The sequence below is a fragment of the Paenibacillus alkalitolerans genome, assembly GCF_016482785.1.
Lineage (GTDB): Bacteria > Bacillota > Bacilli > Paenibacillales > YIM-B00363 > Paenibacillus_AE > Paenibacillus_AE alkalitolerans.
In genome coordinates, this window is the sequence record NZ_JAEMXM010000003.1 from 115344 (window position 1) to 172749 (window position 57406).

Annotated in this window: 60 protein-coding genes, 1 pseudogene, 1 riboswitch and 1 other annotated feature (2 of these 63 only partly in view); of the genes and pseudogenes, 41 read left to right on the plus strand and 20 right to left on the minus strand. The window is 51.1% G+C overall.

All coding sequences use genetic code 11. From position 1 onward, the window contains the following. Positions 1-533 carry the 5' end (the start) of an MFS transporter gene (locus JET16_RS07195; protein WP_199615142.1) on the minus strand. Its footprint begins 751 nt before the window's first position, so only the first 533 of its 1284 coding nucleotides appear in the window; its start codon is at positions 531-533; its stop codon lies beyond the left edge, outside the window. A 189-nt stretch (positions 534-722) separates the two neighbouring features. Between JET16_RS07195 and JET16_RS07200 the strand changes: the two genes are divergently transcribed. Beyond that, positions 723-1148, plus strand: coding sequence for a universal stress protein (locus JET16_RS07200; RefSeq protein WP_199615143.1), 426 nt, complete (start codon positions 723-725; stop codon positions 1146-1148). 54 nt (positions 1149-1202) lie between these two features. On the opposite strand, the gene JET16_RS07205 is transcribed toward JET16_RS07200, so the two are convergent. Then, the gene (locus JET16_RS07205) at positions 1203-2615 is read right to left on the minus strand and encodes a SulP family inorganic anion transporter (protein WP_199615374.1); all 1413 of its coding nucleotides are present in this window, start codon (positions 2613-2615) and stop codon (positions 1203-1205) included. A gap of 339 nt (positions 2616-2954) precedes the next feature. Between JET16_RS07205 and JET16_RS07210 the strand changes: the two genes are divergently transcribed. Together JET16_RS07210 and JET16_RS07215 are read left to right on the plus strand one after the other, a co-directional pair. Beyond that, complete coding sequence (locus JET16_RS07210) at positions 2955-3140, plus strand: helix-turn-helix domain-containing protein (protein ID WP_199615144.1); 186 nt, start codon at positions 2955-2957, stop codon at positions 3138-3140. A 25-nt stretch (positions 3141-3165) separates the two neighbouring features. Further along, positions 3166-4878, plus strand: coding sequence for a ribonuclease J (locus tag JET16_RS07215; protein ID WP_233531196.1), 1713 nt, complete (start codon positions 3166-3168; stop codon positions 4876-4878). A gap of 28 nt (positions 4879-4906) precedes the next feature. Here the strand turns inward: JET16_RS07215 and JET16_RS07220 are convergent, their stop codons facing one another. After that, positions 4907-5395: an SRPBCC family protein gene (locus tag JET16_RS07220; protein ID WP_199615145.1), complete on the minus strand. Its 489-nt coding sequence runs from the start codon at positions 5393-5395 to the stop codon at positions 4907-4909. A 628-nt stretch (positions 5396-6023) separates the two neighbouring features. Here JET16_RS07220 and JET16_RS07225 point away from each other — a divergent pair. Genes JET16_RS07225 through JET16_RS07250 form a run of 6 tightly spaced genes read left to right on the plus strand, consistent with a single transcriptional unit; the run spans position 6024 to position 12482 of the window. Beyond that, entirely contained in the window at positions 6024-7256 is a 1233-nt protein-coding gene (locus JET16_RS07225; RefSeq protein WP_199615146.1) for a GTP-binding protein, read from the plus strand. Between the two features lie 51 nt (positions 7257-7307). Then, positions 7308-8861 carry a nickel ABC transporter substrate-binding protein gene (gene nikA, locus JET16_RS07230; protein WP_325176630.1) on the plus strand — a complete coding sequence of 518 codons (1554 nt, stop codon included), beginning with the start codon at positions 7308-7310 and terminating at the stop codon, positions 8859-8861. A gap of 1 nt (position 8862) precedes the next feature. After that, positions 8863-9882, plus strand: coding sequence for a nickel ABC transporter permease (gene nikB / locus JET16_RS07235; RefSeq protein ID WP_233531198.1), 1020 nt, complete (start codon positions 8863-8865; stop codon positions 9880-9882). Then, positions 9879-10697 (plus strand): nickel transporter permease, encoded by an 819-nt coding sequence (gene nikC / locus JET16_RS07240; protein WP_199615147.1) that lies wholly within the window; start codon positions 9879-9881, stop codon positions 10695-10697. The genes nikB and nikC overlap by 4 nt, the downstream gene beginning before the upstream one ends. Before the next feature lie 29 nt (positions 10698-10726). Beyond that, on the plus strand, positions 10727-11758 hold the full coding sequence (locus JET16_RS07245) for an ABC transporter ATP-binding protein (protein ID WP_199615148.1): 1032 nt from the start codon (positions 10727-10729) through the stop codon (positions 11756-11758). Further along, entirely contained in the window at positions 11706-12482 is a 777-nt protein-coding gene (locus tag JET16_RS07250; protein ID WP_199615149.1) for an ABC transporter ATP-binding protein, read from the plus strand. The genes JET16_RS07245 and JET16_RS07250 overlap by 53 nt, the downstream gene beginning before the upstream one ends. On the opposite strand, the gene JET16_RS07255 is transcribed toward JET16_RS07250, so the two are convergent. After that, the gene (locus tag JET16_RS07255; protein ID WP_199615150.1) at positions 12477-12707 is read right to left on the minus strand and encodes a hypothetical protein; all 231 of its coding nucleotides are present in this window, start codon (positions 12705-12707) and stop codon (positions 12477-12479) included. The genes JET16_RS07250 and JET16_RS07255 overlap by 6 nt on opposite strands. 455 nt (positions 12708-13162) lie before the next feature. Here JET16_RS07255 and JET16_RS07260 point away from each other — a divergent pair, with 455 nt between their 5' ends. Continuing rightward, positions 13163-13936: a Cof-type HAD-IIB family hydrolase gene (locus tag JET16_RS07260; RefSeq protein ID WP_199615151.1), complete on the plus strand. Its 774-nt coding sequence runs from the start codon at positions 13163-13165 to the stop codon at positions 13934-13936. A gap of 24 nt (positions 13937-13960) precedes the next feature. Here the strand turns inward: JET16_RS07260 and JET16_RS07265 are convergent, their stop codons facing one another. After that, positions 13961-14764 carry a YheC/YheD family protein gene (locus JET16_RS07265; RefSeq protein WP_199615152.1) on the minus strand — a complete coding sequence of 268 codons (804 nt, stop codon included), beginning with the start codon at positions 14762-14764 and terminating at the stop codon, positions 13961-13963. Between the two features lie 155 nt (positions 14765-14919). Between JET16_RS07265 and JET16_RS07270 the strand changes: the two genes are divergently transcribed. The 5 genes from JET16_RS07270 (at position 14920) to JET16_RS07290 (ending at position 19387) form a co-directional block, all read left to right on the plus strand. Continuing rightward, positions 14920-16152 carry a phenylacetate--CoA ligase family protein gene (locus JET16_RS07270; RefSeq protein WP_233531200.1) on the plus strand — a complete coding sequence of 411 codons (1233 nt, stop codon included), beginning with the start codon at positions 14920-14922 and terminating at the stop codon, positions 16150-16152. Between the two features lie 13 nt (positions 16153-16165). After that, complete coding sequence (sbnA, locus tag JET16_RS07275; RefSeq protein ID WP_199615153.1) at positions 16166-17116, plus strand: 2,3-diaminopropionate biosynthesis protein SbnA; 951 nt, start codon at positions 16166-16168, stop codon at positions 17114-17116. Between the two features lie 112 nt (positions 17117-17228). Next, entirely contained in the window at positions 17229-18062 is an 834-nt protein-coding gene (locus JET16_RS30770) for an AraC family transcriptional regulator (protein ID WP_199615154.1), read from the plus strand. Positions 18063-18157: 95 nt separating this feature from the next. Beyond that, entirely contained in the window at positions 18158-19147 is a 990-nt protein-coding gene (gene mgrA / locus JET16_RS07285) for an L-glyceraldehyde 3-phosphate reductase (protein WP_199615155.1), read from the plus strand. A gap of 18 nt (positions 19148-19165) precedes the next feature. After that, a complete protein-coding gene (locus tag JET16_RS07290) occupies positions 19166-19387 on the plus strand; it encodes a hypothetical protein (RefSeq protein ID WP_199615156.1) in 222 nt (73 codons plus the stop codon). 323 nt (positions 19388-19710) lie between these two features. Here the strand turns inward: JET16_RS07290 and JET16_RS07295 are convergent, their stop codons facing one another. From JET16_RS07295 to JET16_RS07305, 3 genes are read right to left on the minus strand one after another with little or no spacing between them, the layout of a single operon-like run. Next, positions 19711-20169 (minus strand): hypothetical protein, encoded by a 459-nt coding sequence (locus tag JET16_RS07295; RefSeq protein WP_199615157.1) that lies wholly within the window; start codon positions 20167-20169, stop codon positions 19711-19713. Between the two features lie 22 nt (positions 20170-20191). Continuing rightward, positions 20192-20635, minus strand: coding sequence for a DUF6220 domain-containing protein (locus tag JET16_RS07300; protein WP_199615158.1), 444 nt, complete (start codon positions 20633-20635; stop codon positions 20192-20194). Positions 20636-20677: 42 nt separating this feature from the next. Next, positions 20678-22150, minus strand: coding sequence for a multicopper oxidase family protein (locus JET16_RS07305; protein ID WP_199615159.1), 1473 nt, complete (start codon positions 22148-22150; stop codon positions 20678-20680). A 243-nt stretch (positions 22151-22393) separates the two neighbouring features. Between JET16_RS07305 and JET16_RS07310 the strand changes: the two genes are divergently transcribed. After that, a complete protein-coding gene (locus JET16_RS07310) occupies positions 22394-22654 on the plus strand; it encodes a hypothetical protein (RefSeq protein ID WP_199615160.1) in 261 nt (86 codons plus the stop codon). A gap of 109 nt (positions 22655-22763) precedes the next feature. Here the strand turns inward: JET16_RS07310 and JET16_RS07315 are convergent, their stop codons facing one another. After that, positions 22764-24131: an MFS transporter gene (locus tag JET16_RS07315; protein ID WP_199615161.1), complete on the minus strand. Its 1368-nt coding sequence runs from the start codon at positions 24129-24131 to the stop codon at positions 22764-22766. Positions 24132-24266: 135 nt separating this feature from the next. On the opposite strand from JET16_RS07315, the gene JET16_RS07320 reads away from it, so the two are divergent. After that, positions 24267-25190 (plus strand): LysR family transcriptional regulator, encoded by a 924-nt coding sequence (locus tag JET16_RS07320; protein WP_199615162.1) that lies wholly within the window; start codon positions 24267-24269, stop codon positions 25188-25190. 296 nt (positions 25191-25486) lie between these two features. On the opposite strand, the gene JET16_RS07325 is transcribed toward JET16_RS07320, so the two are convergent. Next, complete coding sequence (locus tag JET16_RS07325) at positions 25487-26152, minus strand: GNAT family N-acetyltransferase (RefSeq protein WP_199615163.1); 666 nt, start codon at positions 26150-26152, stop codon at positions 25487-25489. A gap of 217 nt (positions 26153-26369) precedes the next feature. Here JET16_RS07325 and JET16_RS07330 point away from each other — a divergent pair, with 217 nt between their 5' ends. Genes JET16_RS07330 through JET16_RS07345 form a run of 4 tightly spaced genes read left to right on the plus strand, consistent with a single transcriptional unit; the run spans position 26370 to position 30534 of the window. Next, the gene (locus tag JET16_RS07330) at positions 26370-27947 is read left to right on the plus strand and encodes a spore germination protein (protein ID WP_325176631.1); all 1578 of its coding nucleotides are present in this window, start codon (positions 26370-26372) and stop codon (positions 27945-27947) included. 12 nt (positions 27948-27959) lie between these two features. Then, a complete protein-coding gene (locus JET16_RS07335; protein WP_199615164.1) occupies positions 27960-29171 on the plus strand; it encodes a Ger(x)C family spore germination protein in 1212 nt (403 codons plus the stop codon). A 6-nt stretch (positions 29172-29177) separates the two neighbouring features. After that, complete coding sequence (locus tag JET16_RS07340) at positions 29178-29414, plus strand: hypothetical protein (RefSeq protein WP_199615165.1); 237 nt, start codon at positions 29178-29180, stop codon at positions 29412-29414. Positions 29415-29427: 13 nt separating this feature from the next. Then, a complete protein-coding gene (locus JET16_RS07345) occupies positions 29428-30534 on the plus strand; it encodes a GerAB/ArcD/ProY family transporter (protein ID WP_199615166.1) in 1107 nt (368 codons plus the stop codon). On the opposite strand, the gene JET16_RS07350 is transcribed toward JET16_RS07345, so the two are convergent. After that, entirely contained in the window at positions 30500-31345 is an 846-nt protein-coding gene (locus JET16_RS07350; protein WP_199615167.1) for a class II fructose-bisphosphate aldolase, read from the minus strand. The genes JET16_RS07345 and JET16_RS07350 overlap by 35 nt on opposite strands. A 289-nt stretch (positions 31346-31634) precedes the next feature. On the opposite strand from JET16_RS07350, the gene JET16_RS07355 reads away from it, so the two are divergent. The 4 genes from JET16_RS07355 to JET16_RS07370 all read left to right on the plus strand — a co-directional run bounded on the left by JET16_RS07355 (position 31635) and on the right by JET16_RS07370 (position 36701). Then, entirely contained in the window at positions 31635-32480 is an 846-nt protein-coding gene (locus JET16_RS07355; protein WP_199615168.1) for a MurR/RpiR family transcriptional regulator, read from the plus strand. Positions 32481-32501: 21 nt separating this feature from the next. Then, entirely contained in the window at positions 32502-33581 is a 1080-nt protein-coding gene (locus JET16_RS07360; RefSeq protein ID WP_199615169.1) for a 2-hydroxyacid dehydrogenase, read from the plus strand. Positions 33582-33661: 80 nt separating this feature from the next. After that, entirely contained in the window at positions 33662-35029 is a 1368-nt protein-coding gene (locus tag JET16_RS07365; protein WP_199615170.1) for a GntP family permease, read from the plus strand. A 64-nt stretch (positions 35030-35093) separates the two neighbouring features. Next, positions 35094-36701, plus strand: coding sequence for an FGGY-family carbohydrate kinase (locus tag JET16_RS07370; protein ID WP_199615171.1), 1608 nt, complete (start codon positions 35094-35096; stop codon positions 36699-36701). A gap of 28 nt (positions 36702-36729) precedes the next feature. Here the strand turns inward: JET16_RS07370 and pckA are convergent, their stop codons facing one another. From pckA to JET16_RS07385, 3 genes are read right to left on the minus strand one after another with little or no spacing between them, the layout of a single operon-like run. Next, entirely contained in the window at positions 36730-38316 is a 1587-nt protein-coding gene (gene pckA / locus JET16_RS07375) for a phosphoenolpyruvate carboxykinase (ATP) (RefSeq protein WP_199615172.1), read from the minus strand. Positions 38317-38342: 26 nt separating this feature from the next. Continuing rightward, on the minus strand, positions 38343-39380 hold the full coding sequence (gap, locus tag JET16_RS07380; protein ID WP_199615173.1) for a type I glyceraldehyde-3-phosphate dehydrogenase: 1038 nt from the start codon (positions 39378-39380) through the stop codon (positions 38343-38345). Between the two features lie 19 nt (positions 39381-39399). Continuing rightward, a complete protein-coding gene (locus JET16_RS07385) occupies positions 39400-39564 on the minus strand; it encodes a hypothetical protein (protein WP_199615174.1) in 165 nt (54 codons plus the stop codon). A 239-nt stretch (positions 39565-39803) separates the two neighbouring features. Between JET16_RS07385 and JET16_RS07390 the strand changes: the two genes are divergently transcribed. The 6 genes from JET16_RS07390 to JET16_RS07415 all read left to right on the plus strand — a co-directional run bounded on the left by JET16_RS07390 (position 39804) and on the right by JET16_RS07415 (position 45470). Then, the gene (locus JET16_RS07390; protein WP_233531202.1) at positions 39804-40454 is read left to right on the plus strand and encodes a helix-turn-helix transcriptional regulator; all 651 of its coding nucleotides are present in this window, start codon (positions 39804-39806) and stop codon (positions 40452-40454) included. 20 nt (positions 40455-40474) lie between these two features. After that, positions 40475-41287, plus strand: coding sequence for a pyruvate, water dikinase regulatory protein (locus tag JET16_RS07395; protein ID WP_199615175.1), 813 nt, complete (start codon positions 40475-40477; stop codon positions 41285-41287). Between the two features lie 22 nt (positions 41288-41309). After that, positions 41310-42311 (plus strand): class II fructose-bisphosphatase, encoded by a 1002-nt coding sequence (gene glpX, locus JET16_RS07400; RefSeq protein ID WP_199615176.1) that lies wholly within the window; start codon positions 41310-41312, stop codon positions 42309-42311. A 475-nt stretch (positions 42312-42786) separates the two neighbouring features. Beyond that, positions 42787-44412 (plus strand): ATP-binding protein, encoded by a 1626-nt coding sequence (locus JET16_RS07405; protein ID WP_199615177.1) that lies wholly within the window; start codon positions 42787-42789, stop codon positions 44410-44412. Next, positions 44405-45103: a response regulator gene (locus JET16_RS07410; RefSeq protein ID WP_199615178.1), complete on the plus strand. Its 699-nt coding sequence runs from the start codon at positions 44405-44407 to the stop codon at positions 45101-45103. Before JET16_RS07405 ends, JET16_RS07410 begins: the two co-directional genes overlap by 8 nt. Positions 45104-45227: 124 nt before the next feature. Beyond that, the gene (locus tag JET16_RS07415; protein ID WP_199615179.1) at positions 45228-45470 is read left to right on the plus strand and encodes an HPr family phosphocarrier protein; all 243 of its coding nucleotides are present in this window, start codon (positions 45228-45230) and stop codon (positions 45468-45470) included. 213 nt (positions 45471-45683) lie between these two features. On the opposite strand, the gene JET16_RS07420 is transcribed toward JET16_RS07415, so the two are convergent. From JET16_RS07420 to JET16_RS07430, 3 genes are all read right to left on the minus strand, one after another. After that, positions 45684-45848, minus strand: a complete 165-nt coding sequence (locus tag JET16_RS07420; RefSeq protein ID WP_199615180.1) for a hypothetical protein — start codon at positions 45846-45848, stop codon at positions 45684-45686. Positions 45849-45871: 23 nt separating this feature from the next. Beyond that, on the minus strand, positions 45872-46033 hold the full coding sequence (locus tag JET16_RS07425) for a hypothetical protein (RefSeq protein ID WP_199615181.1): 162 nt from the start codon (positions 46031-46033) through the stop codon (positions 45872-45874). A gap of 62 nt (positions 46034-46095) precedes the next feature. Next, a complete protein-coding gene (locus tag JET16_RS07430) occupies positions 46096-47076 on the minus strand; it encodes an aldo/keto reductase (RefSeq protein ID WP_199615182.1) in 981 nt (326 codons plus the stop codon). Between the two features lie 135 nt (positions 47077-47211). Here JET16_RS07430 and JET16_RS30520 point away from each other — a divergent pair, with 135 nt between their 5' ends. The 3 genes from JET16_RS30520 (at position 47212) to JET16_RS07440 (ending at position 47997) form a co-directional block, all read left to right on the plus strand. Beyond that, on the plus strand, positions 47212-47346 hold the full coding sequence (locus tag JET16_RS30520) for a hypothetical protein (RefSeq protein ID WP_267908666.1): 135 nt from the start codon (positions 47212-47214) through the stop codon (positions 47344-47346). Between the two features lie 33 nt (positions 47347-47379). Beyond that, the gene (locus JET16_RS31055; protein ID WP_407673106.1) at positions 47380-47529 is read left to right on the plus strand and encodes a helix-turn-helix domain-containing protein; all 150 of its coding nucleotides are present in this window, start codon (positions 47380-47382) and stop codon (positions 47527-47529) included. A gap of 198 nt (positions 47530-47727) precedes the next feature. After that, a complete protein-coding gene (locus JET16_RS07440; protein ID WP_199615184.1) occupies positions 47728-47997 on the plus strand; it encodes a hypothetical protein in 270 nt (89 codons plus the stop codon). 441 nt (positions 47998-48438) lie between these two features. On the opposite strand, the gene JET16_RS07445 is transcribed toward JET16_RS07440, so the two are convergent. Both JET16_RS07445 and metG read right to left on the minus strand, forming a co-directional pair. Then, complete coding sequence (locus JET16_RS07445) at positions 48439-49014, minus strand: DUF421 domain-containing protein (protein WP_233531204.1); 576 nt, start codon at positions 49012-49014, stop codon at positions 48439-48441. Between the two features lie 68 nt (positions 49015-49082). Further along, positions 49083-50701 (minus strand): annotated as a pseudogene (gene metG / locus JET16_RS07450) (methionine--tRNA ligase). 41 nt (positions 50702-50742) lie between these two features. Continuing rightward, positions 50743-51005: a binding site (T-box leader), on the minus strand. Between the two features lie 368 nt (positions 51006-51373). On the opposite strand from metG, the gene JET16_RS07455 reads away from it, so the two are divergent. From JET16_RS07455 to JET16_RS07480, 6 genes are all read left to right on the plus strand, one after another. Beyond that, complete coding sequence (locus tag JET16_RS07455) at positions 51374-51982, plus strand: DUF2087 domain-containing protein (protein WP_199615185.1); 609 nt, start codon at positions 51374-51376, stop codon at positions 51980-51982. Positions 51983-52201: 219 nt separating this feature from the next. After that, positions 52202-52639 carry a spermine/spermidine synthase domain-containing protein gene (locus tag JET16_RS07460; RefSeq protein ID WP_233531205.1) on the plus strand — a complete coding sequence of 146 codons (438 nt, stop codon included), beginning with the start codon at positions 52202-52204 and terminating at the stop codon, positions 52637-52639. Positions 52640-52656: 17 nt separating this feature from the next. Then, positions 52657-53361: an FAD-dependent thymidylate synthase gene (gene thyX, locus JET16_RS07465; protein ID WP_199615186.1), complete on the plus strand. Its 705-nt coding sequence runs from the start codon at positions 52657-52659 to the stop codon at positions 53359-53361. Between the two features lie 42 nt (positions 53362-53403). After that, positions 53404-53481: riboswitch (ZMP/ZTP riboswitch) on the plus strand. A gap of 66 nt (positions 53482-53547) precedes the next feature. After that, positions 53548-54417: a bifunctional 5,10-methylenetetrahydrofolate dehydrogenase/5,10-methenyltetrahydrofolate cyclohydrolase gene (locus JET16_RS07470; RefSeq protein ID WP_199615187.1), complete on the plus strand. Its 870-nt coding sequence runs from the start codon at positions 53548-53550 to the stop codon at positions 54415-54417. Then, positions 54404-55027: a cyclodeaminase/cyclohydrolase family protein gene (locus JET16_RS07475; RefSeq protein ID WP_199615188.1), complete on the plus strand. Its 624-nt coding sequence runs from the start codon at positions 54404-54406 to the stop codon at positions 55025-55027. Before JET16_RS07470 ends, JET16_RS07475 begins: the two co-directional genes overlap by 14 nt. Positions 55028-55139: 112 nt before the next feature. Continuing rightward, on the plus strand, positions 55140-55580 hold the full coding sequence (locus tag JET16_RS07480; RefSeq protein WP_199615189.1) for a hypothetical protein: 441 nt from the start codon (positions 55140-55142) through the stop codon (positions 55578-55580). A gap of 94 nt (positions 55581-55674) precedes the next feature. Here the strand turns inward: JET16_RS07480 and JET16_RS07485 are convergent, their stop codons facing one another. After that, a complete protein-coding gene (locus JET16_RS07485; protein WP_199615190.1) occupies positions 55675-56670 on the minus strand; it encodes a phosphotransferase in 996 nt (331 codons plus the stop codon). A 394-nt stretch (positions 56671-57064) separates the two neighbouring features. On the opposite strand from JET16_RS07485, the gene JET16_RS07490 reads away from it, so the two are divergent. Continuing rightward, positions 57065-57406 carry the beginning of a proline--tRNA ligase gene (locus JET16_RS07490; RefSeq protein WP_199615191.1) on the plus strand. 1362 nt of this gene lie beyond the right edge of the window, so only the first 342 of its 1704 coding nucleotides appear in the window; its start codon is at positions 57065-57067; its stop codon lies beyond the right edge, outside the window.

The following is a 57406-nucleotide window of genomic DNA, read 5'->3' on the forward strand; positions in this document are numbered from 1 at the left end:
CAGCCGTACGCTTCAATCAGCCAGTTGATGAGCGGAGGGAACGTCGCGGCGCCGAGCAATCCGCCCAGACCGGCGAAGCCTAAAGCTCGCCCTCTATATTTGAAAAACCATTGCGACACCAGTGTGTTCGGAATCAACGTCATGGAACCTTGTCCGAAATACCGGACCATAAAAAATCCGAAAAACAGCATGACCGGTCCCGTTACGAAGCTGTTGAAAAAACATGCGGCGCCAAGCATCATGGCCGCCAGCGCTAACATGATTCTGCGTCCGAACCGGTCGACAAGGCGCCCCATAAAGAACAACAGCAAACCGGATGCCAATGTGGCGGCGGAATAAATGGAGGATATGGCCGTTTGGTTCAGGGAAAATTCCTGAATATAGGATGCTATAAAGACCGAATTGGAATAAGTTTGGCCCGGTCCTGAAAAAAAGACGCCCACTCCTCCAATGAAAACAATCAGCCAACCGTAAAAAAATCGGGTTTGCAGCGGAGGCTGCGACCCGGACTTCCTCATAGCTTGATTTCTCATACGATGCGCTGCCCCCTGCTGTCGGTGCTTGGAAATAAGGAAATTACGTTATAATAGCTCCGATTTGAGCATATTCTTTTCATTTTACCATTGCCGTTGGAGTTTGTCCGCAAGCCGGGCACTCGCAACTTTACAAAGTGATATTGTTCGTCTAAGATGAATGAAAGCGTTTGAAGGAGTATTTGAACGATGTTTGAAAAAATTCTTCTCGCGACGGACGGTTCTTCCCATGCCAATCGTGCGGCGGAAGCAGCAATCCGGTTATCCAAGGAACTAAATAACACAACGGTTACCATATTGCATGTGAGCGCTTCAGCGCCCAAACGAAGCGAGTTATTGCTTGCGGACTTCGATGTCAAAGCGGTCTTATTGGAGGAAGCGCATAGGGCAATCATAAAAACAAAGGTAAGATTTCGTGAAGAAGGCATTCCGTTCCAACTGCAGGTTGCCCTTGGGGACCCCGCCGAGGAAATTGTGAAAACAGCCGCAGACAGAGATTTCGGATTGATCATTGTCGGCAGCAGAGGTCTGAACCGGCTGAATGAAGTTTTATTGGGAAGCGTAAGCCATAAAGTGGCGCATGAAGCCCGATGTCCGGTTATGATAGTGAAATAAAGGACAAAATAAAAAGAACACAGCGGGTGCAATGCTGTGTCCTTCTTTAACATACTAGTGACCGGATGGCGCCGACAACCCGATTTTCTCTACTAAAATTTTGCTTTCTTCATTGAGACCGGTAATATGCGCCTCTTTGCCTAACTGCTGATACTTCAAGGTGACTTTCGCAATAGCGGTCACCGCCGAATGATCCCATACATGCGAATTCGAGAAATCGATAACGATTCGATCGGGATCGTTTCTTGCATCAAACAGTTCGACAAAATGCGACATCGTTCCGAAGAACAGTTGTCCGTGCACTTTATAGTGCTTCACACCATTAGAACCAAGTTCGCTATGAATCTTAATGTTCGAGGCGACACGCCATCCGAAAATAACGGCGCTCAGAATGACTCCCGCAAAAACACCTTTAGCCAAGTCATGAGTATAAACGACAGTAACCACAGTTACAATCATGACGAGGGAATCGCGGAAAGGCACCTTTTTTAATTCAATCAGCGATTTCCAATCAAATGTGCTGATGGAAACCATGATCATAACGCCTACTAATGCAGCCATTGGAATTTGCTTTACCAAATCGCCGAGAAACAGAATAAGGATTAACAAAAATACGCCTGCAACCAAAGACGACAAACGGCCCCGGCCGCCGGACTTCACATTGATTACCGATTGGCCGATCATAGCGCAGCCCGCCATACCGCCGAAGAAACCGGTAATCGTATTGGCGATTCCTTGGCCCCGAATTTCTTTGTTTTTGTCGCTTTTGCTATCCGTCATTTCGTCGACGATCGTTGCTGTCAATAACGATTCGAGTATACCGACTAACGCAAGCGGAATAGAGTAAGGCAGAATGATGAACAAAGTCTCAAGGTTAAGCGGAATATTGGGCAAGTGGAAGAACGGCAGCGTGCTCGGAATTTGCCCCATATCGCCAACTGTTCTTACATTAAACCCGGCAAAAATCGACACAATTGTAATAACAATAATAGCTACTAGTGCGGAAGGGACAGCTTTTGTAAATCTCGGCAATACGTATATGATAACCAATGTTGCGGCCACCAATGCGTACATGATCCACGAAGCCCCTACAAACTGGGTAAGCTGCGCCATAAAGATCAAAATCGCAAGCGCGTTGACAAAACCGATAATTACCGAGTGCGGAATGAAAGTAATGAATCGGCCGAGCTTCAGTACGCCCATCACTATCTGTATAATGCCGGTTAATACGGTTGCGGCAAGCAAATATTCAATGCCATGCTTTGCAACGAGCGTAACCATCAGCAGAGCCATCGCTCCCGTTGCCGCGGAAATCATGCCCGGCCGCCCGCCGACAATTGCAATAATAACGGCAATACAGAACGATGCATACAACCCGACCATCGGGTCGACACCTGCAATGATCGAGAATGCGATAGCTTCAGGTATTAGTGCAAATGCCACAGTCATACCGGCTAAGACATCCATCCGAACATTGGAAAACCAGCTTTCTCTCCATCTCTCCAAATTCAATTTTTTATCCTCTCTTTCTGTATTTTTGCGGCTAACCACTCTCAGGCAAGCCAGGGCCGATGTTCACAAGGACTTATTATACAGACATTCTTACGGCTTGACTAGACTAAAGATAGAGTGTAAGCGTTATAAGGAAATAATTTAACATTTGCTTCATTTGAATTAAATTAAATATAATGATTTATTATTGAGTATAACGAGGCCAAACGGGCCGCTACACAAATTGTGCAGGAAACGTTATAATGAAACCGTTGTCCATTAGTACAGATCGGGCCAACGAGTATTGGAGGAAACATGGTGGATTCCGAAATATTGACGATTTCGCAAGTCGCTAAATATTTGCAAATAAGCGAAATCACTACATATAAACTGGTGAATGACGGAGTTATTCCCGCATTCAAGATCGGCAGGCATTGGCGAATCAAGAAGGACGATTTATCCGAGGTCATTGAACGGTTAAAAAAAGGCGAGAGGCTTTAAATCAAATAACAGAAGGGACACAAAAATGCCGGAAAACAACATGCCCAATAAACGCACTTCATATGTAAAAATCTTTGCTCTTGGCGGGTTGGACGAGATCGGAAAGAACATGTATGCCGTCCAATTCGGACATGAGATTATTGTTATCGATTCCGGGGTGAAGTTCCCGGGTCCCGACATGCCCGGGGTGGATTACATCATCCCTAACATTCGTTACTTGGTTGAACATCAAGAGATGGTGAAAGCCATTATTTTGACGCACGGCCATGAAGACCACATTGGCGGCTTGCCGTTTGTCCTCCAACAATTGAATGTTCCGATTTACGGGGCATCACTCACCATCGGATTCGTGAGAGCGAAGCTTGAAGAGCACGGATTGCTGAATCAAACTCAACTGCATATCGTTAATGAGGATTCTACTATTTCTTTCAATAAGATGACCGTACAGTTTTTCCGTACGCATCACAGCATCCCTGACTCGCTTGGGATTGTGGTGCAGACGCCGCAAGGAAACATTGTGCATACGGGCGATTTCAAATTCGATTTCACGCCGGTCGACAAGCAAACGGATTGGTCCCGGTTGGCCGAGATCGGAAGACAAGGCGTGCTTGCGTTGTTGGCAGACAGCACAAACAGTGAGAAGCCCGGCTTCACTCCGTCCGAAAGAACGGTTGGGAATTCGATCCGGGATACTTTCAGAAATTGCGGCGGGCGCATTCTGTTTGCTACATTCGCCTCCAACGTCCATCGGCTTCAGCAGGTGGTCGAGGCTGCCGAAGAAACCGGACGGAAAATAGCGATCATCGGACGAAGTATGGAACGGGCGTTCCGCATCGGTCAAGAGCTCGGCTACATTCGCCCGGCGAAAGAAATGATTATTGATATGGATAAGATCGATCAATATCCGGACAACAGCATCGTTATCGTATGCACCGGGAGCCAGGGCGAGCCGAATGCCGCATTGACCCGAATTGCGAACGGTTCGCACAAATATGTATCCGTTTATCCCGGCGACACGGTTATTTTCTCTTCATCCCCAATTCCCGGGAATACTCAGAACGTAAATAGAAGCATCGACCGTTTGCTGCGTTCGGGCGCGGAAGTTATTTCCGGATCGATCTTCGACATTCACGCTTCGGGACACGGGTGCCGCGAAGATCTTAAGCTTATGCATGCGTTTATGAAACCGACATACTTTATGCCCATCCACGGGGAACACCGGATGCTGGTTCAGCATGCGCAGCTTGCGGAAGGGATGGGGTTGGAAAGAAAGAACATTTTTGTTATGGATAACGGTCAAACGCTCACCGTTTCCAAACATATGGCTAAAGTCGGCAAAACGATAACGGCAGGCAATATTTTAGTCAAAGGAAAGATGATGAACGAATGGGAAAGCACGGTCATGGAGGAGAGGAAGCGGCTTTCGGGGGGAGGCGTCATGATTGTCAACCTGGTCGTCGATTCTTCCCGAAACAAGCTGTTGGCGGGTCCCGATTTGGTTACGCGCGGATTCATTTACGTGCGTGAAGCCGGCGACACTATATCCCATGCGACGAAATTGATAAAGCGAACGATTGCAAAGCTTGAAAAGAGGGAGAAGTTCGACCGGAAATTGTGGGATGACCAGATTGTCAATACGCTGTCTGCTTACACCGAAGGTTCCATGGGCAGATCGCCCTTAATATTGCCGGTTATTATGGATGTAGTGCCGAAAGAAAAGCGGAGTGCCAGCGTATAAGCTGGCACTTGCTTTTTTCTGCCGGTCCTTACAAGGCTGACAATAATTCCTCCAGGCGATCCAGCGTCGAATTCGCTCCCTCGATGGCTCCGTACTCCTTAACGACCATGTCTCGCGCGGCCGCCGACTTGAACAGCATGCGCATGGTAAGATGAGTCTTCTTGGTGCCTTGTTCGGCCAACGTCACCGTCACCTGAAATTGGTCGGGATCATTCTCCGATTCCCCATGGGAATATACGAGACGTTCGGGTTGTACGACCTCGTTATAGACGATGGTATTTTCATAGTCGGTGCCGTCTGGGCCGTGCATTACATAGCGCCAAACTCCGCCGGGTCTGACATCAATCTGTTTGACAGTGTTGGTGAAGCCTTTCGGCCCCCACCAGTGAACCAAGTGCTGCGGTTCGGTCCACGCCTTAAATACAAGCTCGCGAGGCGCGTCGAATACTCGGGTGATGACGATTTCGCGGTCCGCTTCATTCGCAGCGGTGTTGTTGGTTGCCATATTTTCGGCCATATGTATTCCTCCGCAATATTAAATATGTTCCAGTGAGCTATGACTAAAATATACCCTAATTGGAATATTCCTGTCAAGGTATACTATAAAAAAACGGAGAGCACATTATGGAAGAAGTGCTCCCGTGCATCTCCGTTTCGAAGTCAAGGATGACTATCTGTTCAATTTTCTTTCAATTGCTCTGATTTCTCGTTTGATTTCCCGTAAACCGAACCGGGGGTTGTCCAGTTTTCTTTCAATATTCCTCACTTCGCGCTTGATCTCCCTCAATCCGAATCTGCGATTGTCGAGCTTTGCTTCAATGCGCCGGACCTCTCTCAAGATTCTTCTCTGAATGTGAGTCATACTAACACTCCTTCCTTTCGCATGTTACAAATGCCAGAATGGATTTCTCTGACAATTGCTCGCTTTATATTCTATTAATGCAAGAAAAAGAGGTTAGGGTGATTGACTTGGTAATGTAGTGGATTTTATCCCCAAACGTGGAAGCTCCGCTGCGAAAACCGGATACGTCTTATCAAAAAATATATTGACAACCATGGATCGGTTTCATTATAGTCTTAATCGTAATGATTACGATTAATGACGCCGGCCGCAATACCAAGGCCGGGAAGAGGAAGTGTGGAAGATGACTGCTAATTCGCAAAAGAAAATTCCGGTTACCGTACTGAGCGGATACCTCGGTTCCGGTAAGACGACGCTGTTGAATCACATTTTGAATAATCGGGAAGGCCTTAAGGTTGCAGTTATAGTTAACGATATGAGCGAAGTAAATATCGATGCCGCCTTGGTGAAAAATGAAGCTCATCTATCCAGGACCGAAGAGAAGCTGGTGGAGATGTCGAACGGCTGTATTTGCTGCACTTTGCGCGACGACTTGCTCAAGGAGATTGAGACTTTGGCCAAGGATGGGCGTTTCGACTATATCCTGATCGAATCCACAGGAATTAGCGAACCGGTACCGATCGCCCAGACATTCTCCTATGCGGACGAGGAGACCGGCATCGATCTGTCGCAATACGCCGCTCTAGACTGCACGGTTACGGTCGTGGACGCATACCGGTTTTGGCATGACTTCGCTTCAGGCGAAAGCTTGCTTGACCGGCAGCAGGCGGCGGGCTCGGATGACACCCGCGACGTTGTCGACCTGTTGATCGATCAGATCGAGTTCTGCAATGTGCTGGTGCTGAACAAATGCGATCTCGTGAGCGAGGACGAGGTGAACAGGCTCGAAGGCGTACTTCGGAAGCTGCAGCCTGCGGCAAAAATAATACGTTCCGTTAAGGGGCAAGTGCCGCCTAAGAGTATTTTGAATACGGGTCTGTTCGACTTCGAGCAAGCGAGCCAATCGGCAGGCTGGATTCAGGAGCTTCAAAAGCCGCAGCATACGCCGGAGACGGAGGAGTACGGAATCAGCTCCTTCGTGTTCCGTAGAAGGAGACCGTTCCACCCCGAGAGATTGATGGCATTTTTGGAGGATTGGCCGGAGGATGTGGTGCGGGCCAAGGGAATCGTTTGGATCGCCAGCCGCAACGATATGGCCGGAATACTCGGCCAAGCGGGGCCTTCCATTCAATTGGGAGCCACCGGTCATTGGATCGCCGGTCTGCCCGCGGATGAACGGAGCCGCCTTCTGGCGGAGGAGCCGGGGCTCGCCGCCGTATGGGACGACACTTGGGGAGACCGCATGAATGAAATTGTGCTCATTGGTGTGGGCATGGACCGTGCAGCGGTAGAAATTTCTCTGGACGCTTGTCTGCTGACGGATGAAGAGATGAACGCGGACTGGATGTCGTTTACGGATCCGCTGCCGGCGTGGCCTGCGGTTGAGCCGCAAGAACCCGCTCGGACTGCGGTATAGGATTTATTAAGTCGGCGCAGAGAATGCGCGCAATTAGGGAGAGAAGAAGCTGTGAAATCGAAAAGAAACGTAAAAAAAGCGATAACACTCATACTGGCATTGGTGGTTGCGATCACGGCGGCGGGCTGCGCGGCGAAGGAAGCGGCGCAAAGCGAAGGAGAAGGGCAGAAGAAGGTAACTTTAATGCTTCATTTCAAATCGGCTACGCTTGATCCGCATAACGATTTTATTTCGGTTCGCGCAGGTGTGACGGAAACGCTGGTGAAGCTGGACGAAAACTTGAAGCTGCAAGGGTGGTTGGCGACAAAATGGGAGGCCGTGAACGACACGACGTGGACGTTCACCATTCGCGACGGGGTCACCTTCCACGACGGTTCGAAGCTTGACGCGGCGGCGGCGAAGGCGTCGCTCGAGCGCGGGCTGAAGGTAAGCAAGAGACTCACTGGATTGAAAATCGCGTCGATGGAAGCGGACGGCCAGACGCTGACCATAACGACGTCGGAGCCGAATCCGGCCCTGCCGTCGGAACTCGTCAATCCGTACGCTTCGATCGTGAACGTGGCGGCGGAGCAGACGATGGGCACGGAGGCGTTCAACAACGCGCCGGTCGGGACAGGACCGTTCAAAGTAAAAAGCTTTACGCCCAACATCGAAATCCAATTGGAACGCTACGACGATTATTGGGACGGGGCGGCGAAGCTGGACGAAGCGGTAATCAAGTTTAACGAAGATGCCAACGTTCGCGCTCTTGCGCTTCAATCGGGAGAGGCGGACATTGCTTGGAGCTTGCCGGCGGAAAGCATTGAGGTCATCAACAAAGAAGAGGGTATGCATGTCGAGTCGGAGGCAAGCCTTCGCGTACATTTTATATTATACAATCAACAGAAGCCCTACATGCAGGACTTGAAGGTAAGGCTGGCGTTGAACCATCTGTTGAACAGGGAGTCCGCAGCCCAAGATGTCATGCTCGGCAACGCGACGGCGGCGAACGGGCCGTTCAACGACAAGCTTCCGTTCGGCAGCGACGCTCCGGTAGTGAAGCTTGACATTGAAGAAGCGAAGAAGCTGCTTGAAGAAGCCGGGTTTGCTATGGGTGCGGACGGCAAAATGGCGAAGGACGGCAAGCCGCTCACGCTGGAGCTCATCACATACGGCGCAAGGCCGGAGCTTCCGTTGATCGCCCAGCTGCTGCAGTCTGACGCGACGAAAGCCGGAGTTACGATTCAAATTAAGAGCGTGGAGGATGTTGATAACTACCTTGTGGATAATCAAGATTGGGATTTGGCGACCTACAGCAACCTTACGGCTCCGCGCGGCGACGGAGGATATTTCCTCAACAGCGCCTTCATGCCGGGAGGCGCGCTGAATCCCGGCAAGATCGACATTCCGGAGCTTAATGAAGCGATTGAAAAGCTAAATCGTGAAAATGATGCGGACCAACGGAATGAATTGACTAAGCAAGCCGCTGCGATCGTGGACAAGGAAGTGCCGCACAGCTATGCCGTGTTTCCGAATCTGATCACCGGTGTCAATGAGCGGATCGTGAACTGGAAGCTCGGCAGGGAAGAATATTACATTCTGAATCACACCATGGATGTGAAGTGATTTGTTTGAGTTGATTCGCGGAAGACTGACCCAATTGATCGTGGTCCTATTCGTGCTGTCGCTTGTCACGTTCACGCTGATGAAGCTGGCTCCCGGCGACCCGGTGAGGGCGATCCTCAAGCCGGACGAATTTGTGGTGACCGAATCGGCCGAAGAAGAGCTCCGCAAGGAGCTCGGACTGGATCAGCCTTTTCTTGTTCAATACGGCCAATGGCTGTCAAAGGTGATCCGGCTTGATCTGGGGACATCCTATCTGACCGGCAAGCCGGTATCGGAGTTGATCGCGAGCCGCTTGCCGGTCACTCTGCAGCTGGCGGCCGGGGCGTTGGCAGTCATTCTGCTGATCGCTTTTCCTCTTGGTGTGCTAGCAGCCCGGTACGCCGGAGGATGGCCGGATCATATCAGCCGCTTGCTCGCGCTGGCGGGCGCTTCCGTGCCGAGCTTCTGGCTCGGTCTGCTGCTGATATACTTCTTCGCATATAAACTTAAATGGTTGCCTTCGATGGGCTTCGGAACGGTACCGCAGATGATTTTGCCTTCTTTTGCGCTTGGCTTCGCCTTTGCCGCCATGTACGCGAGAATTTTGCGGGCGGGGTTATTGGAAAGCATATCCCAGGATTACGTTCTTGCCGCAAGGGCAAGAGGCGTACCGGAGTGGCGCATCGTAACGCTGCATGCGACCCGGGCGGCTTTGCTGCCGGTGATCACCTTAATCGGTCTTAATATCGGAACGATGCTGGGCGGGGCCGTCGTCATCGAGGTTATATTTTCTTGGCCCGGACTTGGAAGCATGGTGATGAGCGCGATCCTGGGACGGGATTATCCCGTCATTCAAGGTTTTGTTCTTTTTACGGGGGTTGTTGTAGCCCTCGTTAATTTGGCGGTGGACCTGTCCTATCGTGTCATCGATCCACGCATCCGCTACGTAACGAGGCAACCGAAGGTTGTCCGCGAAGGTAACACCGAAGCAACGAGGCAACCGAAGGTTGTCCGCGAAGGTGCAAAGGAGGGGATGCTGTGAGCACTGTCATTCGCCAACCTCTTGCGCTGACGGGCGCCGTTGTGTTGGCCGTCATCCTTGTTCTGAGCTTGTTAGGGCCCCTGATTGTGCAGAACGATCCGTTTGCGGTGAACATGGCCGAACGTCTGCAGCCGCCTAGCATGGAATATCCGTTGGGCACGGATTCCATGGGACGATGTATTTTTTCGCGGCTTGCGGTCGGCGCTCAACATACGTTGGGAATTACCGCTCTGGTTGTCGGAATGATTATGCTCATCGGCATTCCGGCCGGGCTCGTGTCCGGTTACGCGGGAGGCCGGTTGGATGCGCTGCTGATGCGGGTGAACGACGGAATTACGTCGTTGCCGGAATACATTTTGGCCATTGCCGTCGCGGGGTTTCTGGGTCCCAGCCTCACAAATTTGACGATTGCGATCGTTCTCGTGAAATGGACCGGGTACGCCCGAATCGTAAGAGGCATCGTCCTGTCCGAGCGGGAAAAGGAGTACGTGCTCGCAGCTCGCGTTGGCGGCTGCAGCGCTTGGAAAATATTGTTCCGCCATTTAACCCCCCAGGTTATTGCGCCGGTGCTGGTCTTGGCGGCGCTTGACGTGGGTAAGGTGATTCTCACGATATCGTCGCTGTCCTATCTCGGATTGGGAGCCCAACCCCCGAATCCGGAGTGGGGAGCGATGCTGAATGACGGAAGGGCGTATTTTCAATCCGAGCCGCAGCTGATGCTTATTCCGGGAACGGCAATTTTGTTGGTGGTCATGGCGTGCAACCTGATTGCCGACGGGCTCCGGGACACACTGGATGTAAGGAACACGTATTAAAAACGGTCGATCGAAAGAGGTGAAGAATCATGTCCGCCAGCCCTGTGCTTGACATTCGGAACGTCAGCATTGCCGCAATAGATTCCAAGGGTGTCGCGACGAAAATGATTGTGCGGGGGCTCGATCTTACTTTACATGCCGGAGAGATGTTGGCTCTTGTCGGTGAAAGCGGGAGCGGGAAAAGCGTATCCGCGTCTGCGGTTCTAGGGCTGCTGCCGAAGGAGTTGAAAATTACCGAGGGGAGCATATCGTTCAACGGCGTTCCTGTTTCGTCGATGGCAGAGAAGGAAAGAAGGGCTCTCCGCGGGAAGCGGATCGGATATATTTTCCAAAATTATCAAGGCAGCTTCACACCTTTCATGACGGTGGGAAAACAGATGGTCGAAGTGATCCGTGCTCACGAACGGTTAAGTATGAAACAGGCGAAAGAGACGGCGCTTGCATGGCTGCATAAGGTAAAGCTGCCGGCGGACCGCGCTTTCCGAAGCTATCCGTTCCAGCTAAGCGGAGGACAACTGCAAAGAGCCTCGTTAGCCGCGGCATTGATGCTCAAACCGTCATTGATCATCGCGGATGAACCGACGACGGCGCTGGATGTTTTAACAGGCGAGCAGGTACTCGACTTGTTAAGCGAGCTTCGGAAAGAAGCGGGCTGCGCCGTCCTGTTGATCTCCCACGACCTTGCTCACGTGTTCAAGCGGACGGACCGCATGGCGGTCATGTACGGCGGGAGTGTGATCGAGTCCGGATCAACGGAGAAAATAAGCCGCGATCCCCAGCACCCGTACACTCAACTCCTTCTCCAAGCCAGACCTCCGCTCTCGGGACCGTTGACTGAAAGGCTGGAGGTCATTCCCGGGGAGCCGGGCTTGGTGTGTCTCCAGGGGTGCCCGTTCTCGTTGAGATGTCCTTATGCTTCCGAGCATTGTTCGCACACGCCCGCGATGGCGAACTTAAACGATGATCATGCCGTTGCCTGCCACGAACGGCCCGCGAAAGGAGAACCGCATGTTGAATACGCTTCTTCAGGTGAACCGGTTAAGCAAGTCGTATACAGCTGATGTTAAAGCTTTGACGGACGTTTCGTTCACCGTGGAGAGAGGCGAGTGCCTCGGTATCGTGGGAGAAAGCGGCAGCGGCAAGAGTACTTTGGCGAAGCTCATTCTCGGGTTGGAGAAGCCGGATGCAGGGGAGATCTTCTTGAACGGCCGGCCCTTTCACCGATTGAAGGGGCGGGAGTTAAGAAGGGCTCGGAAACAAGTTCAGGTTGTGTTTCAGGACCCGGGCGCTTCGCTCAATCCGAAGCTGCCGATATGGAAGTCGGTCGTCGAACCGCTGGAAAATTATCCGGAAGTCAGGCCGCCGTTTCTAGGAGAATCCGTGCGTTCAAAGAGAGACATGGCCGCCATCCTTCTTAATCAAGTGGGACTGGACAAGGAACTGTCGGATCGATATCCTCACCAGCTTAGCGGGGGACAGAAGCAGCGGGTTGCAATCGCCAGAGGCATTAGTCTGCACCCGGACTTGCTCTTGTGCGACGAACCGACCTCTAGTCTGGATGTGTCCGTTCAGGCGCAAATCTTAAACTTGTTGAAGGAATTAAAGGAAAAGTACCGCCTGTCGTATCTGTTTATTTCACACGATATCGCTTCCGTCCGGTTTTTGTGCGATAGAATTGCCGTATTGCAGAAAGGGCGTCTCGTGGATTTATTCGGCACCGATGAACTGTTCTCGGATGAACGGCATGCGTACACCCGGGAATTGGCGGTGTCGGCAGCTTTATGAGGACGGGATAAACAGGTTCTCCCAGTTCGCCGTGAGGAGAGAAGCGGGCTCCGCTTCTCCGGATACCGGCTGCTTCGTCCGGCGGATAGCTTCATAGCCGGCTTGCCATAAACCTGATGGTCCGCTGCGCCAAGCCGAATATGCATCGTGCAGCTCCGCCCCGCGCATATCCGACTCGAAGAACGGCCGAAGCGCTCGCAGCGTATTGTTAACCTCTATTTTCATTTCTCTTCATCCCTCGATCTTTCAACCTTTTCCATTTTCCAAGTATAAACAATAACGAAGCGTGAGAGTCAAGCAGCGGACCGATTCCTATATTTGCGGTCTGCAACGGCAAATGCTGCCGTTGGAGAACGAGTTCGGATATTCGTTGAAATGCAGCGGAAAAAATTACCTCTCCATTCGGCGGATCGTGCGTAAACCGCGGTTGGGCAGTTGTACAGGGGTAAAAGTTGCCGCTAGAGAGCAGTGAGAATTACTTTGTCTGTTGTAGCGGTAAAAATTACCGCGCGTAACGGAGGGGATAACCGGAGGAGGCGGAATGCCGGAATGTCTAAAGGACTGGCCCGTCTGCCAGGGATGGGCGGCCAGGCACGGCAATAAGGGAGGCATTTCATTCCAAGGCAATCATTTGTTACACTGGTGAATGAAAATATGATGAGAGAGAAGATGGTGGAGAGATGACGGGAAAGCTCATTTTTTTCGATATTGACGGCACGCTGCTCGACCATGACAAGAAGCTGCCCGACTCCACGAAACAGGCCGTCCGGCAGCTGAAGGCGGCGGGACATGAGCCTGTCATCGCGACCGGCAGGGGACCGTTCATGTTCAAGGACATCCGGGAGGAACTCGGAATCGAGTCGTTCGTCAGCTACAACGGCCAATATGTGGAGTGGAAAAGCAAACCGCTGTTGAAGAACCCGATCAAAACCGAATTGCTGCAGCAGTTGACCGATTACGCCGTGAAGAATGAACATCCGCTTGTTTATATGGATCTTGAAACAATGAAAACCAACGCGGAATATCACGTCCACATCGAAGAGAGCATCGCAACGCTCAAGGAGCCTTATCCGGATCATGACCCGGAATATTTCCGGAACAGGGACATCTATCAAACGCTGGTGTTCTGCACGGAAGACGAAGAGCCGCCGTACCGGAATCGGTTTCCGGATTTGGATTTCATCCGTTGGCACCGGTTTTCGATGGACGTGCTGCCGTCCGGAGGTTCGAAGGCGAAGGGCATTGAAGCGATGATCGGCATGCTGGGCGTCGGGAAGGAAGACGTCTACGCGTTCGGCGATTATTTGAACGACATCGAAATGCTCCGATACGTCGGCACCGGCGTGGCAATGGGAAATGCGCCGGATATTGTGAAAAAAGCGGCCAAGCATGTTACAAAAGACGTCGGAGAAGACGGTATTATGCACGGTTTGCGCATGCTCGGGTTGTTGTGATAAAACCCGCATCCAACCCTTGATTCAATCGCTGGGAAGAGAGGGAGCTTTCCTCGCTTTCATGCAGGCGAGATTGTACACGCGGCCGTAGGCGCGGGCGTATTTCTTGATTTTACCGATGACGGCCGGGTCTGGAAGCTTGGTAAAAGGGCACGGATCCGGCCGGGTGTTCACCTCCAATATCCACGGACGCAAACAGCCGTCTACGGCGATATCCAATCCGAGCTCATTCATGGCCGGGTAGAACCGGCTGAACTGATAAGCAGCGAATACAGCGATCTTCTTCATCTCCTCTGTCAGAAGTCCGGCTATTTGTTTGCCCGCCGCTTCTTCGAGCAGCGCACCCGCCGGATAAATCGTTCCCCCTTGACTTCCGTTCGTCACAACTTTATTCGGATGCGCGAGCCTCGCAGCCGTACCCGTGCATTCCCAACTCCCACTAGGATTTCTCTGCACCATCACCCTGAAATCGAACGGCCGCTCCTTATGTCTAAGCATATCAATGCCTCTTTGTACGAGGTAACGCTTCGCATCGATCCGGCGCCGGATCGATGCGTACATCTGCCGAAACGTATCAAAGGTATATGTCCGAAGACCGCTCTGATAACGGTACGAACCTCCGATGTTGTCGATCCGCATGACCCCGATGCCGAGCGAGCCTGTGACCGGTTTAATATAAACCATGCCGTACCGGTGCAGCATCTGCGACAGCCGGCCGCTGGTCAGTACGTCCGTCTGGGGAACATATCGGATTAATGCGGCGCTGCGCGACAATATTTTTGTTTTGCGCAGCTTGCTGGATATCACTTTCCTCCTGCTTCGGTTCATTCGACATTCCCTCCATCCGATCAAGCGCTTTGCTAGCAGTTTACGAAAGCGGGCATCCGCCGGTGAATGCAGTTTCATGCTATTTTTAGCAAGCATACGAACCGACATGGGCTCAATATCATATGGTATCGCAACGACATTACGGAGGATATCGTATGCTGATCAATAACGAGCTGTCGGATCAAATTCGCAGAACGGCTAATATTTTTAATTGGTATGCCGAAATGATCGAGCCGTTGCGTAACGGTGTTGAGCGGGGACTGCCTCTCGAGCTGGAACAGCTTCCGCTGATGACGTCCAGGCTCTTGGAGAAGCATTACTATTCGGGGGATGATCCGTTGGGACCGCGTGCCGGCTTGAGCCGCTACCGGACGTCAGGCACGAGCGCCAACCGGAGAAAAAGCATTTATTATTCGAAGCAAGACGAAGAACGGTATATACGGATTAAAACGGAAGTTTTCGCTGACATTCTAAGAGGCTTCCAAGCACGCAAGGCGATGGCGGATATGGGAACCGGGCATGCGGCGGCGACCGCCGAAACCGTATTTCGCACGCTTGGGTTGGAAGTGGAGACGGTTTCATACACGCTGCCGATCGAACGCCATCTGGAACGGTTAGCCGCATTCCGCCCGGATGTTCTATATACAATGCCTTCCATTCTTGACCGCATTCTTATGGCGTCCCCCGACCCGTCCGTTTACGGCATACGCAAGGTGATTTTGGTCGGCGAAGCCGCGTCGCTTTCTTGGCTGGGGCAGGCTGCGGAGCGATTGGGGCTTGCTCCCGGCGACATCACGGATACGTACGGCTCCATTGAGGTCGGTACGATAGCCCGTTACGATCATGATCTGGGACGTTATCTCTTTACGGATGGTATCTTCGCGGAAGGGCTGACGGCGCGGGAAGCGGGGGAGGATGAGGAGCATTTGGCAGAAGACGAGAGGGTGCTGGTCCTGACCTCGACCGTGAGAGACATGTTTCCGGTAATCCGTTTCGTCACATACGACGTCGTTCGCGATTTTCGCCCCGTCATCGTAAACGGGGAACCGAGACAGAGCTTCCGGAGCATCGTCAGAAGAATCGGCAGCGAGCTCAAACACGGTGAGAAAATCAGCATATACGACATTGAAAATGCGGTGTACCGGCATATACGCAATGCGAGCATAATGGTTAGTGCGGCGGACAATGCGTTGACGGTGCAAATCTTCGGGGATTCGGCAACGGAGGAGGCGCTGCGCGCGATCCGATGCGACGTTGCGGACCGAATCCCGGAGATCGGGGTGATGATTCGCAACGGCATGCTGCGGGATATTCGAGTCGTTGCATGCCCCTTCGACGATTCAGTGAACAGGAGTGCGGTCAAATTGAAAAAAATTTATCGCGAGTAAAGGAGGTGTCTGTATGAATGTGGAAGAGGGCATTTTCCGGGCGATCGGCGGTACCCCGCTAATTCCGCTTAGGAGGCTGTTCGCGGGGGAAGCCTTCGAGGTGTTCGGAAAGCTGGAGTTCATGAATCCGGGCGGAAGCATTAAAGACAGGCCGGCGCTGCATATGATTCGCGAGGCGATCGGCCGGGGCGATCTGCGCGGCAATTCGGTCGTCGTCGAGTCGAGTTCGGGCAATCTCGGAATCAGCTTGGCGCAAATATGCAGATACTTGGGGCTAAGGTTCATCTGCGTCGTCGATCCGCGAACGACCGAGCAGCATAAGGCGATCATTCGCAGCTTTGAAGGCGAGATCGAGCTGGTGACGGAACCGGACGCCGGCACGGGGGAATTTCTGCCGGCGCGCATTCGTCGTGTCAATGAGCTTCTTCAGCGCATTCCAAACAGCTATTGGACGAATCAGTACGGCAACCCGGACAACTATCTGGCCCATTCCCGCACGACGATGCCGGAAATCGCCGGGGAGCTCGGCCGGATCGATTACCTGTTCTGCGGGGTCAGCTCGTGCGGCACGATTCGCGGCTGCAAGGAATATATTCGCAATGTCGGCGCATCAACAAAGATCGTGGCGGTAGACGCGGCCGGAAGCGTCATCTTCGGAGGCGAGAAGGGAACGAGACGGTTCCCGGGGTTGGGAGCGGGGATGGTGCCTGCGCAGTATCAACCGGATGTGGCGGATATGGTCGTGCATGTAAGCGATGAGGAATGCGTGGCCGGCTGCCGCGAGCTTGTCCGTTACGAGTCCATTCTGGCCGGCGCTTCTTCCGGCGGGGTGGTGGCGGCCATCCGCAAGATCGCCGGCTCGATTCCGAAAGGCAGCGTATGTGCCGCCATATTGCCCGACCGCGGGGAACGGTATTTGAACATGGTGTATGACGACAACTGGCTGCAAGCACATCTAATATAGATCGGGAAAGGCATCAAGTCCAGACAAGCCGCAGATATGATAAAATATTAACGTAAGAAAATATTTATCTAGAGTAATAGAATTTCCGAAAATCGGAAAGGTTGAATACGCCGTGGTTATTTTCAAATACAATACGGAACGGCCGTTCCGGGACGACCCCGATTTATGTCTCAAGTACTGGGGCAAGGAGGATTGCGCTCCGGGCCATTCCGTCGGACCCGGTGTGCGGGATCTTTACAAGGTGCATTTTGTCCATAAAGGAAAGGGCATTGTCCGGGTCGGGGATCATACGTATACGCTGTCTCCGGGGCAAGCTTTTCTAATTTATCCCCATATTGTCACTTATTACGAAGCGGACCGCCAACAGCCGTGGACCTATTCCTGGATTGCTTTCTATGGCGCGGACGTGGCGCCGACGCTGTCCAGAACGCTGCTTTCACCGGAGCACCCGGTGTTCCCGATGGATATGAAGGTTATGCCCGGTATGTACGATCAATTGACGGAAGCGCTGCAGCGCGAAGGAAATCGGGATTTAAGGTTCAAAGCGATCATGTACGACTTCCTGTCCGCGTTGGTCGAAACGATTCCGGCAAACGCAGCCGGAAGAACGGGGCTTAATAAGCGGGATGCATATGTTCACCAAAGCATAGAGTACTTGCATGCACATTACAGTGAAGATATTACGGTGCGGCAGCTCGCTTCTTTCCTTGGACTTGACCGCAAATATTTATCCGCGATATTCAAAGCTGCAATAGGAATGCCTCCGCAGCAGTATCTTCTGAATTACAGGTTGCAAAAGGCGTGCGAATTGCTTGAGAAAGACTGTTACACCATCGGGGAAGTGGCGCGCTCCGTCGGATATCAAGACGCCTTGTTATTTTCAAGAATGTTTAAGAAAGTGAAAGGAGTCTCGCCTAAAAGTTACCGGGACAAATCCGACAAATAAGACATTAATCCATAAAAACCATCCTTATTGACATAGGCATTTCCTGTTCCTCTCGATACAATAAATGTGTACAAAATATAGAGGAGGAATAGAGTATGCCTTATACAGCTAGCCAGCAAAGATACGACTTGATGACATATAACCGTTGTGGACGGAGCGGATTGAAGCTTCCGGCGATTTCGCTCGGTCTGTGGCACAATTTTGGCGGAATCGACGTTTTCGAGAATGGGAGAGCGATGCTCAGAAGAGCTTTCGACCTGGGAATCACCCATTTCGATTTGGCCAACAATTACGGTCCGCCCGCCGGGTCGGCGGAAGAAAATTTCGGAAAAATAATGAAGGAAGATTTTGCGCCGTACCGCGATGAAATGATTATCTCTACCAAAGCCGGTTATTATATGTGGCCGGGACCTTACGGGGAATGGGGCTCGAAGAAGAATCTGACAGCGAGTTTGGATCAGAGCCTGAAACGGCTCCAGCTGGATTATGTCGACATCTTTTACCATCACCGTCCCGATCCGAACACGCCTCTGGAAGAAACAATGGGAGCGCTCGATTTAATCGTGCGCCAAGGTAAAGCGCTCTACGTCGGGATCTCCAACTACCGGCCCGAAGAAACCCGCCAAGCGGCACGAATTCTCAAAGAACTCGGAACGCCGTGTTTGATCCATCAACCGAATTATTCGATGATGTCCCGTTGGATCGAGGACGGATTGTTGGACGTATTGGAAGAGGAAGGGATCGGTTGTATCGCGTTCTCTCCTTTGTATAAAGGGATATTGACGGACCGCTACTTAAACGGCATCGCGCCGGATTCGCGGGCTGCCGGACCGAGCGTCTTCCTGCGTCCCGAAGAGATTGACGAAGAGAAAATAGCTAAAGTCCGGCAATTGAACGAGCTTGCGAAAGAGCGGGGGCAGAAGCTTTCCCAGATGGCGTTGGCTTGGGTGCTGCGCCGCGGACGGGTGACATCCGCTTTGATCGGGGCGAGCAAAGTGAGCCAGATCGAGGATGCTGCAGGCGCTCTTGCCGCGCCGGATTTCACCGATGAAGAGCTGGCGCGCATCGACGCGATTCTCAAGTAGAGCAGGGGGAGCCGGCCGATGACGGATATCCGTTCTTTTATCGACAGGGTGAGAAACACGCTTGATGCTCATCGGATCGGCCGGGACTGCGGCGTGTACTATCATATTTTATGGAAGAGGTCTCGGCGTCTGCCCGGGACTTCTATTTTTATCGGTGCAACGGTAACTTCTGCCGCTGGAACGATAGTTTCGGAGATTGCGCGCACACAGCGTTGTACCTCTGCAGCCGGCAGATTTTAACGTTGCAACATAGCCGTATTCGTACTGCGATGGTGTATCTCTTTTCGGCTCTTATTTGTTAAGTATTCTTAGTTTTTGTTCGGCATGATTGAAGGGCTTTAAGTATGGCAATGGCCTGTTCATATTCTGTGGACTCCTTGCAGTAATTTTTAATGTTTTTCGTGTGCGGGATTCGTTATGGCAATAATATGTTCGTAACCGGTTGTTCGAACAACGCGCTATAAACATAGTTTTGCCATAAACTCAAGAGATCGCCATGAGTACGCTACAAAATGAACAGTGGGACTACCGTATGTGAACATACTTTCGCCATATTCACAAAACTAACCTTCGATATCGAACTTGGGAGCCGGAAAATTTCGTAACACTTTACAAAATCGCAAGCAGCCCAGTGCGAGCAGGAGCATATCCAATAAACATACATAGGAAAGCTTCTCGTATTCTCCGGCGACCGCCGCCATGTTGCCCGCCACCATTACGATAAACGCTGCTTCCATCCAATAGCCGCTCCAATCTCCGGCAAGCAGCCGGAAATAGCGGTAAAACATGAGCCCGAGCAGGATGCCCGTTATGATGGTAATGACGGCCCATGTCGATTCGAGTAAGACGGCGGACTGCTTCGACGGCGGAAAACATGAAATCGCGGCTGCGCCGGCTCCATGGACGGCAAAGATCAGACTGGGATACAAATAAGCCCCCGAGCGGTAGTTGACATATCGGTAACCGGTATAAAAGGCGATCGATATTGCGACGGCCGCGTTCAATACCCAAAGCGTAACCATGAGGCATGTGGGCCGTCCGGCCTCAAGTTGCGGCTTTGCGCCGTGTGAGCGAACCGATCGCGTGCCGCATCACCAAGAACGACGTGACCGCGATCAGCATCCCGCCGACCGGATGGAGCGCGGCGATATGACCGATATCGATTTCAGCCGTCGCGTATTGCGTGAAGATGAGTAACTGAACCGTTAAGCTAAGCCAACGTCCTCCGCCTCTGATCCGCCCCGGAAACGACAAGATAAACAGGAGAAGCGGGACAAACTCAAACATATGAACAAAATTCGTATGCTTGCCCCAATGATCCGGATTGTCGAACACGCTCAGCCCGGCGAAGAACACCTGCGACAGTACGCATGCAAACAGGACGACGGACAGCAGGGCGAATATCCAACGAATGACGATCACACGCGCCGGCAGCCGCTCCGCCGCGGCCATTACATTGTGTTCGGTCTGAAGATTTACAGCCTTCATCGATTTCTAACTCCTCTGCTTTCAAATAATGGTATCCAGATTTCAGTCCGGGAGATTTCCCGTATCCGTGCCGACGAAATACGGAGTGGAAACTCCTTCGTAATTGACCATCATGCTCATTCCTTTCGCCGCATGATCGAGATTGTGGCAGTGCTGCATCCATAAACCGGGATTATCCGCGCGAAACGCGATTTCATATACGTCGCCCCGTTCGAGCAAAATCGTGTCGAGATACACCGGACTTCCGGTCAGCGGTTTGCCGTTCTTGGTCAACACCTTAAAGAAATGTCCGTGCAGATGGACCGGGTGGTCGCCGCCGGAATTGTAAATCAGCCTCAATTTAATCCATTCTCCTTCTTTCACCAGCAAAGGCGGAACATCGTGAAACGCCTTGCCGTTAATTGTGAAACCGGAGAACGTCGTGCCGAAATCCAGCTCGTACGTGCGATCGAACGCCATGTCGGGCGTAACGCCGTCGTCATTGGGTGTGCCGTAAGAGGTGAAGTCGAAGATGGGCGCGGTTTTGTACAGTCGCCCGTCATCTACCTTCGTGTCCCCGCCACCCAATATCGCCGTCAATCCATCCTCGTATTTGTTGAACACGACGACATTGCCTTCCTGCGGCATCTCGAACAACAGATCGTAGCGTTGGGCCGCGCCGACGGGCAAAAATTGGCGTGTAATAGGAGTCGGACCGTTCAAATCTTGACCGTCCATCGAGATGACTTTGAACGGAACGCCCGCCACTCCCATGAACTGGGTCCTGTTTGTTGAATTGACGAGCCGCAGTCGTACCGTTTCCCCGGGTTCGGCGTTGAGCTTGAGACCGTCGGTGCTCCCGTTGATCATATAGCCGGCTCCGTCAAGCTCCTGCATCGTTACCGCGAAATCTTTGTCATACTGGAACGTCTTCTCCTTCGGTTCGATGACGATTCGTCCGATCAAGCCCTTCTTCGCCTGCTCGGAGCTTTCCTGGTGCGAATGATACCAATACGTTCCGTGATGGTCCGCGATAAAGGAGTACGTGAACGATTCGCCCGGCCAAACCGCATCCTGAGTGACGCCCGCGACGCCATCCTGGGAGCACGGCACCGCCACTCCGTGCCAATGAATTGTTACGCCCTCTTCAATGTCGCGGTTGATGAGCTTGACGACGACCCGGTCGCCTTCGTGCACCCGAAGTTCAGGACCGGGAGTGCTGCCGTTAAAGGTCCACGCCTCGACGGTTGTGCCGTCTTCAAGCCGGATCGTTGTGTCCTGCGCGGTAAGCTCGAATTCTCGCACTTCGGCTCCCGTATCCGGGTCTTGCAGCTCCGTGCACGCGATTGTGTTTGCGGTGGTTCCCACTTGTTCATGGCCGGCATGATTGTGACCGTCCATGGACATGCTCGCCATATTGACCGAAGCGGGATAATGAGGGACGCCGCAGCCTGCGGCCGTCAGCAGAACAAGCAAAACGAGAGCCGCGGCGGCCGCCGATCGCGCGGCGCGTTTATTTCGTTGAAACCTGAGCATGTTTATGCCTCCATTGCAATCGCAATCGTATAATTCGGAACCAATTATACGTAACCAAACTTGACATTACACTGGACTCAGGTCTGAACGGGGGATGGTCCGAGGGCCAAAAATCGGAGGCGAATAGCCTGGTGTATATTTCCGCACATTAATGGGGCGAGGCAACCTTAAGGTTGTCCGCGATTACGAATCAATGCAGCAAGAGGCAACCGAAGTTGTCCGCAATTCAAGGAGGGGATATCCATGAGAATGAAAGATTCGAGCTTGCAGTCGCAAAATCCGGTTTCGCAGGCGCAGCAGTCGGTCGCCCATGCACACAACGCCGTCACGAAGGCCCAGACGCATCCGGCGGGGCAAATGATCGAGCAAGCGGAAAACTCGATCGAACGCGCCGAACGCGCCGTCTCCCAAGCCGCGGTCGAAAGCGAACAGACAGACCCGGTGCAGTTGGCGGTTAGCGATCTGCAAGAAGATAAAGACGCGCTGAACGATTTGAAACGATAATGCACTCCGCATAAAGCGATAATGACCGTTATAACGCCCTGGGCCGGTTGCATGGCAAACGGGATGGACGTTACTAACGGTCATTTCTGTTTCGAGGGGTTCGAAACGGTCAAGCTTTCCTTTCTTTCGCCACTCTGCCGAATTGAAAATAGTAAAGCAATAGAATACTTGCACTGAGTATAGAGAGAACGAAATAAATATTGCTGTAAACGAGTGCATTAGGGTAGAAATTCGCCGGATTCCAGCGAACAACGGAGCCGACGTCGATCACCTTGCTGTAAACTCCCGCGGAAACGGCGCCGGCAATAAAGTTAAGCATCGCCATCAATCCCATGCCGACACCGGTCTGTTCCTTAGGCAGCGTCCGGGATATCGAATTGGACAAAGCAATGTAGATAAACGACAGCCCGACATTGCCGAAGATCAGAAAGATTGCTATGAAAACCGGCGAGATCCCTGCAAACGATGATAGTAGAACAAAACAAGTCAAAAACAATACGGATGCCAAGTAGAAAAGAAACGAATTGCCTTTGGCATCCGCCAGCTTGCCGGCTTTGCGACCCAAGAACGCCGTCGTGACGGCGGCCGGAACCATCGCGAAGCCTACCAATCCCGGGGTCAGCTCATTAACATGGGTCAATAGCTGCGGGCTTAGGAAAGGCAGCGAATAACCGGTCGCCGTCACCAGGAAAGCGATCGTCAGTCCCAGTGAGTAGCTTTTATTTTTAAACAGGGCGGGTCTGATGAAAGGTTCCGCCGCCGAACGAATTCTCGCAACAAATAATACGAATAATAGCGCGCATCCGGCAGCCAGCGTCCACTCCTCATACGTAATTGCCAGAAGCAGCAAAGCAACGGTTCCGGCGAGCAGCCCGCCGCCGATCCAATCGATTGTGCCCGTGTTTCTTTGATCGTCGTCCAAATATTTGCGGTAAAACGGCAGCGCGATCAGCGTGAACAGCGGCATGAGGAACAGCCAACTCCAATGAACGACGCTCACCACCAAAGCGGCAACGACCGGGGCCAACGCGCCGCCGATCGCCAAACCGGTCATCGATATGCCCAAAGCGCGCCCTCTGCTCTCCGGAGGAAAATAGCGAACCGGAATGATGGAAGCCGTTGCCGGAATAACCGCCGCCCCGACTGCCTGCAAAACCCTCCCGAGCAGTACCATCCAATAGGCCTGGGCGGCCAGACCGATCATGGAACCGAGAGCGAAGAAGATAAGTCCGAACGTGATCAAATTTTTGAGCTTGTAAGTGTCCGAGAGCTTCCCATAGATGACAGTTCCGAGTGCATAGATCAGCAAGAAGGCTGACGACACCCAGCTGACTTGCGCGAATGAAAGCTGAAAATCCGCTCTGATCTGGGGCAGTACAATATTGAACATAGTCGCGCTCATTACGGAAATAACAAGCGTGAATGCCAGAATGCGAATCAACTTTTCTCCTGCCGGCTTCTGTATTCCGGTTTCCACTTCTTCATCCCACCTCTGTAAAATGTTTCTTGCCCGCCTGCAAATGTAATTTTATAATCGAATATAAATAAATAAAAATATATCTTTATCTATGAAATATATGCCTTTGAGTATATGAATGGTGGGATGAGAAAAATGGAACTGCTGCAGCTGCACTATTTTCGGACGGTCGCCCGATTGGAGCATATGACGAAAGCGGCGCAAGAGCTTCATATCGCGCAGCCTGCGCTCAGCAAGACGATTGCGAGATTGGAAGAGGATTTGGGAGTTCCGTTATTCGACCGAGAGGGAAGGCGGATCCGGCTCAACGCGTTCGGCAGAGCGTTTCTCGCCAAAGCGGAAACGGCGCTGATGGCGCTGGAAGAAGGGCGAAGAGAAATTGCCGATCTTGCGGGGATGGAGCGTGGGCGCATTTATTTGGCGACGTCTATTCTGACTCCCCTTTCGGAACCGTTGGGTAAGTTTCTTTCACAGCACCCCAAAATCAATTTTCGCATCACCCAAGCATCCATAGATGAGATGACGCAGCAGCTTGAAGCAGGGGAGATCGATTTCTGTTTTACCGCGCTGCCGATCGAGCGGCCGGATATCCGCGAAATACCATTGCTAAGCGAAGAAGTGTTCCTCGCCGTGCCGCCCGGGCATCGCTTTGCGGGACGGAGCAGCATCCGGCTGAGCGAAGCGGCGGACGAACCTTTCGTAGGCTACAAAGAAGGGTATTTGTTTAGAAAGATGAACGACGAATTTTGCCGTAAGGCGGGGATAACGCCGAATGTCGTTTGCGAGGTTGACGAACCGGCCGCAATAGGAAAACTCGTCGGAGCCGGGCTGGGAGTGGCGTTCGTCGGAGCATGCAGAGTCGATAAGGATTTTCCGCCGTTGCTGCGCATTGAACATCCGGTTTGCCGGAGAACGTTCAAATTGGCATGGCACGAAAAGCGCTACCTGTCCGCAGCGGCTCATAAGTTCCGCGAGTTTCTAGTCCGGTATTTCGCCGATATGTTCGGCGACTGCAGCTATTTCGAAGACGAAACGCCGGCGGTTGCAAGGCAAGCATAAGGGGAGAGAAATTGAAATAGCAGGTGTGTCGCATTGCAACGGCATACCTGCTATCGGAGGGAGGGATCTCGGCGTACTTATTTAGTACTGATCAAGCAGGCCATGACAGCGTAGGGGATTTTCGGGTACTTATTTCGTGGAGAATCGCCTGATTTACCTTTCGATGAGTGAAAATAAGTACGTCAAAGTCCCTTATACCTGTGTAATCCTTGCGAGTACTTGGCAAATAAGCACCTCAAAGTCCTCTATGAAAAGAAACTGCCGTTGATGCCGGAGCGTCCCGACCCCCGGCTGCGTTACATAGGAAGCAAAGAGACGGTCCGCATATTCTTAAGCCGCTCAATCATGTCCAACCACTGCGCCGGCTTGTTGGAGAGGACGCTGTAATAGCGTTCAAGAAATGCGACGATCAATTCGGCCGGCAGCTCGCTTTGACCATGATAAGGCAAGAAACAAAGATCGAGTCCGGAGACGGCTTCTCCGTCATTGAGCCAGGACGGGTGCACATAATCGAAATCCAGCCGTTTATAGCCCATATGCGCGAGCACCTCTCTGCGGACATAAGGGTTCATGGGAGTGATGTTCGAATAAGACTCCGATGATATGTACGGGTTGTAAATCTCGGCGAACATCCCGGATATCGAGCGTCCCGCGTACGCGGCCCATTGCTCCAGATCCGACTGTCTTTGCTGCCAGAGGAACGGGCCGATTCCGGCGCCTGCTTTGCCGATGATCGTGAAATCCGTCATCGCTACGTTAAATTCCTCATAATACCGGTATTCCGTAGCGCCCACGACCTTACCGTCCTGCACGGCAACGCATACCCGAAGGCCGTTATCCTTCAACGGCTCTTCCCAAAGGGAAAATTCAAGCACTTCCTCCGGCGGGAACACTTCCTGCATCAGTCGGTGCAACTGGGCAAACAACGGATCTTGAATATTCGTTATGCGAACATATTCCATGCCGATCATCACCTTTGCCTCATAATATGATCCCTACTATTGTGCAAAAAACAAGCGTTCATGACAAGTACTGACTTCAAAGTCACTTAGTATCTTCCAAGAAACCAAGCAGGATAAAGTACGTGATAAAGCTTGTAACACATCGGTAATAATTACAGAACCGAAGTGAGACAATATTTGTAAGAAAGGAGATAAGAAGGAAGGAGTGGGGGGTGCCGTGAGGCTCAACAGGGTCGTCGATCGAATTTTGATAAAAGAACCGTCGTCTCCGAGCGATCAATACAAGACGATTCAGCAACAACCCCAAATATCGTCCGATCTGCGGAATAATCTTGAAAACATAAAGGATTCGTTCGGAAACAGCCCGGATATCGTCATTAGGGAATTCATGTTTATGCAACATAACGGCTTGAAAATCGCGGTTATTTATATGGAAGGATTGGCGGACGCAAAGTCAATCAATCACTTCATTTTGGAACCGTTGATGTCGGAGAACCGAGTTACTGAATACGATTTAGGGGCCGTTGCAGGCTCGGATGTTTTCGAGCAATTGATGCAGTTTGTTCTTCCCGTTGGAGGTATCGAAGACGTCACGGATTTGCAAAGCCTGTTTTTGGCCGTATTATCCGGGAAGGCCGTTATTCTTGCAGACGGTTATGACCGGGGCGTTCAAATCGGATTGAAGGGGTGGCAGGAGCGCGCAATTGAAGAGCCTACTTCGCAGCCCGTCATTCGTGGACCGAAAGAGGGATTTTCCGAAAGTATATCAACGAATATTGCATTAGTGCGCCGAAAAATAATGGACCCCGGACTTTGGCTGGAATCGCTGCGGATCGGCCGGGTTACGAAAACCAACGTTTCCTTCATGTACTTACGGGAAACAGCAGACGACAAGGTGGTCCGGGAAGTCCGGACGCGGCTGGAACGAATCCGAATCGACGGCATATTGGAAAGCGGATATATCGAGGAATTGATCCAGGATAAGACGTATACTCCGTTTCCCACGATGTTCAATTCGGAGAGGCCGGACGTGATCGCGGCAGGATTGCTGGAGGGGCGCGTCGCGATCTTTGTGGACGGGACTCCGTTCGCACTGCTCGTTCCCGCGATATTTCCGCAATTTTTCCACGCGGCCGAAGATTATTATCAACGGTCCGATATTTCGACCTTGCTCCGCATTATCCGCTACATCGCTTTCTTTATCGCCTTGCTGGGGCCTTCGTTGTACATAGCGGTAACGACGTTCCACCATGAAATGCTGCCGACGCCGCTTCTGGTCAGTCTTACCGCACAACGCGAAGGAGTGCCGTTCCCCGCATTCGTAGAGGCGTTGATGATGGAGGTTACGTTCGAATTGCTGCGCGAAGCGGGAGTCCGGCTTCCCCGGGCGGTCGGACAGGCCATATCGATCGTCGGAGCGCTCGTAATCGGCCAAGCGGCCGTGGAAGCCGGAATCATTTCGGCGGTTATGGTCATCGTCGTATCGATTACAGCCATCGCCAGCTTCGTAATTCCCTCATATAACATGGGCATTGCCGTCAGAATGCTGCGCTTCGGTTTTATGGGATTGGCGGCGTCCTTTGGGTTATATGGCATTGTCATCGGATTGTTCCTCGTCGTTCAACACTTGTGTAAGCTGAGTTCGTTCGGCGTTCCGTTTATGTCGCCATACAGTCCGGTAACGTTGTCCGATCATAAAGACGTCATCTTGCGCGCGCCGTGGTGGGGGATGTTCTCGCGTCCCCGGTCCATCTCCCGGCGCAATCCGGACCGGGAGGACAGTTCACCCGAATAACAGGAGGACACCATGAAAAAAACTTGTTTGCTTATCCTGTGTTCCGTTGTTGCCGCGGCTGCCGTTTCCGGCTGCTGGAACCGCCGCGAATTGAACGATCTTGCCGTCACTACCGCCATCGGGTTGGACAAAGGAAAGGGAGACAATATCATACTTACCGATCAACTCCTTCATGCGGAAGAGATCTCCCCGGTAAAAGGCGGCGGAGGGGGGCAGAGAGCGCCCGTCTTTTTGATAGAGGAAACCGGAGTGGGGGTGCAGCAAGCCGCCCGCAAAATGACGATGAATGTTTCGAAAAAAATTTTCGTTGGCCACCTGCAACTGCTTGTCATCGGAGAAGAGTTGGCTAGAGCCGGCATCGTCGAGTCGCTGGAGCATTTCACAAGGGACCATGAATACCGGAGGGATTTTTACGTGATCGTTGCCAAGGGTACGACGGCCAAAAATATTTTGAAAGTATTTACGCCGTTCGAGGCGATTCCCGCCAACAAACTGCGCGATTCTTTGGAGTCATCCGCCAATGTATGGGGAGCTTCCGCGGCGGTTAAAATCGACGAGCTGCTGTCCATGCTCATTGCCAAAGGCCGGGAACCGGTTTTAACCGGAGTTACGGTAGAAGGCAACACGGAGCAAGGTGCTATTAAAGAAAACGTCGAACGTATTTTCGTGCCGGCTAATCTCGAATACACCGGATTGGCTGTATTCAAAAACGATAAACTGGTTGGTTGGTTAAACCAGAGGGAAAGCAAAGGAGTGAATCACGTGAGAGGAGAGGTGCAAAGCACTACCGTAGCGATAGCGTGTCCAGGAAGGGACGAGGAGACAACCGTTGAACTTATCCGTACCAATGCGAGCACAAGAACAAAGCTGAAAAGAGGTAATCCGGTTATTCAGGTCAATGTGAGCGGCGAGGCCAACATATCCGACGCTCAGTGCCCCATCGATTTGTCCAAGCCGGACGTGATCCGCGATTTGGAAAAGTTGGTTAATAAAGCGATCAAAGAAACCATTGAATCCTCTGTGAAAACGATGCAAAAAAAGTATAAATCGGACATATTCGGTTTTGGAAGCGCGGTTGAACGGTCACATCCGAAATATTGGTACAAAGTCGAAAATAAATGGGACGACATATTTCCTGAGGTCCGGGTCAACGTAGCGGTCGACATTAAAATCCGGGAAATCTATAAGACGAGAAGATCGTTGGCCGAGCGGACAAAGGAGTAGCGCGGCATGGCATGGTATATTGCGGGTTTTGTTGCGCTTGGCGCACTGGTGGTGTTGGTGGAGTTGCCCGACCTGTTGAAAAAGAAGCGGAGAAAGGAAATGCGGATGTTTTTCTTGCTATTGGGAACTGGTATTGTCATGAATGCGGCGACTATTCTGGATTTGGATATGCCAAGACCGTTGAATTGGATCAAGGCCGTATATGAGCCGTTAGGCAAGGGGATCTTGAGCATAATATCGTGAAAGGCGGTTGCTCATGCAGGATGCCGGCAAAATCGGACCCGTGCAGCTTCGAAAATTGGTCATTTTATTTATGCTGGGAAGAGCGATCTTGATGACACCGTCGATCCTCGCGACAGAGGCTGGGCAGGATGCGTGGATCTCCTCGGCGGGCGCTTTGTTGATCGGTATCTTGATCGTATACATGTACCGGAAGTTTGTGGAGCTTTTTCCGCGCATGACATTGGCGGAATACTCGCGAATGCTCTTGGGCAATTGGGTGGGGAAGGCCGTCGCTCTGCTGTTTTTCTTTCATGCCTGCCTTCACGGTTCGATCATTGCGCGATCTCTTGGCGTATTTATGGCGTCGACGATGATGCCAGAAACGCCGATCGAATGGATTATGGGAATGTTCTTGTTCGCTGCGGCGGTCGGCGTCCGAAACGGCCTTGAAAATATCGGGAGAACCGCGGACGTATTTTTTCTGCTGCTCATGTCGCTTTTTATCGTATTTGTCGTTTCCGCTATTCCGCAAATCGAACTCGAAAATCTCCAGCCCGTGATGGGTAAAGGCGCTCAGCCGGTTTTGCGCGGGATGTACCAGCAGCTCGGATTTCCATATATGAACCTTGTTTTGTTTCTAATGATATTCCCATTTGTCGTTAAAACCGATGAAGCGAAGAAGGCGTTCACGCAAGGAACCTTGATCGGGGGAGTGTGCATGTTAATTGTAACGCTGCTCTGCATTTTGGTCTTAGGAAGCGAGGGAACGGCAAACGAATTGTTTCCGACCTACGAACTGGCGAAAACAATCGAAATCGGCATGTTTATACAACGCGTGGAAGCGATCTTGGCGGTGATTTGGTTCATATCGATCTACTTTCAAGAGGTTGTCGTTTACTATGCGGCTGTCTTGATTATCGTTCAAACATTCAAATTAGCCGATCACCGTCCGCTTGTGTTCCCTCTCGCTTTCATGCTGCTCCCTTCGGCGCTGATCATTGCCCCCAATGTCAGCATTCTTCTTGATTTTACGTTAACGGCATGGACCTCCTATACGCTCACGTTCGGCCTGTTCATACCGTTCATACTACTTGTTGCGGCATTCGTCAGACGTCCGCGCAACCGCCGAACAACCGGATAAACCTCTCCATGGACGTTTCCATCACACCCTGCATATGCGCCATCACATCGGATAAGTGCGGAATGGCTGCATCTTCATGAACGGATTTTAAATAGGAAACGGCCGCCATGGAAATTTCGGTGTTTACATTGATTTTGCAAATACCGTTCCGAATCGTCTCTCTAATTGTTTCATCGGGAGTTCCGGAGCCTCCGTGCAGGACGAGCGGAACACGGACGGCTTCGCGAATTTGCTTGAGCAGGCCGATATTAATGTTAGGCTCCCCGGTATACATCCCGTGAACGGTCCCGATCGCCGCAGCCAAGAAATCGACTTCCGTCGCTTCGACGAATCGCTTGGCGGACTGCGGGTCGGTCAGCGTGCCGTCTCCTTCTTCTTCGTCGGAAAATGCCCCGCGGGCGAGTGAACCGATCTCAGCTTCCACCGACACTCCAACCATATGCGCGATCGACACTATCTCTTTCGTTCGAGCGATATTTTCCTCCAGCTCATATTTCGAACCGTCGTACATAACGGAAGTGAAGCCGTTGCGGATAGCCCTGATGATCGATTTCTTCTCATAAGCGTGATCAAGGTGCAGGGCGACAGGGACGCTTGATTTCGCCGCTAACGCCCTAACCATGGCAGCAAAGCCTTCTACATCGACTGTACCGAAGTACCGTTCCCCAAGAGCGATAATTACCGGCTGCTTCACCTTCTCCGCAGCGGAAACCGCCGCTTGCACCGTCTCCAGACTGTACACATTGAAAGCTGCGACGGCTCTTTGGTCTGCTTGAGCATGTGCAAGCATCGTTCTAGTATCCATCAGCATACTGTCATCTCCTATACTGTTTTGTAGTATTACTACATCAATAACCGGGCAATAACGAGATCATACTACAATTAACTTGCCATTACAATGTAGTTTTACTAATATAATTATAGGGATGTTTACTTGGATGCTTAGCTGTAACGATCCTATGTGAATGAGCGAATCGAAGCAACTATGTAGTATAATGAATTACAGAATAAATAAAACTACATATTTGTAGTAAAAATACATTGAAAATTATTTAAAAATGTAGTAAATTTACAACAGAGCCGAAAGAGAGGAACTAATAATGGCTACTTTTCAAAACCGGGTAAAAGCAATTGAAAAGGAGATGACGAATTCAGAGAAAAAACTGCTTTCCGTTCTAACGAGTACCGAAAAGCCTTTCTTACTCTCCATGAATGAGTTGTCCAAATTAAGCAAAGTCAGCGAACCGAGCGTTGTCCGCTTTTACCGGAGATTGGGGTACAGCAGCTATCAGGAATTGAAGGTTGCGCTCGCGCAAGAAAATACAAGCGGCAATGAAGCGAGGAACATATTCGAAGCGATTGACCTGACCGACACGACCGAGCAAATATTCGAAAAGGTGCTTGAACAGACGGTGGTTGCGCTCAATACGACCAAGCACCTAATCAATTATGAGGCTGTGGAGCGTGCGGGAAAGCTGCTAGTTCATGCGAAGAGACTGTATTTTTTCGGGCAAGGGGTTTCGGGAATTATTGCGGGAGACGCCGCGCATAAGTTTCTTAGGTTGGGCGGAACGGTCATCCACTTGACGGACCCTCACATGGAGGCAATTGCAGCTTCGCACATGAACGAGGAGGATGTCATCGTTGCGATTTCGCATTCCGGAGAAAGCCAAGCGTTGATTAACGGGTTGGAGCTTGCTAAGCAAAAGGGCGCAAAAATCATTGTCATCACCGGGTTCAGCAAATCATCCGTAGCTCAATTGGCAGACGAGCTGCTTGTCACGAGCTCTACCGAGACGAACTTTCGATCCGATGCGATGGTTAGCCGGATTGTTCAACTGACCATTATCGATTGCTTGTACGTCATTACGGTTTTATCGAAAGGAAAGCCCGCCATTGAAGCTGTCAACGTTTCGAGGCTGGCTGTGGCTAAACTAAAAACATAGATTTCTGCGAGGAGAATGGAGATGAAAATCTTAACGTTCGGCGATGCGATGATCAACGGACATCAATTTACGGAAGCGGCCCGCATGCTGGGCAGCCACGAAATCGTCACAACGGACTGGGAATCGGATTGGGGCAAGCTGCAAAGCAGACGTCTCGTCATCGAGCAGCAAGGTCCCGCGGTGGAAGAAGTGCCGCCGATGTTCAAGGAAAACAAGGACGCGGATATGGTGCTCGGCTTGTTCGGCCCTTTCTCGGCGGAGGGGATGGATACGTTCGACGATTTGAAGTTAATCGGCGTAGCCCGTGCGGGAACGGAAAATGTGGACGTTAAAGCCGCTACGGAACGGGGAATAATCGTTGTGCACGTGATGGGCAGAAATGCGCAAGCGGTTTCAGACTTCTCAATCGGTCTAATGCTTTCGGAATCGCGGAATATCGCCAGAGCACACCTTTCTATTAAGAACGGCGAATGGCGGAAGGTGTTCAGCAATTCCGGCTATATTCCCGAACTGAAAGGGAAGACCATCGGAATCGTCGGTTTCGGTTATATCGGACGCTTGGTAGCGAAGAAGCTGAGCGGATTCGATGTCAAGATCAACGTCTATGATCCGTTCGTGAAACCGGAATCGATCGATATGCCGAATGTTCAATTGGTCGATAAAGCGACGCTGTTTGCGGAGGCGGATTTCATATCCTTGCACGCGCGCTTGACCGAAGACAATCACCACTTCATCAGCCATGCGGAGCTGGCGCAGATGAAGCCGACCGCCTACTTGATCAACTGCGCAAGATCGGGATTGGTAGATACGGACGCTTTGGTGGAAGCGCTTTCCGAGAAGAAAATCGCCGGAGCGGGGTTGGATGTGTTCGATATCGAGCCTATTCCTCAAGATCATCCGCTGTTGGAGCTCGATAATGTGACGCTGACGACGCATATTGCCGGAACGACGACGGACGCTTTGACTCAGTCGCCGTATCTGCTCGCCGAGGAAGTGAAGAAAATTCTGGACGGCGGAAAAGCGAACTGGGTGAAAAATCCCGACGTATTCGAGCACTCGAAAGTGAAACAATGGCTTCGAAATGCCGTCGGATCCAACTGATTGAATGGGGCAGCAGACGAATGACGGCTGTCGCTCGTCTGCCGTTTCCTCCTTAAAACATTCATCGGGGAGGTATACACATGGTTACCGGAAGCTTGCTGATTGTGATATTTGTCGCTTCATTGCTTTCGTTGTTCCTCTTGATATTGAAATTTAAATGGGATCCTTTTCTGGCATTGATTGCTGTGGCGATAGCGACGGGTTTGGCCGTCGGAATTCCATATACGGAGCTGCCCGGAACGATTACCGGCGGTTTCGGAAGCACGCTTACCGGCGTCGGGATTATGATCGGACTCGGCGTAATGTTCGGCGAATTGCTTGCGGCGTCGGGCGCAATCGAACGGATTGCGGCGTCGTTGTTGAAGGCCTTCGGCATCAAGCGGTCTCCGCTTGCCATCGCGGTAACGGGTACCGCGGTTTCGATTCCGGTATTCTTTGATGCCGCGTTCGTCATTCTGATCAACCTGATCCGCAAATTATCCGAGAAAACGAAAATTTCCATGGTCACATTTGTGACAGCGCTTGCAGTAGGTTTGATCGTTACGCACAGCCTTGTGCCGCCTACTCCGGGGCCTCTTGTCGTAGCCGACAATACGAAGTCTCCGCTGGGTTGGTTCATCTTCTACTCGCTGCTCACGGCAATTCCTGCCGTATTGGTCGGCGGCTGGTGGTACGGGTTGCGTGCGGGTAAAAACTCTCCGGCATACACGCCCGAAGATGGGGGAGAGGATCATAATGCGACACATCAGCAGGTGGCGGCCGCAGCAAGCGACCGCGCGGAAATCGGAACGGGCCTTTCATACTTCCTTCTGCTGCTTCCGATTATTCTGATTTTGGCAAACACCATAGTAAGCCTTATTGTACCGAGCACCGTTACGGCCGATTTGTTCGGTTTCATCGGTGAAAAGAACGTCGCTTTATTTATCAGCGTTCTTGTAGCCGCTTTCATACTTCGTCCTTACTTGCGAGACAGCCAGAAGAACCTGTTTGCCAAGGCGATCGCTTCCGCAGGCCTCATTATTTTGATCACAGGCGCCGGAGGAGCGTTCGGCGGGGTAATTAAAGCGAGCGGAATAGGGGATTATTTGGTTGAAGTGATGCAGACTTGGAATATGCCCGTTATTTTGCTGGGCTTTATTTTCTCGCAAATTTTGCGGGCATCGCTGGGGTCGACGACCGTTGCGCTTGTGACCACTTCTTCAATCCTTGGGCCGATGGTTGCCGATCTCGGAGTTTCGCCGATATTGTTGGGTCTCGCGATTTGCGCGGGCGGCGTAGGCTTGTCGCTTCCGAACGATTCCGGATTCTGGGTAGTCAACAAGTTCGCGAAGCTGTCCGTCCCGGATACGTTGAAAACATGGACCGTAGGAGGGTCGTTGGCCGGCCTTGCAGCTCTCGGAGCGATATACGTGCTTAGCTTGTTCCAGGGTGTGCTGCCCGGATTGTAAACAATAAAGGGTCATTCCGCTCTCGGCTGCGGATTGACCTGAACGGAATAGGAGGACGGAGAGAATGGCCATACACGCACAATCTAAGCCTTTGGTTCTCGTACTGGATATCGGAACGACCGGAGGCCGCGTCTTCTTGTTCGATTCCACGGGAGAAATTCACGGCACGGCATACCGGGAATATACGAGCATCTATCATGCGGCTAACGTGACCGATCATGATCCTTCCACATGGATTGAAGCGATTCGGGAAGGCATTGCGGAGCTCAACGGCAGCGAACCGGAGGCGATGGCGCGCGTTGAAGCCGTATCCGTGACAAGCCAGCGGGCAACGATCGTTCCGGTCGATGCCGGCGGAGCGGCGCTGTCGACGGCTGTTTCGTGGCAGGATAAGCGCAGTGTGCGCGAAGCGAAGGAGATTGAAGAACGTATCGGAGCGGCGGACATATATTCGCGAACCGGGCTGAAGATCGACCCGTACTTTTCCTTACCGAAAATCATGTGGTTTCGCAATTATAAACCGGACATCTATGCGCGCGCTTCCTGCTTTCTGACCGTACACGACTTCGTCGTGCATGCGTTGACCGGACAGTTCAAGACCGATTGGACCCAAGCGTCGCGTACGATGTTGTTTAATATTAACGAGTTTGAATGGGACCGGGAAATTGCCGCGCGGATGAATATCGACCTCAATAAGATGCCGGCCGCATATCCGACCGGATCAATCGCAGGCAATGTAACGAATAAGGCGGCGGCTCGGTTCGGCATCCGGGAAGGCCTCCCTGTCGTAATGGCGGGAGGGGACCAGCAATGCGCAGCGGTGGGGCTCGGCGCCATTCGTCCAGGCATCGTCAAGGTTACGACGGGTACCGGCTCGTTCGTCGTCGCGCCGATCCGGCATCCGGTCAAGAGCGCGGAGCAGAAGGTCGTCTGCAGCGCCTCCGCGGTACCGGGCGATTGGGTGATTGAAGCGGGCATTTTCACGACGGGTTCGACTTATCGTTGGCTGCGGGACTTTCTCGTATCCGACGGTTCGTACGACCTGTTGAACGAGGAGGCAGGCAAGTCCGCTCCGGGGGCGGGAGGCATTCTTCATATCCCTCATTACGCGGGCAGCGCGGCTCCATATTGGAATCCGAACGCTTCCGGAATTTTGTTCAACTTGTCGCTCGGAACGAAGAAAAGCGATGTAGTCCGCGCTTATTTGGAAGGCATATGCTTTGAAGTGAACAAAAACTTGAACATTATCGACGGACTTCTTGCGGGGGAGAAAGAGCCCGGCCATGTGAAAATTACCGCGGTACACGTCAGCGGAGGTTTGGTCCGGTTCGATTTGTTCAATCAAATTCAAGCGGATATTTACGGGCTGGTCGTCATTCCGAACAAGAACGAGCAGGCTACCGCGCTCGGCGCCGCGATGATTGCATTTACCTCTCTCGGCACTTTCAAAGACTTGCACGATGCCCATGAGGCGATGAATCAGCTTGATATGCGGCGCATGAAAACTTCGGACAGGAGCATGCGCGAAATATACAGGGAGATGAACGGGCTTCACGACGCCATACACGAAGCGCTGCGGAAGGAAGGCATTTATGACCGCGCCCGCAATATCGTGAACCAACTAAGTATGAGGAATGCAAACGAAGCGTTTGAAGAACAAACCCTCAAATGACCGGGCGGCCATTTGAGGGCGGATTTCTTTATAATAAAACCGGGCCTGCGGCCGCGACTTCTTCCGCGACGTCCGGTGTATTTTTTTGGAAATTTTCGATAAAAAGCGACGCCAGCTTACGAGCCTGTTCCATATAACCGGACTTGTCGTTCCATGTGTTCACCGGGTTCAGGACATCCGAAGGCACCCCGGGCACCGAATCGGGAATATGCAGCCCGAAAACAGGATCTTTCGAATAAGACGCATTCTTGAGAGATCCGTCCAGTGCGGCGGTAACCATTGCGCGGGTGTACGGCAGGTTGATGCGCTTGCCGACGCCGTACGGTCCGCCGATCCAACCGGTATTGATCAGGTAAATGTCGACGTTGTGCCGTGAAATCTTTTCGCTTAACAAATTTGCGTATACGCTCGGGTGCAGCGGCAAGAACGGCGCTCCGAAGCAGGCGGAGAACGTCGCTTCCGGCTTGGTGACTCCGCGTTCGGTTCCGGCGAGCTTCGACGTATAGCCCGACAAGAAGTGATAGATGGCTTGCGGTTTCGTTAATTTGGCTACAGGAGGCAATACCCCGAACGCGTCGGCGGTCAAGAAGACGATCGTGTTCGGATGTCCCGCCGTGCCGCCTGTAAAGGCGTTCGGAATATGATCCAGCGGATATGCGGCCCTCGTATTTTCCGTGTACCGGTTATCGTTGTAATCGGCTATACGGGTAACGGGATCTACCGCGACATTTTCCAATACGGTGCCGTGTTTGATAGCGTTCCAAATTTGCGGCTCTTTGTCGGCGGAAAGTCCGATGCACTTCGCGTAGCACCCGCCTTCGATGTTGTATATGCCCTCATCGGACCACACATGCTCGTCGTCGCCGATCAACCGGCGCCCCGGGTCGGCGGAGAGCGTCGTCTTGCCCGTACCGGAAAGCCCGAAAAATAGCGCGACATCGCCGGCTTCCCCTATATTGGCGGAACAGTGCATCGGGAACATGCCTTTCATCGGCAAGATGCAATTCAAGATGCTGAAGACCGATTTCTTCATTTCGCCGGCATACATCGTCCCGCCGATCAGGACGACCTTACGCTCGAGGGAGATAATGATGAAGGTTTCGCTGGAAGTTCCGTCGGCGGCCGGATCGGCTTGCAGTCCCGGGAGCGCTAGAATTGTAAAATCCGGTTGTCCGGTGAAAGGATTGTCCGCCGTCGGGCGAATCAACAGCTGCCGCATGAACAAGTTGTGCCAAGCCATCTCGGTAACGACGCGAAACTTCAACTGACGCCGCCGGTCCGCTCCTGCGAATCCGTCGAATACGAACGCATCGCGGCCGTTCATGTATTGGAGCGCTTTGGAATATAATCTCTCGAAATGAGCTTCGGAGACCGGGCGATTGACGGGTCCCCAGTTGATTGAATTCGTTACGCCGGGCTCGTCGACGATATATTTATCCTTCGGCGAACGGCCGGTATATTTTCCGGTCAACACGTGCAGAGCGCCAGAGGCGGTCAGATGCCCTTCGTTGCGGGCCAAAGCGAGCTCTATCAATCTCGGCGCCGAAAGATTGTCATAGACGAAGGCCATATGCCGGAGTAAGCCGGGCTCATGAGTAAGTATTTGCGGATTCATAGTTATATACCCCTTTCATTATGGGATTACATTGCGGGTTGAGCGTTACGCTCCGCGGAGTTCTTTGCGCCGACGAGCTGGGCCAGGTCGACGACTCTGTTGGCGTATCCCCATTCGTTGTCGTACCAAGCAAGCACTTTAACCTCCCGGCCTGACGCGATGATCGAAAGCCCGTCGATGACCGCGGATTTGGCGTTGCCGACGAAATCGACGGACACGAGCGGGGCTTCGGAGTATTCGACGTATGGAGCGAACTCCCCGGCTGCCGCTTGACGAAACAGCGTCCGGACTTCTTCCGCGCTTATTTCCTTCGACACTGTGACCGTGAGGTCGACTAGAGATACGTCTTGCGTCGGCACCCGTAAAGAAATCCCTTGGATGCGAGGGGCGAGATGCGGCAGAACGTCCGCCAGCGCCTTGCCGACGCCGGTCGTTGTCGGCACGATCGATTGCGTGCAGGCGCGCGCTCTGCGCAAATCCTTGTGCGGATTGTCCAGGTGATTTTGGTCCGACGTGAATGCATGGACCGTCGTCATCCAGCCGCTCTGCACTCGAAGGGAACGATCCAATATCGCAAGAACGGGCGACAAGCAATTCGTTGTGCACGAAGCTGCCGACAGCAGCCGATGCTTTCCGGGCATGTACAAGCTGTCGTTAACCCCCATGACGACGGTCAGATCCATATCCTTGCCCGGCGCCGTAACAATGACTTGATACGCCCCCGCTTCTATATGCTGCTGCGCGCCTTGCCGGTCATTGAACTTTCCGGTTGCGTCAAGCACGAGCTCGACTCCGAGGTTGTTCCACGGAAGCTTGCGAGGCTCCCGTTCGCACACGATCGCTATGGAATGGCCGTTAATCGCAAGATCGCCGCCGCGAACCGAAATGTCCGCATTCCACCGGCCGTGCACCGAGTCGTACTGCAATAAATGAGCCACCGTCTCTACGGGATAGATGGAGTTGATCGCTTTCAGCTCCCGAAACGGACGGCCGTTTGCAAACATATTTCTGACCAAAAGTCTTCCGATTCTGCCCATTCCGCTAATTCCTATTCCCATTATCATTTCCTCCTAGCTGCAATTATCATTCACTTCTACCGGCGGAATGCGGATCGCGTTCTTCCAACGGATAGGCCGGAAAAGAGCGGTATCCGAATTCCAGTTCGTCCGCGCATTGCCGGCACAGGTGCCCCGGCGGTTCCGGTTCGTCGGATTGCTTCAAACATAGCGTGCATATGCGATTGTTCACCGGCGCCTTCCTTTCTCGTAGTAATAGTATGCTTTATTTAATTATATAGTGTGTATTATTTAGTGCAATAGTTAAATAAATAATGTGCATTTTGGTCATTAAGTTCATGAAAATGTGAGTTATTGCGGCGATGAAGAGGTAATTGGTGAAAATCTGTTATTAATAGGTAGTTAAATATTGTACATTATTTATTCGGTGTGATATGTTTTAAATAATGAGGAAAGTTTGCAGGATCGGAGATGATGGCAATCGAATTAACGGCTAGACAAATAGAAATCACTGAAATCGTGAAAAATCATGCGCCGATCACAGGAGATCAAATTGCGGAGATGCTGGGCGTAAGCAAGCCCACCATCCGCTCCGATTTGGCCGTGCTGGTGATGATCGGATACATTGACGCCAAACCGAAGGTCGGTTACTTTCCCGGGAAAGCGTTCAAAGAAGGCGGCGTGATGATTCAACGGTTAAAGGAATATAAGGTTAAGGATATTCAAGGCGTTCCGGTTGTCGTCCAAGGCACGGCAACGGTGCACGATGCGGTGATCGCCTTGTTTATGGAAAATGTAGGATCATTGATCGTCGTCGATGCCGACGGTTATTTAGAGGGGGTCGTTTCCCGTAAGGATTTGCTGAAAGTAACGCTGGGGAGCGCTTCGGCTTCCGCCATGCCCATCAATTTGGTGATGACCCGCGGACCGAATATCGTCACGATTTCGCCGGACGAATCCGTCATAGAAGCCGCGAGGAAAATGATTCATCACCAGGTCGACAGCTTGCCCGTCGTCAAAACATCGCCCGATCATAAGGGACAGAAGAACCAGCTGGTGGTCGGACGAATTACGAAGACCCATATGACGACGGTATTGCTGGAGATCGCTACTGAGGCATAGTTCAAAGGGGGAAGGGCTCATTGACGCGAAGGAATCCAATCATCTACGTGTGCTCTGATGCGGTAGGCGAAACGGCGGAAGCGGTGGCCAAAGCGACAATCCGCCAGTTTTCCGCCGAAAAGATCCGCACGAAGCGGTACGGCCACATTCGGAAGGAAGAGGAAATCAAACACATATTATCTGAAGCGGCGGCGACCGGCGGCATTGTCGCATATACGATCGTCCAGCCGGAATTAAGAGAAGCGATGAGGGAAGAGGCGGCCCGGTTAGGCATTCATACGGTGGATATACTCGGACCGATGATGCAGGCTTACATTAACGCCTACAACGACGTTCCGAAACAAACGCCCGGTCTTCGCCAAGAGATGGACGAAGAATATTTCAGGCGTATCGAAGCGATGGAGTTCGCCGTTAAATACGACGACGGGAAAGACGTCCGCGGACTGCTGACGGCGCAAATCGTCTTGGTGGGCGTGTCCCGAACGTCGAAAACCCCGCTAAGTATATTTCTCGCGCATAAGGGGTACAAGGTGGCCAACCTGCCGATTGTGCTTGAAGTAAAACCTCCGGAAGAGTTATATAAAACCGAAAATCAACTGATAGTAGGCTTAACGATGGATGCGGAGCATCTCCTGAAGATCCGGACGGAACGGTTGAAAGCCGTCGGACTGCCTTACGGCGCCAAGTACGCATCTCTCGATTATATAAAGGCGGAACTCGTCAACGCCGGCAAAATTATGAACGGTCTGGGCTGCCGCATAATAGACGTTACCGAAAAGTCCATAGAAGAGACAGCGGGCATCATTATCGGATTTATGACTGAAGAACGATAAGGAGAAGGGAGAGAGATTGACGATGGAACGGGAATTATCGTTGGAAATTGTGCGGGTGACGGAATTGGCAGCGCTGGCGTCGGCTCCATGGATGGGAAGAGGGGATAAGATCAGCGCGGACGGGGCGGCGACAACCGCCATGCGCGCCATGTTCGATACCGTATCGATCCGGGGCACGGTCGTCATCGGCGAAGGGGAGATGGACGAAGCTCCGATGCTGTACATCGGCGAGAAAGTCGGGAGTATGCAAGGACCCGAATTGGATGTGGCGGTCGATCCGTTGGAAGGAACGGAAATCGTGGCGAAAGGGCTCAATAATGCGATGTCGGTCATCGCCGTAGCAAGCAAGGGCAATTTGCTGCACGCGCCGGACATGTATATGGAAAAGCTCGCCGTCGGTCCCCAGCTGGCCGGTCATCTGAGCATCTTGGATCCGATCGAGGATACTTTGGTTAAAGCAGCCGGGCTGCTCAACAAGAAAATACCCGATGTAACGGTGATGATTCTTGACCGTACCCGTCACGAAACGTTAATCGGGCGCCTGCGGAAGGCGGGAGTCAGAATCAAGTTTTTGTCCGACGGCGACGTAGCGGGCGCCATGGCGCCGGCGTTTCCGGAGTCGGGCATCGACATGTACGTCGGTTCCGGCGGCGCGCCGGAAGGCGTGTTGGCGGCGGCCGCGTTGAAATGTCTCGGCGGCGAGCTGCAGGGCAGATTGATGCCGGCGGACGAGAGCGAGTACAACCGTTGCTTGCAGATGGGCATCGAGCAGCCCGACAAAGTGCTGCACATGAGCGATATGGTAGGTAACGACGACGTCATCTTCGCCGCCACAGGCGTTACTCCGGGCGAATTTCTCGGTGGCGTCCGGTACTTGCCGGATCAACGGGCGGAGACGCATTCGATCATAATGCGCGCGAAGACGAGAACGGTCCGTTTCATCCGCTCCCTGCACTATTTGCCGAACAAGCCGCTGTTGAACGGAAATAACGAAATCACCTCCGTAAGCGCGCTGAAAGAATGATCGGAAAACAGGAAACGATTGAAGTCGATTGAAATAGAAGTAGATTGAGAATAGAAGTCGATGAGAATAGAAGTGGACTGAAAGTGGAAGTCGATTGAGAATATGAGCCGTCGAGATCCCCGTCTTGGCGGCTCTTTTCAACGTTAGTCGGCATAACCTGCCTATTAGTCAGGCCGGTTCGTACGAAGCGCAAAACCGAAAGTCCTTCCGGAGGCCGGCTAACCGCTGCTAGTCGCCAATCCCGACTAATATTCAGGGTAAAGTTGCTTATTTTCGCCATCTGCACGCTGAAATCGCCGATTAGTCAGTCGATCCGTACAATTAGTCGCGTCAAATATGCTTATTAGTCGAGTTGGGCGACAAGTTGTGGTTCGCGACACGCACAATTGTTGAAATTATGAACAAAAACGAATAAAGTGAATGAAAAACAACCTCTCCGCCATCGACCGACAGACATACCCAGGGGGAACGAAGTATGAAAAGAAAGCTCGGCACCGGATGGACTCTTCAGCGCAGAATCGCTTTATTCACCGTTTCTCTGGTCATGCTTATAATCGTTCAAATCGCCATCCTAACCTATATTTCCGTGTCGCAAACGGTGGAGACGCAAATCGGCAACCGCGCGCTCCATGTCGCGAAGCAAGTTGCAAGCGCTCCCGAAGTTCGAACAGGGTTCCAACAAGACGACCCTGCAAAAATAATTCAACCGTATGTGGAGAACGTCCGCCGGCTCGTCGACGCGGAGTTTATCGTTGTCGGAAACCGGGAGGGGATTCGTTATTCCCACCCGATCCCCGAGCGCATCGGCAAAGAGATGGTCGGCGGAGACAACGACAGAGCGCTGTTATTGGGAGAATCCTACACTTCAAAAGCGAGAGGGTCTCTCGGTTTATCTTTAAGGGGGAAAACGCCGATTTTCGACGACCAAGGAAATATTATCGGCGTCGTATCGGTCGGATTTTTGCTGGAGGATATTCATCATATCACCGTTGGTTACGGCAAACGCATATTGTGGGTCGCATGTTGGGGACTCGTTGTCGGTATCGTCGGCGCTGTCCTTTTGGCCAGAAATATAAAGAAATCGATGTTCGGCTTGGAGCCGCAAGAAATATCCGCTTTATACAAAGTTAGAGATGCCGTCATTCAATCGATCAGAGAAGGCATCCTGGTGATCAACAAAGATGGGAATATCGAGCTTCTGAACCAAACCGCCCGCGAAATTTTGTCCGTGCCGAAGGGGAAGAACGTTACCGGAAAACCGGTGCTCGACTACGTTCCGAATCGCGAAATACTGGAGGTGCTCCGTTCCGGTCAGCGGCAGTTGGATCAAGAAAGCGAGCTGGGAGGGAAGAGGATCATCGTTAACCGGATTCCCGTCATGTCCGGAGATGAAGTCATCGGCGTAGTTTCCAGCTTCCGGTTGAAGTCGGAAATCGATCAATTGACGGAGGAATTGTCGCAAGTGCAAAGATATACGGAGGCGCTTCGGGCGCAGACTCACGAATTTAACAATTTGCTGTACACCATATCCGGACTCATCCAATTGGGAGCGTACGAAGAGGCGCTGGAGCTCATACACAAAGAATCGTCGGACACGCAGGATTTGATACAATTTATTACGAACCGGATAAAGGCTCCGTGGCTGGGCGGTATTTTGCTCGGGTTTATGAATCGTGCAAGAGAGTTGAAGGTTGAGCTTATTTTGGATCGGGAAAGCAGTCTGCACCGGCTGCCGCCGCATGTGAAAAACGAGTATATCGTTTCCATTCTGGGGAATTTAGTAACCAATGCCTTCGAAGCGGTGGCCGGCAATAAAGAAGAAGACAGGAAGGTGCGCATCTTTATTGTCGACATCGGTGACGATATTTTGCTTGAGGTCGAGGATTCGGGAGCGGGAATTGAGGAGAACGGCATGTCCCGGATATTCGAATTGGGTTATACGACGAAAGAAACCGGGCAAGGAAGACGCGGATACGGCCTTGCGAGAGTTGCGGAGCTTGTACAGCAGCTGGAAGGAAGCATAGCGATCGAGAAAGGCGAGCTGGGCGGCGCGCTCTTTATCGTAGCGATACCGAAGGAAGTGAACACGTCACATGGATGATATCATTGAAGTGCTGATCGTGGAAGACGATCCGCGGATTGCGGAGATACACCGGAGATTTACCGGGAAAATCGAAGGGTTTCGGATCGTCGCGTCGGCCGCGACCGGAGCGGAGGCGAAGGAATGGCTGAGCGTCATGCAGCCGCAGCTTGTGCTTCTGGACGTATACTTGCCCGATATGCTCGGCGTCGATCTTGTGAAATATATAAGAAGCGAGCAATACGATACGGACGTCATCATGATAACGGCGGCTTCCGAAGCGGAAATTGTGAAGAGCGCCCTGCACGGCGGAGTGTTCGATTTTATTATGAAGCCGCTCACATTCGACCGGTTTGCAGCCGCGCTGGAACGATACCGCCAATCCCGAAGAGAGCTTCAGGGCGGGGAACGGTTATCCTCCGAGCAAATCGAGATGTTCTGGAGGAGCGCGCGAACGAGTCCGAAAGAAGACGAATTGGAGCTGGATGTCCCCAAAGGCATCGATCCGCTTACGCTGGAACGAGTGCTCGAATATATCGAGAAGGATGGGAAGGAAGGACTGACCGCGGAAAGCTTGGGCGTAAAAGCGGGTTTGAGCAGATCCACGGCAAGAAGGTATTTGGAGTACCTGGTTTCGCAGAAAAAGTTGAGCGCACAGTTAATATACGGCACGATCGGAAGACCGGAACGGCGCTACTTTATTAAATCGTGATTTTTATGACGAAAATGGAACTTATGACCGCAAACTGTTTGCGGTCTGAATTTTTTGCTACATTAAGAGAGCGCTTACATCGTTGTTGCAGGCGCGCACAAATCTTATTGCGGGGGGTTTCATTATGAGCGGATTGAGCACAAGAACGATCGTTGAAATTAACCAAACGGCGAACCGGTTCAAATCGAGCATCGTATTGCACATGCAAAACAAGACGATCGACGTCAAAAGCATTCTCGGATTGAGCGTGACGCTTCTGGTCTCGCAAACATATAAGCTTGAGATCCACGGCCCCGACGAAGAGGAAGCCAAGTCCGCGATGCTCGACGTGTTTCGGAAGCATGATCTGATTGTTGAAATGGTATAGCTACGGGGAAAATGGGACGAATAACTTCAAAAAATGAAATTATTTAGTTCGATAGTGCGAAATTGGAGGCAATAGTTTCAAAAAATGAAGTTATTCGCCCCAGAAACACCGCAAAGCCGGAAATTGGGACGAATAACTTCAAAAAATGAAATTATTTGGTTCGATGGGACGAGTTTTGCGGCAATAGTTTCAACAAATGAAGTTATTCGATAGTTACTCGCGATCGGGCAGGCCGGATTGCTTTCCGGCGTTCACATTATCCGTGTCAATAACGTTCTCGAAGCTGTCAATGTTTTTGGTTAAAGCCAATATTTCGTTAACGTGGTACTTTTCGCTTAAATTTTCTTCCGGTGAAAGCTCTTGATCCCGTTTGTCCACAAGTTCGCTCTCCTTATTCGAAGTTACGGCTCGTCTATATATTCCTCTTTGTTTGCGATTGCGTCCGCCGGCACGTCGAAAGTCTCCAATGTCGGACTTCCGCAATGATCGTTAAACGACATCGTCTCTTCTTCCAGGTTTTCTTTATTCAGCGTTTCATCCTGAATGCCTTGCTGTTCGGGCATGGGTGTTACCTCCTTTCACTGGGTAGGTTTCCCATGTTCTGCAAAGCAATTCATGGCGCGTCTTATAACAAGCTTTCGCCTACCGCCAATCCGCCCGGTATCAAGCTGTCGATCTGCTGCAGCTGCTCCTTGGTCAACGATATTTCCGCCGCGGCGGCGTTGGAATCGATGTGCGCCGGATTGCGCGATCCCGGAATCGGCACGATGTCGTCGCCCTGGTGAAGCAGCCATGCGAGGGCAAGCTGGGCGGGAGTTATATTCAGCTGCTGCGCAAGTGACCGGAAAGGCTCGAACCGGTCGTAGTTGGCTTGCAAATTTTCCTGCTGATAGCGCGGTAGATTAGAACGAAAATCGTCTTTCTCGACATTTGTCACTTGGCCGGTCAAGAAGCCGCTGCCGAGGGGCGCCCAAGGTACAAACCCGATTCCCAGCTCCCTGGCCGTCGGCAGCAATTCGTTCTCCGCGTCGCGGGACCATAGAGAATATTCATACTGAACCGCCGAAATCGGGTGAACCGCATGGGCCCGCCGGAGCTGTTCGGCCGTGACGTTGCTCAATCCCAAGTACTTCACTTTACCCGCTTTCACGGCTTCCGCCATCGCGGATACGGTTTCTTCAATGGGTGTCGACGGATCGGGGAAGTGCGCGTACCATAGATCGATATAATCGACATCCATACGTTTCAGGCTGCCGTCGATCGCATGCCGGACATAGTCCGGTTTTCCGTTGACCGGAAGCACGTTCCAATTCGTCTGCAGCTGAGTGGAAGGATGGGCCGGATCGAACACAATGCCGAATTTGGTCGCGAGCACGACGTTATCGCGCCGCCCTTTAACCGCTTCTCCGATCAGCTGCTCGTTATGGCCGCCGCCGTATGCGTCGGCGGTGTCGATCATGGTGATTCCCGAATCGATCACATGCTGAATCGTGCGTACCGATTGACGATCCTCCACTGGACCGTACATGCCCTGCACCAATACCATTGCGCCATATCCGATTGCCGAAACCTCCGGTCCGAACTTGCCTAATTTTCTTCTTTTCATTGTTCATTTCTCCCTTCAATTGACGGTTTGTTACTGTCTATACCCGAATTATAAATTGGGCGGGGAGAAACATATTGTATGAAACGACCGCATTTTTGTACAAAATGACTCTTTTGCCAAGCGGGGAGGTTTGGGATGACGGAGAAATTGGAACGGGAAGTGACCGGGAAAATCAATGCCGAGCCGGTTTTGTCGGAGTCGCGTGAATCGGAGACGCTTACTTTCTCGGAATGGAAAGGCGTCAAGCCGCAGGAAGCTTTCGATATTTGATATTCCCCTCATCGTACTTGAGTGCATTTGAGAGTGGAGCAAGCCAAAGTTTTGATACTGAATAAGAAGATAACCACAAGTGAAGTGGCGGCCTCGGTCGGCTTTACCGATCAGGGCCATTTGCACCGGCATTTCAAGAGGACGACGGGCTATACGCCGCGCGAATTTTTGTTGTCGAGATAGCAGGTAGTAACTTAAATAGTTTTACTCCGGGCCGAGGTGGACTTAGGTGATATTCCTATGTTCTCTCGGCTTTCTTTGTGCAGTTTTTACAATACTCGACAGCATTCAACTTTTTTTTACATTTGAGGAAGAAGAAATAGTATTTATATAGAATACTAGACGGCGATTTGACAAAATAAAACAAAAGGACAGGACAATATGAGTGATTTTAAGTTGAGATTCGAGAATTCTGAAGTAGAATTGCTCGAACTAATGATTGAAGCACTGGATGGTTTGGAAATAGAAGGTAGGAGTTCTTCGTGTTTTCGAATACTGTCCAAACTTTTAGATGGAGAATTAGAGGTTAATCAAATTGCTACTAAAGATTTGAATCAAATGAAAGAAGATATTAGATTTTATGTTGAAACAGTAGAAGGTATATTTCAACCTGATATTGGTATCAAATTATTAAAGATATTAGAACAATAATCATGTTTACGACCCTGTGAAAGTAATACACAGGGTCGTTTTTTACACCTCACCCAGTGCCGAATGAATCGGGCGGCACATCCCGAAAGAACTTAACCCTGTGAACAGGTCAGTTATCGCAACGATATAGATACATGCACCGACTACAAATAGTGAGGGGGAAAACGATAATATTGCTCCGCAACTAACAGGACTTTTGGAACGATGGATAAAACGAGAGAATACTCTGGTAACGTGCCAGTTAACATATACAGGTAAGGCAACGTTAGGCTAGCCGCCTTCCCAACTTCATAACCACCGCGCGCGGAATACTCCACGAAGGAAGGTAAATCGACGTTTCAACCGCTTGAAAATTAGCGAACGTGTAAAAGGTGGGGAACGTGAGCAGGTGTGTACGACTGTGAAGTTAATCATAATGTGCTATGCCGTAATTGCTGGCAATCACTGCAAAGCCGGATCGATCGGTTTCGGATGTTCGTGCTGCTTCACTTCCTGGAAGAGAATGCTCTGTTCCGTCGGAATACCCTGTTTCAAGCCGAGCAGTCGCTCCAATTCTCCAATCGTAACCGGCTTCGCGTGCCGCATTAATTCGTAACCGACTTGCCCGTTCGGTTCGACCGTCGCGGTTTTGACATCGCTTATGTTTGCGCCCCCTTTTTGCCGCAGCCGCATTTCCAATTGATCGACGGTTATGCGCATAGCTCGAAGATTATTTTGATTGATCTGCCCGTTCTCGATCACAACCTTGGCGCCTCCGGTCATGAATTTCTCGAACCAGTCAAACTTTAATTGTAAATATTCAATAATCAGAAGCGACGCTACGAAGATCGCAGCCGCGCCTACCGCTTTCCAAACTTCATTGTTTGCAATCGGCTGCACAATGACCGTACCGATCGAGATCATGATTACCGTTGTGGCTATCGTCATTTGCGAGATGGACTTCCTTCCCGAAATACGCATCAAAAGCATCCCTGCGACGACTAGAACGAAGGACTTCCAAATCCAAGATAAATCCAAAGGTGACACCCCCTCATTAATGTAAAATCCCACATTTAGATTGGGCGATTTTTCCTTGGACTATTCGTTCAGGAGAGATTGTTCACTTCCTCCTCGATCCTGCTTACATCGATCCGTTCGAACAACACTTCAGGCGGTTCGAGCTTTTGTCCCGGAGGAACCTCGATATATCCCCACCGGGCTCCATCTATGTTTAAGAAATATCTGATCTTGTCACAGGAGAAAGGCAGAAACGGCGCAAGCAGGTTCGACAAATTCGCTATAATTTGCACGCACGTATACAACGTAGCGCCGCAGCCGGAAGGGTCCTCCTTATTTTGAACCCATGGCTTCCTTTCATCGAAGTACTTATTTGACCTTCGAATAAAGGCAAATATCGCTTCAAGCCCCTCTTTAAAATGTCCCCGTTCAATCAATTCCCCCGCATGTGCGTACAGAGCTTCTATTTGTTGTTTGACGGCGGGGTCTATGTGCGACAAGGGCACTTTTCCTTCAAAAGACTTCCCGATAAACACCAAATTTCTATGGACAAAGTTGCCGAAAGCGCCGAGCAGCTCGCCGTTATGGCTGTATATAAACTCCCGCCATGAGAAATCCGCATCCCTGTTTTCAGGTCCGTTCGCGATAAGGAAGTATCGAACGGAATCCGGGTGATATCGCTCCAGAATGTAAGGGACCCATACGGCCCAGTTCCGGCTGGTGGAAAACTTTCTGCCCTCAAGCGTCAAATATTCGCTCGAGATGATTTTGTCCGGCACATGGAGATTCCCGGCACCCAATAACAGCGCAGGCAGAATTATAGTGTGGAAGGGGATATTGTCTTTCCCGTAACGTAATACGCTGTCGTATTCTCAGACCAATACTTCTCCCAGCGGGTGCCGTTCTCCTTGGCCCACTTGATGCTCGCAGACAAATATCCGCTCACCGCTTCAATCCAGACGTACACCTTTTTGCCCTCGAATCCTTCCAACGGCACGTCCACTCCCCAATCCAAGTCTCTTGTCGCCGCGCGGTCATGTAAGCCTTCCTTAAGATATCTTCGGGTGAACTCGATCGCATTTGGCCTCCATCCGGAAGATGCCTTGTTCACATACTGTTCCAACTCGGATTGGAACTTCGACAGTGCCAAGAAAAAATGTTCCGTACTACGAGTGGAGGGACTGTTCTTGCACAGCTTGCATTTTTTGTCGTGAAGGTCCAACGGGTCAAGCAGCGAGGAGCAAAAGTCGCATTGATCGCCTCTGGCGATCTGACCGCAATGGGGACACGTACCTTCGACATACCTGTCCGGCAAGAACCGATCGCAAGCGGTACAGTACGTTTGTTCGACGGATTTTTTGTAGATGCGGCCGTTTTTCAACAATGTAAGGAACAATTTCTGCACGACTCCATGATGGTGCGGATCGTCCGTTCGTGAATATAAATCGTAAGAGAAGCCGAGCTTGCGAAAGCATTCGACAAATTCGTTGTGGTACCGGTCGGCGATTTGTTTCGGGGAAACCCCTTCTTGATTGGCCAATATGGAAATTGGAGTCCCGTGGCAATCGCTTCCCGAAACATACAGAACGTCTTCTCCTTTCAACCGGAAATAGCGGGCAAGAATGTCCCCCGGCAAAATGCCCGCCACCCGCCCCAAATGAAGCGAACCGTTGGCGTAAGGCCAGGCTCCGCCGATAAAGATGCTCATTGTCCATCAACCTCCTTGAAATAAAAAGCTCCCGTCCCCAAATAAGGGACGAGAGCTAATCTCACGCGTTACCACCCAAGCTTCATCGGTACTTCACAGTATCGACCTCTTCAGGTACGGCACCAATCGGTGTTTATACCCTAGCCCTGTAACGGGAGCGCCCGGCGCAGCCTACTTCCTGATGAGGGTTCGATGCGCAGCTCAGAGACCATGTTCATCGGACGTATCTTTACTCCTTCTCAGCTTCCCGGAGTTCTCTGTACAAAGAAATTGCCCGACTACTCTTTCTCTTCGATGCTTTTCAATATTTATCCAATTATATGCGGTGGCGGCTGGGAATTGCAAGTGTGAAAAGAGATTAAACGGCATCGATGCAAGGCCTCCGGCAGCGGAGGCTTTTCTGCATCTCCGTTCCGTTAGTCAGCATATTCGGCTTATTAGACAGATTGACTCGTGTTATTTGTCAGGAAAGGCGACAAAACGAGAATCGACCCGGCTATGCGATGGCCGCTTGCAGCAGCCGCATTTTAGCGTCATTAAGCCGATTTCATTAGCAGAAAGTCGGTAATCGGAGATAACATAACAGATTAACCATTGACAAAACCTGGCCATTTAATTACTATCTAATTTAACAACTATCTAATTAGGTAATTATCTAAGGAGTCGACTCCCATGCAGCTCGATAAACTTGTTAACTTCTATAAAGCGTTAGCGGACCGCAACCGGATCAGAATTCTCATTTTGCTATCGAATGAGGAAATGAACGGACTTACGTTAGCGGAAAAATTAGGCGTAACGCCCGCCACGATCACACACCATATCGCAAAATTGAAGGAGGTTGGAATTGTGGCGGAGCGCAGGGAAAAGAATACGTCGTATTACAGCGTTTCTCGTTATTTGCTTGAGAAAACCGATGGAGCCTTAATCAATCTAATCAACCAGCATAAGAAGGAGAGTGACGAAGTGAGTCAAATTGCCGGCGGCAAGAATGAGAAGCTGCGGGATTCCGTACTGAAAAATTTCTTTACGGATGACGGGAAGCTCAAGCAAATACCGTCTCAACTGAAAAAGAAGCTTATCGTATTCGAATATATCGTGCAAAACTTGGAGGTCGGCAAGAAGTACAAGGAAAAAGAGATCAATGATTTCATCAAAAACTACCACCACGATTTTGCCACGATCCGCCGTGAATTCATAATGCATCACTACATGTTTAGAGAAAAAGAGATTTATGAGCTGAATCCAAGGGAAATGTGGGCGAAATGGGAACAGCTAGGATGAATCCGAATGAGCTTGAGATCATTGAACGTCATACGACGCCTAGAGGAGAAATTCAACTGCAGCGCAGGGGAGCCGACTACGAAATCATAAGCAATGGAACATTCCTAATGGCTACCCGCAACGGCGGGTCTGAAAGGCTGTTAGTGAAAAAGGCGATGGATGCCTGCGGCCCAAGGAAACTGCTCCGTTCTTATCGGCGGTCTGGGAGTCGGTTATTCGTTGGCGGAAGCTTTAAACTATACCAATGTTCAACGAGTTACAGTAGTAGAAATAGAGGAAAAAATTATACAATGGAACAAGATATATTTATCTTCATTCTCTGGCAGCACATTGGATAACGCGAAAACCAAAATAGTTAATGACGACATGATTTGGTGGATGTTTCAGACGGAGGACAAATTTGACGTAGTCTGCCTGGATATTGACAACGGTCCCGATTGGACCGTGTTTGAGAGTAATAATTCCCTTTATCGGGAGGAGGGGTTGGCGGCTGTTTCCCGTCTGTTGCGTCCGAATGGTGTGATATCCTTTTGGAGTGCGTCTGCCTCTCCGATTTTTAAGAGACGACTGCAGGAGTATTTCGCTGACGTGGAAGAGATAGCGGTAGAGCTAGGGCATAATGTCGCACCGGACTTTATTTACATTGCGAAAAGGTAGAAACGGAGTTGGACATTTTGAATATTATCGATGTGCTGGATAAGGGTTACGTCAGGCTGGTCAATCACATGGGCTCCGATCTAACGGTAGTTAACGCTGCGCGTGTTTCTTATGCGAAGGAATCGAAGGAGTTAACCGAGAAAGATATCAAGCTCATTAAATTTCTTGCCAAAGAGGGTCATACGTCTCCTTTTCGCCATGCAGTATTGCAATTTGAAGTCTATGCGCCGCTAATGATTTGCAGGCAGTGGTGGAAATACGTAACCGGATCCGCTCATTATGAAGGAACCGGCGACAGTTTGGAGGCGTGGAACGAATCCAGCAGAAGATATATTACGGAAGAACCGACATTTTACATTCCTTCCAAGGATCAATGGAGAGGCAAGCCCGAGAACAGCAAACAAGGCAGCGGAGACGCGGTTGAGCCGGAACTGGGCGAGAAGCTTACGCGCGAATTGATGGAGTATGTAGAACAGGGAGTCGCAAAGTACGAAGCGGCATTAGCGGACGGTGTATGCGCCGAGCAAGCGAGGCTGTTCTTGCCCGCATATGGAATGTATGTCCGTTGGTATTGGACGGCGTCGCTTCAGTCGGTTGCTCACTTCTTAAATCAGCGGCTGGCCCATGACGCTCAAGTGGAAATTCAACTGTACGCTAAAGCTGTTCTTGAGCTGACTAATCCTCTGTTTCCGAATGCTCTCAACGAAATGCTGGAGAGCTAGTTACAAATCCCACTGGAAATTGATATACTGATTTTAGCAAAATCGTCTATGTGTAACTGGCGTAACGTGGATACCACGGGGGAGCACATGGCAATACAGCCGAACGCCTGGGCAAAGTATTTGGTGGTCGAACCGGCCATCGAATACTTTTTTTGTTTTCTATCATAATTGATGGAGGCGAACGGAATGGGCATGATGTTAAAAACAAAACAATTGGCGGATCAACTAGCGGACTCAATCAAGCTACAGGTGACTGAATGGAAAGAACGGGGCATACAACCCGCGATGTGCACCATATTGGTGAAAGGCGATCCCGCGTCGGAGTACTACGCTAAAGTAAAAGAAAAGCTGGCTCGTAAGCTCGGTATAGCATTTCACTTGCTGACATTCGATGACGATGTTACCGAACGTCGGCTTCTTGAGGAAATCGACAAGCTAAATTCGGACTCGGACGTTCACGGCATTATGCTGGAGCTGCCGGTTCCGAAACACATTAGCGTGCAAAAGCTGTCGGATGATATTTTTCCTCTTAAAGACGTGGACGGAATATCGTCGGCGAATAAACTGGCATGTATGACGGGCGGTAAAGGATTATTTCCTGCTACTCCGCAATCGTGCATCCGAATCCTTCAACATTTTGGATTTCCGTTACGGGGAAGCAACGTAACTCTTATTGGGCGCGGAGAGACTGTCGGACGACCGCTCATGCACCTGCTGCTGCGAGAGAACGCCACACTAACCATTTGTCATTCGCATACGAAAGATTTGTCCGCCCACATTGCAAAATCGGAAATTTTGATATCAGCCGCGGGAAAAGCCGGACTCGTCACGTGCGATATGGTTCATCCTGAGCTTGTCGTCATTGATGCCGGCATTAACGATACGGGAAGCGGAATAACAGGGGACGTATCGCCGGAGGTATTCGATGCGGTGAAGGCGATGACGCCTGTGCCCGGCGGAGTAGGGACTTTAACGAGCGTTATCTTGTTTGAAAATTTGATGAAAGCAATGGTTCTGCAAAAAGACGGCGAGGTGAACAAGCATGGCGGTGTTTGATCAGTCCATCCGACAATTCTTAGAAGAGGCCGGTTCGAAGTCGCCCACACCGGGCGGGGGAAGTATAGCGGCTCTAGCTGCGGCGCTGGGGGCATCTATGGGGGCAATGGTCGCGAATATAACTGTCGGTTCCAAATATGAAGCGATGCAGGATGACATGAAAGCTGTTGTCGGTAAAATGGTATCGGCAATTGAACAATTTGAGAACATTTTGATGAAAGATATGGATTGCTTTAATAGCTACATGACCGCGTTGAGCATGCCTAAGAGATCGGAACAAGAAAAAGCCGCCCGGTCATATGCCATACAGGAAGCAGCTAAACGCGCCGCAGATGTACCGCTTGAACTAATGATGCGGTGCGAGGAAATAATAAATGTCTTGGAAGAAGTAACGAACCAAGTGAATAAGAACGTTATATCGGACCTTGGGATCGCTGTAATTATGCTGGAGGCGGCAATTCAGTCGGCATGGATTACCGTCGAAATTAACTTGGGCAGCATTAAAAATGACGGCTTGAAGCAGAAGTATTTAGAAGCGGGAGCGGCTATTCTCAAGAAATCGGCAGAAACAAAGCAGAATGTGTTGCAGCGTGTAAGAAGCCGGTTATAAAAGCTTGTATAAGTTTGAAACACAAAGGTGACAATAGTTGCAAATCGTACAAAACGTACAAATTGTACAAGCCGCTGTCATATGTTAGTATTGGAGGTGGGGAGGTGTGTTTATGCACGCATCAGCTTTGAAATCATCGGATGTGCGTAAAAATTTTCGCGAGGTTGTAGATACGGTAATCCATAAAGCACCTGCTGTTGTAAACAGGCACTCAGACCACTTCATTATGATTAATACAAATCAATTTGCAGCAGCTTTGCAATATCTTCAATTCAACGTTACAGTAGAGCCCGACAGTGACGGCTCGTTTTTGGCAACCAGTATTGAAATCGATGATATCTTTGCATCCGGTGAAACGCGGGAAGAAGCAGTGAACGCACTGGCTAAAGAGTTAGTTGAGTATGCTCAAGAATACATGGACCAAGACCATTTTTACTTGCACTTTAACGCACCTAATCGGAAAGGACATTTCCCATATGTCCTTAAGATTATGATGCAGGATTCTTTGGATGCCGTGGTCTCGCTTCTAGATGTCAAATACAAGAGATTATAGAAGGTTCTGCGAAGTGGAGCGAAAATCACCGCACTTTGAAGCTTTGAAGTACGGTGATTTTTGCTTTCGAAGTACCGTCGCATCGAACGAGGCTTCATATTTCCCCCAATACTTTCTCCAGCGAATCCCACTGAGCGGCGGTCCATATCATTTCTTCCGCAAACCTCTTCGGAGCCGTGCTGAATAATTCCATTGACGGCCGCAGCCACCAGAATGATTCGATCAACCAGCAATGACGTACCCCGTTCAATAGTTCTCTCTTAGGCAATGGACGGATTTTGCGGTACCCTTCGGCGAACGCCGCGGCAATGTCTTGACGAAATATACCCCCGCTTAATGAGCAGGATAAAATCGCCCTTCCAATATCCAAGAGGGGAAAGGAATATCGGATTCTATCGAAATCGACGATAGCGGACAGACGATCCGGAGCGAACAACAAGTTATCCACCCAGAGATCGAGGTGCGTCCAACCCGGGCTGCTTTCAGCAAAAGAATGATCATCAAGCTGATCGAGGACGTCCCTCTGCAATTGCAAAGCATAGCGGGTACTTAGCGAAGCTGTCTTGACCTGTTCCCATCGATCGTACCAAGATTGAATCATCTTCGTTTTGTCTAATTTCCATACAGGCTCTTCGGGACGATTCACGCCTTGCATTCCTTCATCGCTTGGATTCCATGCATTATGCATTTCCGCTGTCGTCATTCCCAGGCTGTACATTTGCAGCTCGTTCACTTGTCCCACTGTGACCATTTCACCCGGTTGGAACTCCATTAATACAAACTTCCTTCCGGAAGGCACGGCATGCAAATAGCTTTGCTCCTCGTTACAATAAAGTCTCGGGCACAACCCTCCGGATTGGTGGAATATCATCTGAAGACGAAGAGCGGCGGCGATTTCGTCCCAAATCGTCGACAGATGGTTGCGGTACCTGTGCGGATGATAGCTTTTCGCAAATAATGTACCTTTGTTTGTTTCCAAAATCCATTTCTCGTTTAGATAACCGCGGCGGATGGATTCGGAGCTATGTACGGCGATACCTAACTCTTTCTTGATCGTGTCAATGATTTCTGTCAGCAATGCGTCGTGCATTCTCCACCTCCAATTGCAGGTGAATAATAAGTTCGAAGTAGCGGCCGGCTTTTCCTGCTAATTTCCAACTTTCATTTGCTTGACGGATGGGACAATATGATGTAAATTATTTGAAATTACAGCAAAAGGCTTCGACCAAGGACTAATGCTTGTATCCGGCCGTTCAAGAGAGGAAATCCGCAGGCTGAAAGATTTCCCGGTACGAATAAGCATGTCCCGCCTTGGTAGCCGCATTGGTGAACGCCGCGTAAGCTAAGTAGCCGATGCCGGGGTCAGCCCGTTATCCGATAGAGGAGCATTTTTATTTGAGATGCTTGAATTTAGGGTGGTACCACGAACGCATTCGTCCCTTACGAGTGCGTTTTTTTATTTCAATTGAAATGGAGGATGCTGCATGCGCCAAAATAAAATGTTGATTCCAACGTTACGTGAGGCTCCCTCGGAGGCGGAGGCGGCGAGTCATCAACTGCTGCTGCGCGCGGGATTTATACGGCAGACGGCTGCCGGGGTGTACGCCTATTTGCCGCTCGGATGGCGTGTGCTCAATAGAGTCGCAAATATCGTCCGGGAAGAGTTGGATCATATTGATGCACTGGAAATCCTCATGCCCGCCATGCAGCCGGCGGAGCTGTGGCATCAGTCCGGCCGCTACCAGGTGTACGGTGAGGAATTGATCCGTTTCAAAGACCGGCATGATCGGGAATTTGCGCTTGGCCCGACCCATGAAGAAGTGATT

Coding starts and splice junctions, on each gene's coding strand:
- JET16_RS07200 (WP_199615143.1), top strand. CDS start 723: ATGTTTGAAAAAATTCTTCTCGCGACGGACGGTTCTTCCCATGCCAAT.
- JET16_RS07205 (WP_199615374.1), bottom strand. CDS start 2,615: ATGGATGTCTTAGCCGGTATGACTGTGGCATTTGCACTAATACCTGAA.
- JET16_RS07210 (WP_199615144.1), top strand. CDS start 2,955: ATGGTGGATTCCGAAATATTGACGATTTCGCAAGTCGCTAAATATTTG.
- JET16_RS07215 (WP_233531196.1), top strand. CDS start 3,166: ATGCCGGAAAACAACATGCCCAATAAACGCACTTCATATGTAAAAATC.
- JET16_RS07220 (WP_199615145.1), bottom strand. CDS start 5,395: ATGGCCGAAAATATGGCAACCAACAACACCGCTGCGAATGAAGCGGAC.
- JET16_RS07225 (WP_199615146.1), top strand. CDS start 6,024: ATGACTGCTAATTCGCAAAAGAAAATTCCGGTTACCGTACTGAGCGGA.
- JET16_RS07245 (WP_199615148.1), top strand. CDS start 10,727: ATGTCCGCCAGCCCTGTGCTTGACATTCGGAACGTCAGCATTGCCGCA.
- JET16_RS07250 (WP_199615149.1), top strand. CDS start 11,706: ATGTTGAATACGCTTCTTCAGGTGAACCGGTTAAGCAAGTCGTATACA.
- JET16_RS07255 (WP_199615150.1), bottom strand. CDS start 12,707: ATGAAAATAGAGGTTAACAATACGCTGCGAGCGCTTCGGCCGTTCTTC.
- JET16_RS07260 (WP_199615151.1), top strand. CDS start 13,163: ATGACGGGAAAGCTCATTTTTTTCGATATTGACGGCACGCTGCTCGAC.
- JET16_RS07265 (WP_199615152.1), bottom strand. CDS start 14,764: ATGAACCGAAGCAGGAGGAAAGTGATATCCAGCAAGCTGCGCAAAACA.
- JET16_RS07270 (WP_233531200.1), top strand. CDS start 14,920: ATGCTGATCAATAACGAGCTGTCGGATCAAATTCGCAGAACGGCTAAT.
- sbnA (WP_199615153.1), top strand. CDS start 16,166: ATGAATGTGGAAGAGGGCATTTTCCGGGCGATCGGCGGTACCCCGCTA.
- mgrA (WP_199615155.1), top strand. CDS start 18,158: ATGCCTTATACAGCTAGCCAGCAAAGATACGACTTGATGACATATAAC.
- JET16_RS07290 (WP_199615156.1), top strand. CDS start 19,166: ATGACGGATATCCGTTCTTTTATCGACAGGGTGAGAAACACGCTTGAT.
- JET16_RS07295 (WP_199615157.1), bottom strand. CDS start 20,169: ATGGTTACGCTTTGGGTATTGAACGCGGCCGTCGCAATATCGATCGCC.
- JET16_RS07300 (WP_199615158.1), bottom strand. CDS start 20,635: ATGAAGGCTGTAAATCTTCAGACCGAACACAATGTAATGGCCGCGGCG.
- JET16_RS07305 (WP_199615159.1), bottom strand. CDS start 22,150: ATGCTCAGGTTTCAACGAAATAAACGCGCCGCGCGATCGGCGGCCGCC.
- JET16_RS07310 (WP_199615160.1), top strand. CDS start 22,394: ATGAGAATGAAAGATTCGAGCTTGCAGTCGCAAAATCCGGTTTCGCAG.
- JET16_RS07320 (WP_199615162.1), top strand. CDS start 24,267: ATGGAACTGCTGCAGCTGCACTATTTTCGGACGGTCGCCCGATTGGAG.
- JET16_RS07325 (WP_199615163.1), bottom strand. CDS start 26,152: ATGGAATATGTTCGCATAACGAATATTCAAGATCCGTTGTTTGCCCAG.
- JET16_RS07335 (WP_199615164.1), top strand. CDS start 27,960: ATGAAAAAAACTTGTTTGCTTATCCTGTGTTCCGTTGTTGCCGCGGCT.
- JET16_RS07340 (WP_199615165.1), top strand. CDS start 29,178: ATGGCATGGTATATTGCGGGTTTTGTTGCGCTTGGCGCACTGGTGGTG.
- JET16_RS07345 (WP_199615166.1), top strand. CDS start 29,428: ATGCAGGATGCCGGCAAAATCGGACCCGTGCAGCTTCGAAAATTGGTC.
- JET16_RS07350 (WP_199615167.1), bottom strand. CDS start 31,345: ATGCTGATGGATACTAGAACGATGCTTGCACATGCTCAAGCAGACCAA.
- JET16_RS07355 (WP_199615168.1), top strand. CDS start 31,635: ATGGCTACTTTTCAAAACCGGGTAAAAGCAATTGAAAAGGAGATGACG.
- JET16_RS07360 (WP_199615169.1), top strand. CDS start 32,502: ATGAAAATCTTAACGTTCGGCGATGCGATGATCAACGGACATCAATTT.
- JET16_RS07365 (WP_199615170.1), top strand. CDS start 33,662: ATGGTTACCGGAAGCTTGCTGATTGTGATATTTGTCGCTTCATTGCTT.
- JET16_RS07370 (WP_199615171.1), top strand. CDS start 35,094: ATGGCCATACACGCACAATCTAAGCCTTTGGTTCTCGTACTGGATATC.
- pckA (WP_199615172.1), bottom strand. CDS start 38,316: ATGAATCCGCAAATACTTACTCATGAGCCCGGCTTACTCCGGCATATG.
- gap (WP_199615173.1), bottom strand. CDS start 39,380: ATGATAATGGGAATAGGAATTAGCGGAATGGGCAGAATCGGAAGACTT.
- JET16_RS07390 (WP_233531202.1), top strand. CDS start 39,804: ATGATGGCAATCGAATTAACGGCTAGACAAATAGAAATCACTGAAATC.
- glpX (WP_199615176.1), top strand. CDS start 41,310: ATGGAACGGGAATTATCGTTGGAAATTGTGCGGGTGACGGAATTGGCA.
- JET16_RS07405 (WP_199615177.1), top strand. CDS start 42,787: ATGAAAAGAAAGCTCGGCACCGGATGGACTCTTCAGCGCAGAATCGCT.
- JET16_RS07410 (WP_199615178.1), top strand. CDS start 44,405: ATGGATGATATCATTGAAGTGCTGATCGTGGAAGACGATCCGCGGATT.
- JET16_RS07415 (WP_199615179.1), top strand. CDS start 45,228: ATGAGCGGATTGAGCACAAGAACGATCGTTGAAATTAACCAAACGGCG.
- JET16_RS07425 (WP_199615181.1), bottom strand. CDS start 46,033: ATGCCCGAACAGCAAGGCATTCAGGATGAAACGCTGAATAAAGAAAAC.
- JET16_RS07430 (WP_199615182.1), bottom strand. CDS start 47,076: ATGAAAAGAAGAAAATTAGGCAAGTTCGGACCGGAGGTTTCGGCAATC.
- JET16_RS30520 (WP_267908666.1), top strand. CDS start 47,212: ATGACGGAGAAATTGGAACGGGAAGTGACCGGGAAAATCAATGCCGAG.
- JET16_RS07440 (WP_199615184.1), top strand. CDS start 47,728: ATGAGTGATTTTAAGTTGAGATTCGAGAATTCTGAAGTAGAATTGCTC.
- JET16_RS07455 (WP_199615185.1), top strand. CDS start 51,374: ATGCAGCTCGATAAACTTGTTAACTTCTATAAAGCGTTAGCGGACCGC.
- JET16_RS07470 (WP_199615187.1), top strand. CDS start 53,548: ATGGGCATGATGTTAAAAACAAAACAATTGGCGGATCAACTAGCGGAC.
- JET16_RS07475 (WP_199615188.1), top strand. CDS start 54,404: ATGGCGGTGTTTGATCAGTCCATCCGACAATTCTTAGAAGAGGCCGGT.
- JET16_RS07480 (WP_199615189.1), top strand. CDS start 55,140: ATGCACGCATCAGCTTTGAAATCATCGGATGTGCGTAAAAATTTTCGC.
- JET16_RS07485 (WP_199615190.1), bottom strand. CDS start 56,670: ATGCACGACGCATTGCTGACAGAAATCATTGACACGATCAAGAAAGAG.